The 55,411-nt window shown below is 57.5% G+C and carries 56 protein-coding genes and 3 pseudogenes (2 of these 59 only partly in view); 23 read left to right on the top strand and 36 right to left on the bottom strand.

The annotated features are described in order from the left end of the window. Positions 1-554: the 5' end (the start) of a conjugal transfer protein TraF gene (traF, locus tag C7H08_RS07455; RefSeq protein ID WP_106671115.1), read on the bottom strand. It extends 745 nt beyond the left edge of the window; the window shows 554 of its 1,299 coding nt (coding positions 1-554); the start codon lies at positions 552-554; its stop codon lies off the left edge, out of view. A gap of 253 nt (positions 555-807) precedes the next feature. On the opposite strand from traF, the gene C7H08_RS07450 reads away from it, so the two are divergent. Both C7H08_RS07450 and C7H08_RS07445 read left to right on the top strand, forming a co-directional pair. Further along, entirely contained in the window at positions 808-1,347 is a 540-nt protein-coding gene (locus C7H08_RS07450; protein WP_106671114.1) for an LPP20 family lipoprotein, read from the top strand. A 33-nt stretch (positions 1,348-1,380) separates the two neighbouring features. Beyond that, positions 1,381-2,583: a flagellar assembly protein T N-terminal domain-containing protein gene (locus C7H08_RS07445; protein ID WP_106671113.1), complete on the top strand. Its 1,203-nt coding sequence runs from the start codon at positions 1,381-1,383 to the stop codon at positions 2,581-2,583. A gap of 2 nt (positions 2,584-2,585) precedes the next feature. Here the strand turns inward: C7H08_RS07445 and C7H08_RS07440 are convergent, their stop codons facing one another. From C7H08_RS07440 to trhP, 8 genes are all read right to left on the bottom strand, one after another. Beyond that, positions 2,586-3,047, bottom strand: coding sequence for a SufE family protein (locus tag C7H08_RS07440; protein ID WP_106671112.1), 462 nt, complete (start codon positions 3,045-3,047; stop codon positions 2,586-2,588). Further along, entirely contained in the window at positions 3,044-3,586 is a 543-nt protein-coding gene (sufT, locus tag C7H08_RS07435) for a putative Fe-S cluster assembly protein SufT (protein WP_106671111.1), read from the bottom strand. The genes C7H08_RS07440 and sufT overlap by 4 nt, the downstream gene beginning before the upstream one ends. A gap of 18 nt (positions 3,587-3,604) precedes the next feature. Further along, on the bottom strand, positions 3,605-3,961 hold the full coding sequence (locus tag C7H08_RS07430; protein ID WP_106671110.1) for a HesB/IscA family protein: 357 nt from the start codon (positions 3,959-3,961) through the stop codon (positions 3,605-3,607). A 12-nt stretch (positions 3,962-3,973) separates the two neighbouring features. Continuing rightward, positions 3,974-5,227, bottom strand: coding sequence for an aminotransferase class V-fold PLP-dependent enzyme (locus C7H08_RS07425; protein ID WP_106671109.1), 1,254 nt, complete (start codon positions 5,225-5,227; stop codon positions 3,974-3,976). Between the two features lie 3 nt (positions 5,228-5,230). Next, positions 5,231-6,517, bottom strand: a complete 1,287-nt coding sequence (gene sufD / locus C7H08_RS07420; protein ID WP_106671108.1) for a Fe-S cluster assembly protein SufD — start codon at positions 6,515-6,517, stop codon at positions 5,231-5,233. Between the two features lie 15 nt (positions 6,518-6,532). Next, a complete protein-coding gene (gene sufC, locus C7H08_RS07415) occupies positions 6,533-7,294 on the bottom strand; it encodes a Fe-S cluster assembly ATPase SufC (RefSeq protein WP_106671107.1) in 762 nt (253 codons plus the stop codon). A gap of 42 nt (positions 7,295-7,336) precedes the next feature. Further along, a complete protein-coding gene (gene sufB / locus C7H08_RS07410; RefSeq protein ID WP_106671106.1) occupies positions 7,337-8,785 on the bottom strand; it encodes a Fe-S cluster assembly protein SufB in 1,449 nt (482 codons plus the stop codon). A gap of 428 nt (positions 8,786-9,213) precedes the next feature. Further along, positions 9,214-10,530 (bottom strand): prephenate-dependent tRNA uridine(34) hydroxylase TrhP, encoded by a 1,317-nt coding sequence (gene trhP / locus C7H08_RS07405; protein ID WP_106671105.1) that lies wholly within the window; start codon positions 10,528-10,530, stop codon positions 9,214-9,216. Between the two features lie 187 nt (positions 10,531-10,717). On the opposite strand from trhP, the gene C7H08_RS07400 reads away from it, so the two are divergent. Then, positions 10,718-11,074 carry a helix-turn-helix transcriptional regulator gene (locus C7H08_RS07400; RefSeq protein ID WP_106671104.1) on the top strand — a complete coding sequence of 119 codons (357 nt, stop codon included), beginning with the start codon at positions 10,718-10,720 and terminating at the stop codon, positions 11,072-11,074. Here C7H08_RS07400 and fabB read toward each other — a convergent pair whose 3' ends face one another. From fabB to C7H08_RS07385, 3 genes are all read right to left on the bottom strand, one after another. Continuing rightward, positions 11,075-12,286, bottom strand: coding sequence for a beta-ketoacyl-ACP synthase I (gene fabB, locus C7H08_RS07395; RefSeq protein WP_106671103.1), 1,212 nt, complete (start codon positions 12,284-12,286; stop codon positions 11,075-11,077). An 11-nt stretch (positions 12,287-12,297) separates the two neighbouring features. Beyond that, complete coding sequence (fabA, locus tag C7H08_RS07390) at positions 12,298-12,807, bottom strand: bifunctional 3-hydroxydecanoyl-ACP dehydratase/trans-2-decenoyl-ACP isomerase (RefSeq protein ID WP_106671102.1); 510 nt, start codon at positions 12,805-12,807, stop codon at positions 12,298-12,300. A gap of 217 nt (positions 12,808-13,024) precedes the next feature. After that, complete coding sequence (locus C7H08_RS07385) at positions 13,025-14,209, bottom strand: NnrS family protein (RefSeq protein WP_106671101.1); 1,185 nt, start codon at positions 14,207-14,209, stop codon at positions 13,025-13,027. A gap of 125 nt (positions 14,210-14,334) precedes the next feature. Between C7H08_RS07385 and C7H08_RS07380 the strand changes: the two genes are divergently transcribed. After that, on the top strand, positions 14,335-14,712 hold the full coding sequence (locus C7H08_RS07380; protein ID WP_106671100.1) for a SirB2 family protein: 378 nt from the start codon (positions 14,335-14,337) through the stop codon (positions 14,710-14,712). Positions 14,713-14,718: 6 nt separating this feature from the next. On the opposite strand, the gene C7H08_RS07375 is transcribed toward C7H08_RS07380, so the two are convergent. Then, a complete protein-coding gene (locus tag C7H08_RS07375; RefSeq protein WP_106671099.1) occupies positions 14,719-15,540 on the bottom strand; it encodes an ion transporter in 822 nt (273 codons plus the stop codon). 181 nt (positions 15,541-15,721) lie between these two features. Next, positions 15,722-17,032: an MFS transporter gene (locus C7H08_RS07370; protein ID WP_106671098.1), complete on the bottom strand. Its 1,311-nt coding sequence runs from the start codon at positions 17,030-17,032 to the stop codon at positions 15,722-15,724. A 275-nt stretch (positions 17,033-17,307) separates the two neighbouring features. On the opposite strand from C7H08_RS07370, the gene C7H08_RS07365 reads away from it, so the two are divergent. The 3 genes from C7H08_RS07365 (at position 17,308) to C7H08_RS07355 (ending at position 20,047) form a co-directional block, all read left to right on the top strand. Continuing rightward, positions 17,308-17,769, top strand: a complete 462-nt coding sequence (locus C7H08_RS07365; RefSeq protein ID WP_106671097.1) for a universal stress protein — start codon at positions 17,308-17,310, stop codon at positions 17,767-17,769. Positions 17,770-17,816: 47 nt separating this feature from the next. Next, on the top strand, positions 17,817-19,319 hold the full coding sequence (locus tag C7H08_RS07360; RefSeq protein ID WP_106671096.1) for an MFS transporter: 1,503 nt from the start codon (positions 17,817-17,819) through the stop codon (positions 19,317-19,319). A 143-nt stretch (positions 19,320-19,462) separates the two neighbouring features. Beyond that, positions 19,463-20,047, top strand: a complete 585-nt coding sequence (locus C7H08_RS07355; protein WP_227663140.1) for an ankyrin repeat domain-containing protein — start codon at positions 19,463-19,465, stop codon at positions 20,045-20,047. Between the two features lie 59 nt (positions 20,048-20,106). Here C7H08_RS07355 and C7H08_RS07350 read toward each other — a convergent pair whose 3' ends face one another. From C7H08_RS07350 to trhA, 3 genes are all read right to left on the bottom strand, one after another. Beyond that, the gene (locus C7H08_RS07350; protein ID WP_106671094.1) at positions 20,107-21,699 is read right to left on the bottom strand and encodes an MFS transporter; all 1,593 of its coding nucleotides are present in this window, start codon (positions 21,697-21,699) and stop codon (positions 20,107-20,109) included. Positions 21,700-21,955: 256 nt separating this feature from the next. Then, positions 21,956-22,135 (bottom strand): hypothetical protein, encoded by a 180-nt coding sequence (locus C7H08_RS18100; RefSeq protein ID WP_133169826.1) that lies wholly within the window; start codon positions 22,133-22,135, stop codon positions 21,956-21,958. Between the two features lie 274 nt (positions 22,136-22,409). Continuing rightward, a complete protein-coding gene (trhA, locus tag C7H08_RS07340) occupies positions 22,410-23,075 on the bottom strand; it encodes a PAQR family membrane homeostasis protein TrhA (protein WP_106671539.1) in 666 nt (221 codons plus the stop codon). Positions 23,076-23,276: 201 nt separating this feature from the next. Between trhA and wrbA the strand changes: the two genes are divergently transcribed. After that, the gene (gene wrbA, locus C7H08_RS07335) at positions 23,277-23,876 is read left to right on the top strand and encodes an NAD(P)H:quinone oxidoreductase (RefSeq protein ID WP_106671092.1); all 600 of its coding nucleotides are present in this window, start codon (positions 23,277-23,279) and stop codon (positions 23,874-23,876) included. Between the two features lie 62 nt (positions 23,877-23,938). Here wrbA and C7H08_RS07330 read toward each other — a convergent pair whose 3' ends face one another. The 8 genes and pseudogenes from C7H08_RS07330 to C7H08_RS07295 form a co-directional block, all read right to left on the bottom strand. After that, the gene (locus C7H08_RS07330) at positions 23,939-24,652 is read right to left on the bottom strand and encodes a Crp/Fnr family transcriptional regulator (protein ID WP_106671091.1); all 714 of its coding nucleotides are present in this window, start codon (positions 24,650-24,652) and stop codon (positions 23,939-23,941) included. A 288-nt stretch (positions 24,653-24,940) separates the two neighbouring features. Next, positions 24,941-26,449 carry a cytochrome D1 domain-containing protein gene (locus C7H08_RS07325; RefSeq protein ID WP_106671538.1) on the bottom strand — a complete coding sequence of 503 codons (1,509 nt, stop codon included), beginning with the start codon at positions 26,447-26,449 and terminating at the stop codon, positions 24,941-24,943. A 42-nt stretch (positions 26,450-26,491) separates the two neighbouring features. Further along, positions 26,492-27,298: pseudogene (cobA, locus tag C7H08_RS07320) on the bottom strand (uroporphyrinogen-III C-methyltransferase); the annotation flags it as partial. A 68-nt stretch (positions 27,299-27,366) separates the two neighbouring features. After that, positions 27,367-28,566 carry a heme d1 biosynthesis radical SAM protein NirJ gene (gene nirJ / locus C7H08_RS07315; protein WP_106671089.1) on the bottom strand — a complete coding sequence of 400 codons (1,200 nt, stop codon included), beginning with the start codon at positions 28,564-28,566 and terminating at the stop codon, positions 27,367-27,369. A gap of 13 nt (positions 28,567-28,579) precedes the next feature. Next, complete coding sequence (gene ahbB / locus C7H08_RS07310; RefSeq protein ID WP_106671088.1) at positions 28,580-29,086, bottom strand: siroheme decarboxylase subunit beta; 507 nt, start codon at positions 29,084-29,086, stop codon at positions 28,580-28,582. Continuing rightward, a complete protein-coding gene (locus C7H08_RS07305) occupies positions 29,061-29,552 on the bottom strand; it encodes an Lrp/AsnC family transcriptional regulator (RefSeq protein ID WP_106671537.1) in 492 nt (163 codons plus the stop codon). Before C7H08_RS07305 ends, ahbB (C7H08_RS07310) begins: the two co-directional genes overlap by 26 nt. After that, the gene (gene ahbB, locus C7H08_RS07300; RefSeq protein ID WP_106671087.1) at positions 29,536-30,072 is read right to left on the bottom strand and encodes a siroheme decarboxylase subunit beta; all 537 of its coding nucleotides are present in this window, start codon (positions 30,070-30,072) and stop codon (positions 29,536-29,538) included. Before ahbB (C7H08_RS07300) ends, C7H08_RS07305 begins: the two co-directional genes overlap by 17 nt. Beyond that, positions 30,069-30,533, bottom strand: coding sequence for an Lrp/AsnC family transcriptional regulator (locus tag C7H08_RS07295; RefSeq protein ID WP_106671086.1), 465 nt, complete (start codon positions 30,531-30,533; stop codon positions 30,069-30,071). The genes ahbB (C7H08_RS07300) and C7H08_RS07295 overlap by 4 nt, the downstream gene beginning before the upstream one ends. A gap of 454 nt (positions 30,534-30,987) precedes the next feature. Here C7H08_RS07295 and C7H08_RS07290 point away from each other — a divergent pair, with 454 nt between their 5' ends. The 3 genes and pseudogenes from C7H08_RS07290 (at position 30,988) to C7H08_RS18360 (ending at position 34,544) form a co-directional block, all read left to right on the top strand. Further along, positions 30,988-32,628, top strand: a complete 1,641-nt coding sequence (locus tag C7H08_RS07290; RefSeq protein WP_106671085.1) for a cytochrome D1 domain-containing protein — start codon at positions 30,988-30,990, stop codon at positions 32,626-32,628. 185 nt (positions 32,629-32,813) lie between these two features. Continuing rightward, a pseudogene (locus C7H08_RS18365) lies at positions 32,814-33,362 on the top strand (NapC/NirT family cytochrome c); the annotation flags it as partial. Between the two features lie 12 nt (positions 33,363-33,374). After that, positions 33,375-34,544: an ethylbenzene dehydrogenase-related protein gene (locus C7H08_RS18360; protein ID WP_227663251.1), complete on the top strand. Its 1,170-nt coding sequence runs from the start codon at positions 33,375-33,377 to the stop codon at positions 34,542-34,544. Positions 34,545-34,593: 49 nt separating this feature from the next. On the opposite strand, the gene C7H08_RS07280 is transcribed toward C7H08_RS18360, so the two are convergent. Beyond that, a complete protein-coding gene (locus C7H08_RS07280) occupies positions 34,594-35,373 on the bottom strand; it encodes a PhnD/SsuA/transferrin family substrate-binding protein (RefSeq protein ID WP_106671083.1) in 780 nt (259 codons plus the stop codon). An 84-nt stretch (positions 35,374-35,457) separates the two neighbouring features. Between C7H08_RS07280 and C7H08_RS07275 the strand changes: the two genes are divergently transcribed. The 5 genes from C7H08_RS07275 to C7H08_RS07255 all read left to right on the top strand — a co-directional run bounded on the left by C7H08_RS07275 (position 35,458) and on the right by C7H08_RS07255 (position 38,703). Further along, the gene (locus C7H08_RS07275) at positions 35,458-35,793 is read left to right on the top strand and encodes a cupredoxin domain-containing protein (RefSeq protein WP_106671082.1); all 336 of its coding nucleotides are present in this window, start codon (positions 35,458-35,460) and stop codon (positions 35,791-35,793) included. A gap of 170 nt (positions 35,794-35,963) precedes the next feature. Continuing rightward, a complete protein-coding gene (locus C7H08_RS07270) occupies positions 35,964-36,311 on the top strand; it encodes a c-type cytochrome (protein ID WP_106671081.1) in 348 nt (115 codons plus the stop codon). 53 nt (positions 36,312-36,364) lie between these two features. After that, positions 36,365-37,552, top strand: coding sequence for a cytochrome D1 domain-containing protein (locus tag C7H08_RS07265; RefSeq protein ID WP_106671536.1), 1,188 nt, complete (start codon positions 36,365-36,367; stop codon positions 37,550-37,552). Positions 37,553-37,574: 22 nt separating this feature from the next. Next, positions 37,575-38,357 carry a CbbQ/NirQ/NorQ/GpvN family protein gene (locus C7H08_RS07260; protein WP_106671080.1) on the top strand — a complete coding sequence of 261 codons (783 nt, stop codon included), beginning with the start codon at positions 37,575-37,577 and terminating at the stop codon, positions 38,355-38,357. Beyond that, positions 38,329-38,703: a hypothetical protein gene (locus C7H08_RS07255; protein ID WP_106671079.1), complete on the top strand. Its 375-nt coding sequence runs from the start codon at positions 38,329-38,331 to the stop codon at positions 38,701-38,703. The genes C7H08_RS07260 and C7H08_RS07255 overlap by 29 nt, the downstream gene beginning before the upstream one ends. 202 nt (positions 38,704-38,905) lie before the next feature. Here C7H08_RS07255 and C7H08_RS07250 read toward each other — a convergent pair whose 3' ends face one another. The 6 genes from C7H08_RS07250 to C7H08_RS07225 all read right to left on the bottom strand — a co-directional run bounded on the left by C7H08_RS07250 (position 38,906) and on the right by C7H08_RS07225 (position 44,470). Next, entirely contained in the window at positions 38,906-39,145 is a 240-nt protein-coding gene (locus tag C7H08_RS07250; protein WP_106671078.1) for a cytochrome C oxidase subunit IV family protein, read from the bottom strand. A gap of 12 nt (positions 39,146-39,157) precedes the next feature. Then, positions 39,158-39,733, bottom strand: a complete 576-nt coding sequence (locus C7H08_RS07245) for a cytochrome c oxidase subunit 3 (RefSeq protein WP_106671077.1) — start codon at positions 39,731-39,733, stop codon at positions 39,158-39,160. An 11-nt stretch (positions 39,734-39,744) separates the two neighbouring features. Continuing rightward, positions 39,745-41,568 carry a nitric oxide reductase activation protein NorD gene (locus C7H08_RS07240; protein ID WP_106671076.1) on the bottom strand — a complete coding sequence of 608 codons (1,824 nt, stop codon included), beginning with the start codon at positions 41,566-41,568 and terminating at the stop codon, positions 39,745-39,747. Positions 41,569-41,582: 14 nt separating this feature from the next. Continuing rightward, positions 41,583-42,533, bottom strand: coding sequence for a 4Fe-4S binding protein (locus C7H08_RS07235; protein ID WP_106671075.1), 951 nt, complete (start codon positions 42,531-42,533; stop codon positions 41,583-41,585). Positions 42,534-42,594: 61 nt separating this feature from the next. Next, complete coding sequence (locus C7H08_RS07230; protein ID WP_106671074.1) at positions 42,595-44,010, bottom strand: cbb3-type cytochrome c oxidase subunit I; 1,416 nt, start codon at positions 44,008-44,010, stop codon at positions 42,595-42,597. Positions 44,011-44,020: 10 nt separating this feature from the next. Further along, positions 44,021-44,470 (bottom strand): cytochrome c, encoded by a 450-nt coding sequence (locus C7H08_RS07225; RefSeq protein WP_106671073.1) that lies wholly within the window; start codon positions 44,468-44,470, stop codon positions 44,021-44,023. 187 nt (positions 44,471-44,657) lie between these two features. Here C7H08_RS07225 and C7H08_RS07220 point away from each other — a divergent pair, with 187 nt between their 5' ends. Next, positions 44,658-45,581 (top strand): AEC family transporter, encoded by a 924-nt coding sequence (locus C7H08_RS07220; RefSeq protein ID WP_106671072.1) that lies wholly within the window; start codon positions 44,658-44,660, stop codon positions 45,579-45,581. Here the strand turns inward: C7H08_RS07220 and rrtA are convergent. Next, the gene (rrtA, locus tag C7H08_RS07215; protein WP_165793945.1) at positions 45,544-46,113 is read right to left on the bottom strand and encodes a rhombosortase; all 570 of its coding nucleotides are present in this window, start codon (positions 46,111-46,113) and stop codon (positions 45,544-45,546) included. The genes C7H08_RS07220 and rrtA overlap by 38 nt on opposite strands. 125 nt (positions 46,114-46,238) lie before the next feature. Here rrtA and C7H08_RS07210 point away from each other — a divergent pair, with 125 nt between their 5' ends. Both C7H08_RS07210 and C7H08_RS07205 read left to right on the top strand, forming a co-directional pair. Beyond that, positions 46,239-48,425: a M12 family metallo-peptidase gene (locus tag C7H08_RS07210; protein WP_227663138.1), complete on the top strand. Its 2,187-nt coding sequence runs from the start codon at positions 46,239-46,241 to the stop codon at positions 48,423-48,425. Continuing rightward, positions 48,425-48,880 (top strand): DUF6174 domain-containing protein, encoded by a 456-nt coding sequence (locus tag C7H08_RS07205; protein ID WP_106671070.1) that lies wholly within the window; start codon positions 48,425-48,427, stop codon positions 48,878-48,880. The genes C7H08_RS07210 and C7H08_RS07205 overlap by 1 nt, the downstream gene beginning before the upstream one ends. 14 nt (positions 48,881-48,894) lie before the next feature. Here C7H08_RS07205 and C7H08_RS07200 read toward each other — a convergent pair. The 3 genes and pseudogenes from C7H08_RS07200 to C7H08_RS07190 form a co-directional block, all read right to left on the bottom strand. Then, positions 48,895-49,701, bottom strand: a pseudogene (locus C7H08_RS07200) (cation efflux transmembrane domain-containing protein); the annotation flags it as partial. A gap of 24 nt (positions 49,702-49,725) precedes the next feature. After that, complete coding sequence (locus tag C7H08_RS07195) at positions 49,726-51,081, bottom strand: ATP-binding protein (RefSeq protein WP_106671068.1); 1,356 nt, start codon at positions 51,079-51,081, stop codon at positions 49,726-49,728. Next, positions 51,065-51,733, bottom strand: coding sequence for a response regulator transcription factor (locus C7H08_RS07190; protein WP_106671067.1), 669 nt, complete (start codon positions 51,731-51,733; stop codon positions 51,065-51,067). The genes C7H08_RS07195 and C7H08_RS07190 overlap by 17 nt, the downstream gene beginning before the upstream one ends. 200 nt (positions 51,734-51,933) lie before the next feature. On the opposite strand from C7H08_RS07190, the gene C7H08_RS07185 reads away from it, so the two are divergent. The 4 genes from C7H08_RS07185 to C7H08_RS07170 form a co-directional block, all read left to right on the top strand. Continuing rightward, on the top strand, positions 51,934-52,467 hold the full coding sequence (locus C7H08_RS07185) for a cupredoxin domain-containing protein (RefSeq protein ID WP_106671066.1): 534 nt from the start codon (positions 51,934-51,936) through the stop codon (positions 52,465-52,467). Between the two features lie 17 nt (positions 52,468-52,484). Continuing rightward, the gene (locus C7H08_RS07180) at positions 52,485-54,191 is read left to right on the top strand and encodes a copper resistance system multicopper oxidase (RefSeq protein ID WP_106671065.1); all 1,707 of its coding nucleotides are present in this window, start codon (positions 52,485-52,487) and stop codon (positions 54,189-54,191) included. Continuing rightward, positions 54,188-54,931: a copper resistance protein B gene (locus C7H08_RS07175; RefSeq protein WP_106671064.1), complete on the top strand. Its 744-nt coding sequence runs from the start codon at positions 54,188-54,190 to the stop codon at positions 54,929-54,931. The genes C7H08_RS07180 and C7H08_RS07175 overlap by 4 nt, the downstream gene beginning before the upstream one ends. Positions 54,932-55,048: 117 nt before the next feature. Further along, on the top strand, positions 55,049-55,411 hold the 5' end (the start) of the coding sequence (locus C7H08_RS07170; protein ID WP_106671063.1) for an APC family permease. 990 nt of this gene lie beyond the right edge of the window; 363 of the gene's 1,353 nt are visible here — the first part of the coding sequence; the start codon lies at positions 55,049-55,051; the stop codon falls past the right edge of the window.

Raw genomic sequence — 55,411 nt, 5'->3', positions numbered from 1 at the left:
GCAATGTTATCCAGCAACGCTTTGTCACTGTCGTCAAGTTCGCCACGGACGGTGGCGGTCAAATTACCGTTGGTGAACACACCGACAGCCAGGCGAGAACTCGGCACGGCAAAACCCAGTCCGAGCCCAAGGTTGACGCGCATGGTGTCATCGCTGAATGCTTCGAGACGGCCGCTTAGATCTCGTGCAGTGTTCTGAAAATTCTCAACGTCAGCTGACGAGGAGCCGGCGTTAAAGCTGTCGATCTGTCCATCGAACTGATCAATCACATCCTGAATATCATCAATCTGGTCAACAACCTCTTCTTCATCGGCAAAGCGGGCATTAACCGACGGCAACATCAATCCAAAGTCATCGGCCCAGTCGTGCTGGGGCGCCGCCATCATGGCCGGGTTGGCCAGCGGGGCTGCGGATGGGTGGGCAACGGCGACGCCGGTACCGCCCATGGCAAAAGAGCGTGCAGACATGAAGGCTTGCGGGCTTGCCATGGCCGAGGTAGTGGCGACAGACAGGCCGATGGCCAGAGACAGCTTGCTAAAACGGTTTGCTTTCATGAAGAGTCCTGAGGTCGTTTTTATTGCTTGGGCAACGGGTTATCTACCTGAAAGGTTAAAGCAGATCTTTTTGCGACACAGCGCACAAGCGGTAACGGTTTGTTCTTTATCTGTAAACGAAGGCAGCTTTTTGCCGCCTGTTGATGGCGAGGAGTCAGCCTTGTAATGGAAAAATACTGCAGATCATTAAGTTACTGATGATGGCGTGATTTTTTCATGGTTTTTATGAAAGTATTTTTCCGGAGACAAGATAATGACATTGCGATGGACCCTTGTTCCTGTTCTGGCTTTTGCCCTGAGCGCCTGTGCGCCGGTTGGCAGCTATCGGGACAGTCCGCAGGATGCTACCAGGGAATTCGAGCCGATTACGGTTCGGGTCAGTGGTTTTGGTACCTACGAGAATGTCCGGGAGGACCGGCTCAATACCCGTAAGCGCCTGATGGCGCGCCGTGCTTCCCAGCTGGATGCCTACCGCAATCTGGCGGAACGGGTGTATGGCACGGTGGTCTACGGCAACTCTACCGTGAACGATTTTGTGGTGCACAACGACACCTTCCGCACTTACGTCGACAGCTATATTCGCGGTGCCCGGATGGTGGCGGTGAATGAGCACAACGATGGCGTGGTCGAGACGGTCATGGAATTGCGGCTGGAGCCCCGGTTCCGTGAATGTGTGGCCCGGGTATCGGATGACCAGGTTCGTGAGGTCTGCGCCATTCCCATGCCCCGGCACAACGACCGGGTGGGCGATATCGAAGCCCGGCGCACCAACTCACTTTACTATCTGGACTAGGCCGCCGTTGCGTTGGCGGGTTACGGGAGACCTATGAAGCTCACTGTTCTGTTGCTGTTGTGGTTCTGCGCCGGTGTGGTGAACGCGGCCGTACTTGAGGGCGTGGGCCATGCCAATATTCGGGAGAACAATCTTGATCAGGCCCGCGCTGAAGCCCGGCAGGCTGCTATGCGGGATCTGGCCTTGCAGTATGACGCCAGCGTTAGCACGCAGGATACGCTCGAGAACGGCGAGCTGACGCAGTCCCAGACCCGATTATCCGCCAGGGCCCGGCTGCACAATGCCACCATCGTGGACGAATACCGTAGCGGTAATCTTTTGCGGGTGATTGTACGGGCAGAGCTGGCGACGGCCTCCGGCAGGTCCACCTGCACGGCCGGCGATGCCTCCGGGTTGCGTAAGCGAGTTGCCGTTACCGGTTTTCCGATAGTGGTGCCACAGCAGGCTGGCAGCCCGGCACTGGATGACGCTGGCGAGAAGTTGCCGCAGGCATTGGTGGCGCGGTTACAGGAGCAGGGCCGACTGCAGGTGCTGGGGACAACATCGTTGCAACTGTTCAGCAACCTGCCGGATGCGCCCACCTCTCAGCAGAACCTGACCGCCAATCATCTGACCAACGTGGTACAGCTGGCGCGGGAACTCGGTGCCCAGTTTGTGGTATCCGGGGTGATTCGTGATATCGGTTTGTCTGACCCGAACGCCTGGGGCAGCTCGATTACCAACCGTATGCAGCGGGGCATTGGCCTGGTGGATACCACTCGTCGATTTGAGGCGGAACTGATGGTGTTCGATGGTTTCAGCGGCTCGCCGGTCTTCCGGCAACGGTTCACAACCTCTGCCCGCTGGGACCCGGAAAGCAGTGGCAGTGGGGGCTTTGCGTCGGCCGGCTTTGATAAGTCTGAATGGGGCCAGGCGGTGACAGGGGTGATCAGTGATATGACCGCTGCGGTGAGCAATACGTTAGCCTGTCAGCCATTTATGGCTCGGGTGACCCGGGTTGACGGCGACAGGGTTACGCTGGCTTCCGGCGCCACTGCCGGATTGCGGCCGGGGGACGAACTGAACATTTATCGCAGCCAACGCTACTTTGATTCACTGGGTGGCACACCGGAACTGACGGATGCGGGGGTATCGATCAACCTGGATAACGTGCACCCGGATTTCAGTACTGGCCGCCTGCCAATGACTGGCGGCCAGGTCAATATTCAGCGGGATGACCTCGCCATCATCTGGTGAGCTCAGGCGGCGGCTTCGGCTGCCGCAATATCGCGGATCTTGCCGACCATTGCTCGCAGGCCATTGCCGCGGGTGGGGGAGATGTGGCGGAACAGATCGAGCTGTTCGAACAGCTCATCGATGTCGATCGCCAACAGATCCCTGGGCGGTTTGCCGTTCAGCGCCACCAGAATGATGGCCGCCAAACCGCGGACAATGATGGCGTCGGAATCAATCAGCAGGAACAGTTTTCCGCTGTCTTCATCGTGGTGATGAATCAGCCACACCTGGCTCTGGCAGCCGTGCACGTAGTTTTCTTCGACCCGCTCGTCATCCGGAAATGCCGGCAGTTGTTTGCCCAGATCAATGATATAGGCGTAGCGATCTTCCCACTCATCCAAAAACTCGAAGGCATCCACGACGTCTTCCAGAGTGGTTTTGGTGCCCAGGGGGTTGTCCAGAAATTGCTGTTTGCTGGCGGTCATAGCATTCCCAGTTCCAGTTTGGCTTCATCGGTGAGCATGTCGTTATTCCAGGGCGGATCAAAGGTCAGCTCTACCGTCACCTTGTCCACGTTGGGTACATGCTCCACCTTGCGCTTCACATCTTCGGTAATCACCGGGCCCATGCCGCAGCCAGCGGCCGTCAGCGTCATCTTGATATAGATGTGGTTGCCGTCCTCGGTACCGTTTTCAATTCTGGTGTCGTAGATCAGGCCGAGATCGACCACATTCACCGGAATTTCCGGATCGTAGCAGTTGCGCAGCGCTTCCCACATCTGGTTTTCGTTAACGCTGCCGTCTTCGGGTGTCTCGAAGCTGCTTTGCAGAGGCTGTTTGCCCAGCGCGTCGGCGTTCTGACCCTCAATGCGGGCCAGGTTGCCGTTGACCGCGACGGTAAAAGTGCCGCCCAGGGACTGGGTAATGGTGACAAAGGTATCCGACGGAATCATGATTTCCGTTCCGGAGGGCACCAGGCGGGCTTCCACCTCGCGCTTAGTCAGGACGACTTCCCGTTCTTGCATGCTCAATCAGGCCTCTGTTTATGTCACCGTAAAGCTTTCGCCGCAGCCGCATTCCGCCGTGGCGTTGGGGTTGCGGAAACGGAACAGGGAGTTGACTCCCTCGGTGACAAAGTCGATTTCAATGCCGTTAACCAGGGGCAGGTGTTCCTGCTTCACGTATACATCCACGCCGTCGATGCTGAAAATGCGGTCGTCGGATGCGCTTTCCTCTACCCACTGGGTCTCGTATTTGAAGCCGGAGCATCCACTCTTTCTGATGGCCAGGCGGATGCCCTTGGCTTCCGGTCTTTTATCCAGTTGCTTGCGAACGTGTTTGACGGCGGTTGACGTCATGGTCACATTCACATCGTTCGGGGTGAAGACTTCGGCTGTCATGTGTCCACCTCCTCAGGTAAACAGGCGCTGGATTTTTTGCAGGCCGGTGAAAAGTTTCTCGACCTCATCCAGCGTATTGTAGAACGCGAACGAAGCCCGGGCTGTACCGGGTACTCCGTAGAAATCCATCAGTGGCATGGCGCAGTGGTGGCCGGTGCGGATGGCAATACCTTGCTGGTCCAGCAGGGTGCCGATGTCACTGGGGTGCAGGCCGGCGATCTTGAACGACAATACGGGTACTTTGTGTTTGGCGGTGCCGAGAACCTCCATACCGGGTACCGTTGCCACCAGGGCATTGGCGCGCGCCAGCAGGGCGTTTTCGGCAGCCTCCATGGCGCTACGGTCCAATTGGTCCAGATAACTGATCGCGGCAGCCAGACCGACTGCTTCTGCGATGGCTGGGGTGCCGGCTTCAAATTTATAAGGCAGCACATTCCAGGTGGTGCGTTCGAAGGACACCCGCTCAATCATCTCGCCGCCACCCTGATAAGGAGGCATTTCTTCCAGTAGCTCGGCGCGGCCATAGAGTACACCGATGCCGGTAGGGCCAAACAGCTTGTGGGCTGAGAACACGTAAAAGTCACAGCCCAGAGCCTGTACGTCTGGTTTGAAATGAGGTACCGCCTGGGCTCCGTCAATCAGGGTGATGACGCCCCGCTTTTTCGCCTGCTCGATCAGTGGCGCAATCGGATTAACGGTGCCAAGCACGTTGGACACGTGGGTGATGGCCAGAATGCGAGTGCGGTCATTCAGCAAACTGTTGAAGGAGTCCAGATCCAGCTCGCCTTCGGGGGTTACCTGAATGGGCACCACCTTGGCACCTGTGCGCTCGGCCAGCATCTGCCAGGGCACGATGTTGGCATGATGCTCCATGTGGCTGAGCAGAATTTCGTCGCCTGCTTGCAGGCGCGGGGCAAGGCCGTTGGCGACCAGGTTGATGGCTTCGGTGGTGCCGCGAGTCCAGATGATTTCTCTGGTGCTGGGTGCATTCAGAAAGCCACGAACAACCTCGCGAGCGCCTTCGAAGGCGGCGGTAGCGCGATCACCCAGAGTGTGGGCACCCCGGTGTACGTTGGAATGCATTTCCCGGTAATAGCGATCCATGGCATCCAATACGGCGACGGGCTTCTGCGCCGAGGCGCCGTTGTCCAGATACGCCAGCGGCTTGCCGTTGATTTCCTGAGTCAGGATCGGGAAGTCGCGGCGGATGGTTTCTACATCAAACGCCTTGGTCAGGGTGCTGTTTGCCACGGACAGGTCGCTCATCCCTCAGATCTCCTGGAAGGTTTGCTCAAAGAAATCGTTCAGCCTGAGCTGAGCGGTTTCCCGCACAGCGGCTACCGGAATCTGGCTGACTAATTCATTGATAAACGCCATGGTCAGTAGCACGTTGGCCTGCTGGCGGCCGATACCGCGAGACACCAGATAGAATGCAGATGTTTCGTCCAGTTGGCCGATGGTTGCCCCGTGGGCGCATTTCACGTCGTCCGCGTAGATTTCCAGCTCCGGCTTGGTGTCGATTTCCGCGCCGTTGTTGAGCAACAGGTTTTTGTTGTTCATGTTAGCGTTGGATTTCTGGGCGTCCTGATGGATATGAATACGTCCATTGAAAATCGCATGGGACTGATCGGCGGCGATGTTCCGGTAGGTCTCTTCGCTGGTGCAGTGCGCAGCCACGTGGTCAATGGAGGTGTGGTTGTCATAGTGCTGTTTGTTCTGGGTAACCACCACGCCGTTGAGCTTGGTCTCGGCGCCTTCGCCTTCCAGGCGCACTTGCAGATCGTGCCGACGCAGGGGGCCACCAAAGCCGACGCAATGGCTTTCAAAGCGTGAACTGCGCGCTTGCAGCACACCCGTAGCGCCGATGTGCTGAACATTCTCGCCTTCCATGTTCAGGCGGATGCTGGTGATGTTGGCGCCATCAGCCAAGTTGAACTCGGTGACGGTATTGACCAGAGCGGAAGCTTCGCCACTGGAGGTGTACTCTTCCACCAGGGTCATCTGGCTGTTGGTACCGGCTTCTACGTAAATGCGTGGGTAGGCAGAGCCGCAGGCATCGGCCGCGGTGTCATGAATGACGAACAACGGCTGGTCCAGCACGGCGCCGGGCTTCAGGCGAATCAACAGGCCGTCTTCAAAGCGGGCACCGTTCACCCTGGCAAACTGGGCCTGGTCATGATTAAGCGTGCCGCCCAACTGAAGCGACAGGTTCTGGGCGTCGTCCGCGTTCAGATCACTGAAGCTCTGGATAGTGATACCGTCCAGATCCGGGTACTCGCTGGCTTCGGGAATCATCACGCCGTTGGTGAAGACTACTTTATAGCCGGGTACCGCCAGGCTGTTGCCCGCTTTGCCTGCTGCCGGCAAGGAGATCGCCATGTCGTCCGACAGCTTCAGGTATTTGCTGGAGTACTTCCAGTTTTCAGTTTTTCGGGTCGGCAATGGCATGTCGACCAAACCACTTGCCCGTTGTTTGCGCAGCGCCAGCAAAGGTTCAGGCAGGGTTTGCCCGGCCGGATGCAGGAAGGCGCTGGAAAGCGTTGGTACTGATTTCATTCCGCGACCTCCTGATCAGTTGCTGGTGTCTACGGCGTCAATTCCCAGCCAGCCGTAACCACGTTCTTCCAGCTCGAGAGCCAGTTCGCGGCCACCGGATTTGACGATCTTGCCGCCGGCAAGCACATGCACGTAATCGGGCACGATGTGGTTCAGCAGCCGCTGGTAATGGGTCACCATAAGTATGGCGCGATCATCAGCACGCAGGGCGTTGACGCCGTTGGACACCACCTGCAGGGCATCGATGTCGAGGCCGGAGTCGGTTTCGTCGAGAATTGCCAGCTTCGGCTGTAACAGCAGAGCCTGCATGATTTCGTTACGCTTTTTCTCACCACCGGAGAAGCCTTCGTTAACGCCACGCTTGAGAAAGGCGGGGTCCAGATCCACTTGCCTGGACACGTCTTTAGCCAACTTCATGAATTCGGCAGCGTTCATTTCTTCTTCGCCGCGGTGCTTGCGCATGGCGTTCACCGCGGTGCGCAGAAATTGCAGGTTGCTGACGCCCGGGATTTCGACCGGGTATTGAAACGCCAGAAACACGCCTTCGCGGGCGCGCTCTTCGGTGACCAGTTCCAGCAGGTTATCACCGTTCAGAGTTACTTCACCCTCGGTTACTTCGAAGGTTTCGTTACCTGCAAGCACCTGGGAAAGTGTGCTTTTGCCAGAACCGTTCGGGCCCATGATGGCGTGAACTTCCCCGGCTTTGATTTCCAGGTTAATGCCTTTGAGAATTTCCTCTCCGTTAACGGAGGCATGCAGGTTTTTGATACTCAGCATTGGTAGCGTCTCTCTGTATTCGGGAATTCTGTAGTGAATAAATTAACCAACGGAACCTTCAAGGCTGACTTCCAGAAGCTTGCTGGCTTCGACCGCAAACTCCATGGGCAACTCCTTGAACACCTCTTTACAGAAGCCGTTCACGATCATGGAAACCGCCTGTTCCGGGTCGATGCCACGCTGACGGCACAGGAACATTTGCTCGTCGCTGACCTTGGAGGTGGTGGCTTCGTGTTCCACGATGGCCGATTTGTTCTTGCTTTCGATGTACGGGAAGGTGTGTGCGCCGCAGCGGTCGCCGATCAGCAGCGAGTCGCACTGGGTAAAGTTACGTGCACCTTCCGCGCCAGGGCCGAATTTCACCAGGCCGCGATAAGCGTTGGAGCTGCGCCCGGCGGAAATGCCCTTGGAGATGATGGTGCTCTTGGTGTTCTTGCCAAGGTGGATCATCTTGGTGCCGGTGTCGGCCTGCTGGTAGTTGTGGGTCAGCGCGACGGAGTAGAACTCGCCCACGCTGTTTTCACCACGCAGTACGCAGCTCGGGTACTTCCAGGTAATGGCAGAGCCGGTCTCAACCTGAGTCCAGGACACTTTAGAGTTCTTGCCGATGCAGGCCGCGCGCTTGGTGACGAAGTTGTAGATGCCACCTTTGCCATTTTCGTCGCCCGGGTACCAGTTCTGTACCGTGGAGTATTTGATCTGGGCGTCGTCCAGAATGACCAGTTCCACGACCGCTGCGTGCAGCTGGTTTTCATCGCGCATGGGGGCCGTGCAGCCTTCGAGGTAGCTGACGTAGCTACCTTCTTCGGCAATGATCAGCGTGCGCTCGAACTGACCGGTGTTGGCCGCGTTGATGCGGAAATAGGTAGACAGCTCCATGGGGCAGCGAACGCCTTTCGGGATGTACACGAAAGAACCGTCTGAGAACACCGCAGAGTTGAGTGCGGCGAAGTAGTTGTCACCGGCCGGCACCACGCTGCCCAGGTATTTTTTAACCAGCTCCGGGTGCTTCTGGAGCGCTTCGGAGATGGGGCAGAAGATCACGCCGGCTTTTTCCAGCGGCTCTTTAAAGGTGGTGGCGACGGATACTGAATCGAATACGGCATCGACGGCGACACCGGCGAGTTTGGCGCGTTCGTGCAGGGGGATGCCCAGCTTCTCGTAGGTGCGCAGCAGCTCCGGATCGACTTCGTCCAGGCTCTGGGGCATATCTTCCGGGCGTTTGGGCGCGGAGTAGTAGGAGATGGAATTGTAGTCCACCTTGGGGAAGTCGACGTGTGCCCACTCGGGTTCGTCCATTTCCAGCCAGCGACGGTAAGCTTTCAGGCGCCACTCGAGCATGAACTCGGGTTCCTGTTTCAGTTCTGACAGGCGGCGGATTACATCTTCATTGAGGCCGGGCTCGAAGGTGTCGGATTCGATTTCGGTGACAAATCCGTGCTCATATTCCCGTTTGATCAGCTCTTTCACCTGGGTGTCGGTGGTCGCCATGATCGTCGCTCCGTAATTCTCTCATCTGGGGCTTGATGCCCTGTGTTTCGCCGAGCATACCTTTGGCTGGGTGGTGTCGGCGGATGTCATCGATTTGCTGGTGTTGCAGCGGTCGCTGGTGTTCTTGAATACGCCCTGCAATCGCTTTTTGGATGACGGGAGGGGCGGTTTTGGTTGCCTTTCCCGTTGCTTCTGGCGAGTGATTATACAATACCATAGTAATTTAGTCAGGTATTAAATCGGTCGTGTAGGGATTATACCTTAATCGGCCCTCGGGGCACTAAGGCGCGGGTTATTGCCTTGATAGACTTTGGTTTGCTCTGACGTTGGAGAATGGCGCTTCCAGCCTGCTGTTAAGGTGGAGGGCGCCGGGCGGGCAGGTTCTGCTGATGTTGTGCAATCCGCCTCGGGGCCGAGCCTCAACGGCATCAGTTTTGGGGCAGGATTCGGGTCAGGTAGGTGAAATCCAGGTTCTCTGGCAAATTTTCCGGCTTGGGGATCTTAACGATATGACCACTGCCCGGGGCATAGTCCATGGCTTCGCCGTGGCGGTTTTCCATGGTGGCTGCCGAGAAGCGCAGGTTGCCGGCGGGGGTGACCAATTCGAGTTGGTCGCCGGGGGCGAATTTGTTTTTGACGTCGATGGTGAGCCAGCGGTCGTCGGTGTCGGTGATGGTGCCGACCACTTGTTGGGTGCCGAGGAAGGAGGAGCCCTGTTCGTAGGTCTGGTATTCCTGGGGCACGTGGCGGCGCAGGAAGCCTTCGGTATAGCCACGGTTGGAGAGGGCTTCGAGTTCGTCCATCATGTGCATGTCGAAGGCTTTGCCGGCGAGGGCGTCGTCGATGGCGCGGCGGTAGACCTGGGTGGTACGGGCGACGTAGTAGGTGCTTTTGGTGCGGCCTTCGATTTTCAGGGAGTGAACGCCCATTTTTATGAGTTCTGAGACGTGTTGCACGGCGCGGAGGTCTTTGGAGTTCATGATGTAGGTGCCGTGTTCATCCTCGTAAGCGGGGATGTAGCCGCCGGGGCGGTTGGGTTCTTCCAGCAGAATTTCTTTGGGTTCGAATTCCCGCACGGCGCTGTTTGCCGATGTGGCGATGAGGTCGCCGGTCTGATCTGTGCTGTGCTGGACTTCTTTGTAGTCCCAGCGGCAGGCGTTGGTGCAGGCGCCCTGGTTGGCGTCACGGTGGTTCATGTAACCGGACAGCAGGCAGCGGCCGGAGTAGGCCATGCACAGGGCGCCGTGGACGAAGACTTCGAGCTCCATAGCCGGGACTTTTTCGCGGATTTCGCGAATTTCGTTGAGCGCCAGTTCCCGGGACAGGATCACGCGGTTGATACCTTGGCGACGCCAGAATTCGACGGTGGCCCAATTGACGGCGTTGGCTTGTACCGAGAGGTGGATGGGTTGATCCGGCCAGGTTTCCCGAACCAGCATGATCAGGCCTGGATCTGACATGATCAGGGCGTCGGGTCTTTGTTCGAGCACCGGCGCCAGGTCTCTCAGGTAGCTGCGTACCTTGTCGTTATGTGGCGCTATGTTTGATACCAGATAGAACTGTTTGCCCAGTTGGTGGGCGCGTTCGATGCCGGCGCCAAGGGCTGCAACGTCTTTGAAACTGTTGTTCCTTACTCTCAGTGAATAGCGGGGCTGGCCAGCATAGACAGCATCGGCGCCATAGGCGAAGGCGGTTTCAAGGTGTTCGGGGGTGCCGGCGGGCGCAAGCAGTTCCGGGGTGGTCATGGTGGCTCCGGGTTAATCAGGGCGTCGATGGTTACAGGTAGGCATTGTGGATGTTTGAATTTTGCCGGAAACTGATCACGGTTCCATTGATCTTGCTCAAAGGTCGTATTGATTGCTTTCGGCTAACATGTGTACGCTGATATAGTTTTTCAGATTGAGAGATAACAGAATGGTAGGAGGAATTGGCATGGCATCAGAGTCTCTGAGGCCCGAGATTTCAAAGCGTTCGCTGAGTACGCGGGTGAGTTTTTTGATCCGGGTGCAGTTGGCGCGAGGCAAGGTAGGTGTGGAAACGGTAGCCGGGCAGTTGAATATGAGCCGCTATACCCTGCACAAGAAGCTGCGCCAGGAAGGGCTGACGTTTGCCGCGTTGCTGGAGCAGGTTCGCCGTGAGCAGGCAATCACATTCATGAAGGACAAAACCAAGCCGCTGGTGGAGATTGCTGAGCAGCTTGGTTTTTCTGAGTTAAGTGCATTCAGCCGGGCGTTCAAGCGCTGGATGGGCACTCCGCCGGCTGAATACCGCTCGCTCAAGCTGTCCTGATCAGACTTTCTTGAAGATCAGGGTGGCGTTGGTGCCGCCGAAGCCGAAGCTGTTGCTCATCACCAGGTCCAGGTTCTGATTGTCCATGCGTTCGCGAACGATGGGGTAACCAGCAGCGCCTTCGTCCAGGTTCTGGATGTTGGCCGATGGTGCAATAAAGCCTTCCCGCTGCATGATCAGCGAATAGATGGCTTCATGTACACCGGCGGCGCCCAGGGCGTGACCACACAGGGGCTTGGTGGAACTCAGTGGCGGGATTTTGTCGCCAAAGGTTTCCTTGAGAGCTTTCAATTCGGTGATGTCGCCGGCCGGGGTGCTGGTACCGTGGGTGTTGATGTAACTGATCTCACCGTCGATATTGGCCATGGCCTGCTTCATGCAGCGAATGGCACCTTCACCGCTCGGCGCGACCATGTCGGCACCGTCGGAGGTGGCGCCAAAGCCAACCAGTTCGGCCAGGATGGTGGCGCCGCGGGCTTCTGCGTGCTCCAGTGCTTCCAGTACCAGGGCACCGCCACCACCAGAAATCACAAAACCGTCCCTGTCTGCATCGTAAGTACGTGAGGCCAGTTCCGGGGTGTCGTTGTACTTGGTGGACAGCGCGCCCATGGCGTCAAACATCAGGCTCAGGGTCCAGTGGATGTCTTCACCGCCACCGGCAAGCATGACGTCTTGGCGGCCCAGAGCAATCTGGTCGGCAGCGTGGCCAATGCAGTGAGCACTGGTGGCGCAGGCCGAGGTAATACCGTAATTAATGCCGGTAATGCCAAAGGCAGTGGTGATGGATGCGTTGATGGCGCTGCCCATGGTGCGGGGTACCCGATAAGGGCCTACCCGGCGAATGCCTTTGTCACGATGGGTGTCGATGGCATCAAGCAGCTCCACGGTAGACGCTCCGCCGGTACCAAACACTGCCCCGGTGGTGTTGGCGCGAATCTGTTCGTCGGTCAGGCCTGCCTGGGCAATGGCCTCTTTCGTGGCCAGGTAGCTGTAACCTGCAGCCGGGCACATGAAGCGCCAGATTTTGCGGTCAATCAGCTCTGACAGGTTCAGGTCGATGCGGCCGCTAACATGGCTGCGCAGCCCGCTGTCCCGTGCCTCTTCACTGAGGGCAATGCCTGAGCGAGACTCACGCAAAGACTGGGTGACTTCTTCTTTATTGTTGCCAAGGCTGGAGACAATCCCCATACCGGTAATTACAACACGACGCATCTTGCTAACTCCTAAAAGTCATCAGTAGACGTAAACAGGCCAACCCGCAGGTCTTTGGCGGTATAGATCTCTTTGCCGTCCACTTCCATGCGGGCATCCGCAATCGCCATGGTCAGCTTCCGGCGAATCATACGTTTGATGTCCAGGCGGTAGGTAACTTTCTTGTTGTCAGGCAGAACCTGACCAAAGAATTTTACTTCGCCGGCACCCAGAGCGCGCCCTTTGCCTTCGCCGCCACTCCAGGCCAGATAAAAGCCGACCAACTGCCACATGGCGTCAAGGCCCAGACAGCCTGGCATAACCGGGTCGCCCTCAAAGTGAACTTTGAAAAACCAGAGATCCGGATTGATGTCCAGCTCGGCGACCAGGCTACCCTTGCCATACAGTCCGTCATCTGCACCTACATGGGTGATGCGGTCTACCATCAGCATCTCATCGATGGGAAGGCGCATGGCGCCAGGGAAAAGTTCGCCATGCCCGCAGCGGATCAGGTCTTCTTTGTCAAAGTGATCAGGGTACATGTTGCCTGTTTCTCTGTTGCAAAATTATGTCTCACTACTTTAGCGCGTGGGACGAGAAGAGCTATTGACCTTTAGTGGATGATTGCACTTTTGAAGTTCCCTGGCATGAAAAATCTTTTTTATTGTAGACGAGAATCTGGAGTTTTTTAGCGGAATCAGCAGCTTGGATCAAAAACCGGCGGGCTCTGATAGAGGCCCGCCTGTGGCAAAACTGGCTTCAACCTTCTTTACCATCGGCCCGGGGGCTGATGAGAATACCGGTATAGCGGACCAGGAACAGGAGGTAGGCGAGAACCCAAAGCAGAGAACTGGTGCCGATGCCGGGATGCCAGGGAATCAGCTCGAAAGCCGTCATTACCCTGATAACCGCCGCCAGCTGGATGGCCGTGAAAGCCAGCACCATTCCCTTGGGCAGCGCCAGCGGCCGGCCGGTATGGCCCAGCGTGACTCTTGCGATCACGCCCAGGATCAGACAGCCAACGGCGCCGGTGCCGGCGGCGTGGGTCCAGGCGTTGGTGGGCCAGCCGGCCAGCAAGGAACCGGCCAGAAGAATCAGAGCGACGGGCACCCAGAGTATGGACAGGTGCAAAATCCACAGCAGTGGTTCTTCACGCACCAGCCAGCCCTTCCAGTTAAACAATCGGGCCAGCATCAGCACCGCGGCCACGAGGGCGAGAGCGGCGGTGACCGTGCGCCAGCCGGTGACCAGCGACGCCATCAGCAAAATCATGACGAACAGGGTGGCCATGTCCAGTGCCGGAATCATTTTGACCGCGGAGGCGTCACCGCCCCGCTGACGCAACCAGGCTGCCGAGAACGCTGGGGTAATCCGGCCGCCGACGATGCTGATCAGTGCCATGGCCATGATCAGTGCACCATAGCTGAACGCCATGTCGTACCGTGTCACGAAGCCGATTTGCATCAACCAGAGCAGGCCAAGCACCACCAGAATCATCAGTTGCCGCTTCTGTTTGGCGTGCCAGACGCGCCAGCCGGCATCCACCATCACCAACGGCAGGAAAGCCAGATTTACGCCTTGCACCAGCCATTCCGGCAGGTTGCCGCCAAAGGCCAGCAGCAACCGGCCGGCTAACCAGACGCCCCAGAGCGCCACCAGCAGGGTTCCGTGCAAGCGATTGGTTTGAGTCCAGGTGCACACGGCGGTCAGCAGGAAGCCGGCAATGGCTGCCGACAAAAAGCCGAACAGCATCTCGTGCTGGTGCCAGAACAGGGCGGGCATCGCCAGAGGCAGCCGGATGACACCGGACACCTCAAGAATCCACAAGGGTATGGCGATGATGGCCAGTACCGTCATGGACAGGAAAAATATCCGGAACGGGTAGGCGAACAACTGGCGGACGCTGGCGGCGCTGCGCTCAGGAGAAGTCGGAACAGCCTGCATACAAATCTCCCAAATACATGTATATGGTGTATATGTTAAATGCCGATGCTGGCATTAACCATACCTGCTTGGGGGTATTTTGCGTACAATGCTGCCATCACATTGATTCGGAATGGAATGTTTTTATGAATAGTTACATGACCCTGAAAATGCTACATATGGCGGCCGCCTACCTGACGGTTATTCTGTTTGTCTTGCGCCTGGCGCTGGATGCGGCAGGGCGCCCGGGCTGGCGGCAAACCCCGTTGCGCTTTATCCCTCATATCAACGACACCATCCTGCTGGTCGCGGCCATTGCGCTGCTGTTCGTGACGGGCTACATCTCCGGCATGCCGGGTTGGCTGATCGCCAAGATCGTGCTGCTGATTGGCTACATCATCGCCGGCGTTTTTGCCCTGAAAACAACGCTGAGCAAGCCGGTACGGATTGCCGCGGCGGTGATTGCGCTGGTGCAGGTGCTGGCGATTTTCCACCTGGCCATGGCCAAGCCTTTCTTTGGCTAAGACGCGCTAACGTTTGTCGCTGATCTGCCTGGTCAGCTCCTTCAGCTGTTCCTGAACAGCCTGGAGCTGACGGGTAATTTCATCCCGCTCGTCGTGTGCCTTCTCTGCCTCTTTGGCATTCTGCTCTTCCCCCATCACTTCCAGAATTGCCCCAATCATCATGTTCAGGAATACGAACGCCGTCAGGAAGATAAAGGTCAGGTAGTAGATCCAGCTCAGTGGATAGACTTCCATGGTGTCGTACATAACATCGGTCCAATCTTCGAAAGTGGCTACCCTGAACAGCGTCAGCATGGCGATGGACACGTCGCCCCATAGAAAATCATCAATATCGGCAAAAAACATGGAGCCCATGGCCGCGTAGATATAAAAGATGATGAACATCAGCAGGGCGATGTAGCCCATGCGGGGGATGGCTTTGAGCAGTGAGTTGATCAGAAAACGCAGCTCCGGCACCACCGACACCAGCCGCAGTACCCGGAACACCCGTAGCAGGCGGCCAAGCAGCACGGCTTCGGCGTTGTCGAGCGGGATCAGGCTGCCGATGACCACCAATGTGTCGAACAGGTTCCAGCCATCGAACAGAAAACGCTTCTTGTTCTGGCAGACCCCGAAGCGGAACAGGATTTCGGTCAGAAAAAACAGCGTAATGCCGGTGTCCAGAACACTCAGGCCTTGCTCGACCAGGGGTGGGATGTCGTAGGTTTTCGCGCCGATGGTCAGCGCAGACAGGATGATGATGGAAATCACCGTGCCCTGGAACAGCTTGCTGGACTCAATGCGGCGCAGTTGTTCGAAACCGGATGTGGGGCTTAATTCGGACGACATGGCAAACAATGGCTCCAGAGAATTCGCGGGGGCCGAATTCTAAAGCGCTGTGATGGGATTGGGTAGCCTGAATTTTGTGCCAGCCCCTGTTGGGAGTCGCGTTGTCGCTCACTCTGGCGCTGATCGGCTTGGTGGCAACCCTGGCACTGGTGGGTCGGGCCTGGACCCGGGCCGCGATACCTCATGACGAATGAGTGGAGGTCCGGGATGACGTCAGTTCCGGAAGGTCGGTTTTCTCCTCGTTCGCGGCCCACTCGACACGTTCTGCCGACCGGATGGCGAAGTGCATCCAGGCCAGGGCAGCTGTGGCAATCACAAACATCAGCATAAAGCTGCTTTGCCAGATGCCGGTGACGTCGTTCAACACGCCAAAGGTCAGTGGCAGAACAAAGCCACCAAGGCCGCCAATCATACCCACCACACCGCCAACCGCGCCCACGTGCATCGGGTAATACACTGGAATGTGCTTGAACACGGCCGCTTTGCCCAGTGACATGAAAAAGCCAAGGATAAAGATCAGTACCACAAACAGCATCAGATTGATTTCCAGGCTGAAGCGGATGTCCCTCTCAATGCCGTGAATCACGTATTCGGTGGGCGGGTAGCTGAGCAGGAAGGTGCAGACCACGGACGCAAGGAAGGTCCAGTACATCACCCGCCGGGCCCCGTAACGATCGGATAGCCAGCCCCCAAGAATCCGGAACAGTGACGCCGGTATGGTATAGAGCGCCGCGATCATGCCTGCGGTCTGGATGTTCAGGCCGTACACCCCGATCAGGTAGTGCGGTAACCACAGCGCCAGGGCAACAAAGGCGCCGAACACAAAGAAATAATACAACGCAAAACGCCAGACCCTGAGCTCCCGCAGCGGGGCCATCTGCTCGGCAAAGGGTCGGTGGCCAGCACTGGCCCGCTGCTCCGCGAGAGGATCCGTCTTTGCCAGCAGAATAAACAGTACGCCCATGATTGCCAGTACCACGGCGTAGATCTGTGCGGTCTTTTCCCAGCCAAACGCCACCAACAGAAACGGCGCTCCGAAATTGGTGACCGCTGACCCGACGTTACCCGCGCCGAAAATGCCCAGCGCTGTGCCCTGCCTGGAGGGCTCGAACCAGGCTGCGGTGTACGCCACACCCACAATAAAGGCACCACCAGCCAAGCCAACGCCTAGCGCGCCGACCAATAGCATCGGATAGGTGCTGGCAAAGGTGAGCAGGTACACACAGGCCGCCGTGGTCAGCATCAGAATGCCAAAGACCCAGCGCCCGCCATAACGATCGGTCCAGATGCCTAGAAACAGCCGGCTGATGGAGCCGGTCAGAATCGGTGTGGCCATCAGCAGGCCGAGTTGAGTATCAGACAGGCCCAAGTCTTCGCTGATGCGTATGCCGATGATGGAAAAAATGGTCCAGACCGCAAAACACAAGGTGAAGGCAAAGGTCGATAGACCCAGCGCACGGTGTTGGTCGGATCGGGTTGGCGTGACCGTCATAGCTGCTCTCTGACAACGCTGTGAATCCATTTAAAACCATATCAAATCTACCGATTTATCGCGGGGCGCATTGGGGGTACCTCCTGCTGGGGGGATAAGAGGTAGGTTAACGATCACTTTCGCCATGGAGGTGATAGCTAAAGGGTTTCTCTCGTGGGGTACCCGCCGACGTCGTTGATCTAAGTCAATTGTGGAGGGCTGGGGCTGTGGGGTAATGCTGACGAATATCAATGGACCGTCTGTTAACGACGAGCTGAAATGCCCCGGAGAATCCCATGAACATCATGATTGCCTATGACGGCTCCCGAAACGCGAAACTGGCGCTTGCGCAAACCATCACCATGTTTCACGCGCTCAAGCCAAAAATTACCCTGGTCGCGGTCGCTGAAAACCCCCGCGACATCACCTCTGGTAATGAGGACATGTTTCAGGAGGAAGTGGCAGAGCTCAAAGGCCACCTGAAAGAAGCAATGGAAGTATGCCAGCACCAGCAAGTATTGGCGGAGACCATCATGCTGGAAGGCGACCCCCGCAAAATGCTCCTGTTCGCAGCCGAAAAGAAAGTCCATCCAGACATGTTGGTGATTGCACGCCACAGCCATGAACCCGATGGCGGCTTTATTGCCCGGTCTCTGACTTACTTCGTTGATGAACTGGATTACATGACCTTTGGCAGCGTCAGCTCGTTTCTGGCCCGCCGTATTCAATGCCCGCTCCTTATCCTGCCCAGTCGTTGATACGACCAGGCTGCTTTGTCTTTGTTGTTTAGCCCCAGGAGGCTTAAATGAAAGTCGCTGACGTTTTCCGCGTCCGCAACCCAGAAATCAGGGCTCTGCATCTGACCTGGATTGCTTTTTTTATTACCTTTTACGTCTGGTTCAACATGGCACCGCTGGCATCGAGTATGCTCAAAAGCGTTGACTGGTTGAGCAAAGATGACCTGCGCCTGTTTGCGATCTGCAACGTGGCACTGACTATTCCTGCCCGGATCATCGTGGGCATGGCGCTCGACCGGTTTGGTCCGCGCCGGGTGTTCTCCGTGTTGATGGTGGTGATGGCGATTCCGGCTCTGGTTTTCGCCTTTGGTAACAGCATGACTCAGCTGTTGGTCAGCCGCCTGATACTCAGCTCGATCGGTGCCAGTTTTGTGGTGGGAATTCACATGACCGCCATGTGGTTCAAGCCTCGAGACATCGGTTTTGCGGAAGGTTTCTATGCTGGCTGGGGCAACTTCGGTTCCGCAGCGGCCGCCATGACTCTGCCCACCATCGCAATTAACATGTACGGGGGTGACGACGGTTGGCGCTGGGCGATTGCCCAGAGTGCGATTGTGATGGCCGGCTACGGCGTGTGGTACTGGTTTGCGATTACTGATGGCCCTGTTGGCACCATTCACCGCAAGCCCCGCAAAGCCAGTGCGCTTGAGGTTAGCTCCTGGGGCGATATGATCAAGCTGATCCTCTGGACCATTCCGCTGATTGGCGTACTGGCCATTCTGGTCTGGCGGATTCAGAGCCTGGGCTACCTGAGCGTCACGGGAGCCATCATCTGCTATGGGGTTATCTGCCTGATCGTTCTCTATCAGGTTATCCAGATACTCAGGGTTAACGTGCCGATTCTTAAAAAGGGCGTGCCCGAAGACGACAAGTACCCGTTCAACAGCGTCGCCGCGTTGAACAGCACCTACTTTGCCAACTTCGGTGCGGAGCTGGCGGTGGTGTCCATGTTGCCCATGTTCTTTGAAGAAACCTGGAGCCTGAGTGCCACGGCTGCGGGCCTGATTGCGGCGTCTTTTGCCTTCGTCAACCTGCTGGCGCGCCCAATGGGTGGCATGGTGTCAGATCGCATGGGTAACCGCCGCTTTGTGATGCTGAGTTACATGTTTGGTATTGGTATCGGCTTCGCGCTGATGGGCCTGCTCAATTCCAGCTGGCCGCTGATTATTGCTGTCGGCATTACCGTATTCACCTCGTTCTTCGTGCAGGGCGCGGAGGGTGCGACTTTCGGGATCATCCCGTCCATCAAGCGGCGCCTTACCGGGCAGATTTCCGGCATGGCCGGGGCATACGGTAACGTGGGCGCGGTGGTCTACCTGACCATTTTCACCTTCGTCACGCCGACCCAGTTCTTCTTCATTATCTCCGCCGGTGCTTTCATCAGTTGGGTACTCTGCATCATGTGGCTGAAAGAGCCTGAAAGCGGGTTCTCTGATGAATATCACGTATCCTCAGTAGACCTGCAGATCGAAGAAGAGGAGCGGCAGAGGGCGGCCAAGATGGCCAGATAGAGGCGCTGGCTTAGTACCCGAAACCCGCCATGGCGTAATCCTGGCGGGTTTTTTTGTATGCTGTCGAAATCTGTTGATTAAATGCCGGAGTTGATAGGACGTTTGTTGAGCGTTGGGCTGGTGTGCTGGGTGGACTGGCTGCAGTGACGGTATTGGTAATTCTCTGGCAGCTGTTCTCCGCCGGCGAGGATCCTGAAGCCCGTGATCTGCGTGGGCGGACGCCATTGATTGTGGCGGCCGAGGAAGGAGGCAGTGCCAGAGTCAGGAAGCTGGTGGATAGGGGCGCGGTGATCGATGCCAGTGATGACTGCAACTGGACCGCGATGATGCGCGCCGCCGCCGGGGGCCATGAGGATATATTGGTGTTTTTGCTCGATCGCGGAGCAAAGGTCAACTACCAGGAAAAGTCCGGTTATACCGCGCTGATGGGAGCCGTGATCAACCATCAGTTGGCGCCGGCTCGTATTTTGATAGAGCGCGGTGCGAACGTTGATGTTAAAGAGGGTGAAAAAGGCCAGATCGCTCTGATGATGGCCGTCAGAAACCGGCACGCGCATTTGGTAGAGCTGCTGTTAGACGCTGGGGCAAGTGCCGATCTGGAGAATGATGAGGGGCAGAGTGCTATGGGTCTGGCCCTGCTTGCCAGTGCCGGAGATAGTAGTCAGCTGGAGGAAATACGGAGGGTTTTGGGGTGTGACCTTGCCGATGCGGGATCGCCGGAAAACTGAGCAAAAAAACCGGCCCAGAAGGCCGGCAATCAGAAGTCTGATGTTTGGTGTTCTAGTAATTACGGGTTTTTGATGTAGGCGTTCTTGCGCAGGTAGAACCACCAGTTCACCACCAGGCACACCGCGTAGAACATCGCGAAGCCGTACATAGCAATTTCAGGAGTGCCGGCCTGGATTTCCTGGCCCATGACTCTTGGTGCAATGAATGCGCCGTACGCGGCAACCGCAGAGGTCCAGCCAAGCACCGGGCCTTTCTGTTGCTGATCGAAGATTACGCCGATGCTCCGGAAGGTCGAGCCATTACCGATGCCGCTGGCGGCGAACATCAGAATGAACAGCACCAGGAAGATCGGGAAGTAGGCGTTGGGATCGGTTGAGTTGTAGGCCAGCATCATTACATAACCGGTTGCTACAGAAGCCACAACCATCACTGCCGAGATTATCTGGGTGACAATGGAGCCGCCCATTTTGTCAGAAATCCAGCCACCGACAGGGCGAATCAGCGCGCCAACGAACGGTCCGATCCAGGCCCAGGTCAGGGCACTGGGTGCGTCGGGGTTGACCACACGAGTAACGGTGCCGTCGGCGGCGACCTCCATCATGTTGCCGAAAATGACACTGATAGACAGTGGCAGTGCGGCGGAGAAACCGATGAACGAACCGAACGTCAGGATATAAAGCACGGTCATGGACCAGGTGTGCTTGTTGCTGAAAATGGCAAACTGCTTCTGGATATTGGGCTTGATGTCACCCGGGATCAGGCGCAGCAGTACTACTGTCAGGATGATGGTCAGTGGCAGGGCAAGCCACATGTTCATGATGCTCAGTGCCCACACGCCAGCCAGCGACGCCAGAAAGCCTACGCCGTAGAGCCCGAGAATCTTGCCGAAAGCAGATAGCGGGCTGCCGGGGTTTGGCGTGATCACTTTCAGATTGTTCATGCCGAACCAGCTGGCAAAGGCCAGCGGAATCAGGAACACCAGCCAGATAAACCCGGCGTTCTGAATCCAGGTGTCGGTGCCTGCATCAATTCGTCCGATCAACGTGCCGCTGGGGCTTTGCAGCTCAAGAGGGCCACCGGCCAGTGCACCAAAGATGCCTACCGTCATCACCAAAGGAATGACAACCTGCATGGTGGTGACACCGAAGTTGCCCAGCCCGGCGTTCATGCCCAGGCCATAACCCTGTTTGCTCTTCGGGTAGAACGAGCTGATGTTGCTCATGGAGCAGGCAAAGTTACCACCGCCAATGCCGGACAGTAAGGCCAGTGCCTGGAACACAATGAACGGAGTGTCCGGATTCATCAGAGCAAGACCGGTGCCCAATGCCGGTATCATCAGCAGCGAGGTGGTGAGAAATACCGTGTTGCGACCACCGGCAATCTTGATCATGAACGATGCCGGAATCCGCAAAGTGGCACCCGACAGGCCCGCAATGGCAGTCAGAGTAAACAGTTGCTCTATCGTGAAGGGAAAGCCCAGATTCTTCATCTGAGTGGTGATCATGCCCCACATCAGCCAGACGGCGAATCCCATCAGCAGGCTGGGGATGGAGATCCACAGGTTACGGGAGGCGACACTCTTGCCCTCGCGCTCCCAGAACTCTTTGTTTTCGACATCCCAGTGTTCGATGTCGGCGTTGGTTTTTGCCATGGTATCTACTCCTCGGTTTAACTGAACTCAAGCCACGCACACGGTGGCACCAAGCCTTTGGAACCATTGTGCAGAGAGAGTGGTCTGATCAAAGTTGATAGATATCAAGGACAAGTCTGGTGGCGTCTGGATCGGGATTCCGAGCCCGGAGGCTTGATGTTTTGATGGGTTTTTTAATAACTAAAACAACGGGTTATTTGGGTGGTATGTCTAACGGAGTAGATGGGCGCGCGGTCGGCGCAGTAGAGGTAGCCAATCATATCCGGTTGAACGGCCCCGCCTTCAGGCGCTTGTGACTGGCTCTGAACAGGCCGATCAGTTGCCAGCAAAGGCCGGTAAAGACCACAGACCAGCAGGACGCGGAAAGCCACAGCAGGTGAGGCTGATTGTAGGGCGTGGCGCCCGCCAGATACCGGCTGATGGCCGCAATCGTCATGAATACTGCGATGGTCGAGACCTGCCAGCCGGGTGGAAAACGTCTGAAGGCCCGCTGCCAGTACCAGCAGATCCGGGCGGGTGTGGCAGTGCCAGAGCTTCCAGCGGGCTATGCGAATAGAGATAAGCAAGGCAGAGGCCAGTAACAGTAGGCCGGTGATCATGTTGGCGGATGAGCTGAGAAGCGTGATCATGGCTGCGGAAATCAGGATCAGCAAGAAGCCTTTAATGCGCGGCTGGACTCTGCTCTGTTAAATCGGAGCTCAGACAGGAAACTATACCGTGTGCGGCAAGACACCAAAATAGACAGCGCTGAAATGACAGGCACTGCCGCCGATCACAAACAGGTGCCAGATCGCATGCATGTAAGGAATGCGATCGGCCAGATAGAAGGCGACCCCGGCGGTGTAAACGATACCGCCGGCCACCATCAGGTAAAGCGCGGTCTGGTTCAGGTTGGCGACCAGATCGGATGAGGCGAAGATGATCAGCCAGCCCATGGCAATGTAGATGCCGACGCGGGCAAGTTTGAAGCGGTTCTTGAAAATGAGCTTCAGAACCACGCCGGTTGTGGCCAGCGACCAGATGATCGCAAACAGGGTCCAGCCAGTGCTGCTGCGCATGTTGACCAGCAGGAAGGGGGTGTAAGTGCCGGCAATTAGCAGGAAAATAGCGCAGTGATCGAGGGTCTTGAACGCGCTTTTCAACGTCGGGCTGCGAGCACCGTGATAGAGCGCAGACGCCATATACAGCAGGATCAGTGACGCCCCAAACACGCTGAAGCTGACAATCTTCCAGACGTCGCCCAGCTGGCTGGCGCCAACAATCAAGGCCAGGGTGCCAATGACGCTCAGAACCGCACCCAGGCCGTGGGTGGCGCTGTTGATCCATTCTTCAATCCGGTGGTGAATGGACTCGGCCGGTGCTTCAGAGTGGTTCATGGCGGGTGTCATCGATGGTGGCCTGTCTTAGCTGAAAGTATAGTGCCGTTCAGCGTACAGGTGTACGCGAAGTTTTGCCATGACTATCCCTGCGGCCATGTTCAGAAAAACTGAATGACCTGCCGGAAATCTTCCGTTTTGCGGTTTCGCCTCCGCCGGTTAGGCTTGGGGTCATACAAAACAAACACAGGAGATTATCCTATGGCGAAAGTACTGGTTCTTTATTACTCAATGTATGGCCATATGGAAACCATGGCCAACACCGTTGCCGAAGGCGCCAAAGGCGTGTCAGGCGTTGATGTGGTGATCAAGCGGGTACCCGAAACCATGTCTGACCAGGCGTTTCTGGGCGCCGGCGGCAAGGCCGATCAGAGCGCTCCGGTGGCGGACCCGAAAGAGTTGGCTGACTACGATGCCATCATCTTTGGTACACCGACCCGCTTTGGCAACATGGCTGGCCAGATGCGCACCTTCCTGGATCAGACCGGCGGGTTGTGGGCGGAAGGCAAACTGCACGGAAAGATCGGCAGCGTGTTTACCTCAACCGGCACGGGCGGCGGTCAGGAGCACACCATCAGCTCCTTCTGGACCACGCTTGCCCACCACGGCATGGTAATTGTGCCATTGGGATACGGCATTCCTGACTTCTTCGATATCTCTGAAATGAACGGCGGAACGCCTTACGGCGCCTCCACCATCGCCGGCGGCGACGGTGCACGCCAACCCAGCCAGAAAGAGCTGAATATCGCCCGCTATCAGGGCAAGCATGTAGCCGAGCTGGCGGCTAAACTGCGCGGCTGATCTTCGCAGCACAACAGGTTGACTGAAATAACAGGCAGCGGACTGAAAGGTTCGCTGCCTTTTTAGTTGGTTGCGGAACTCAGCTTGTTTGCAGCTTTCAGGCGTGAAAAAGTCGCCGGTACCACGCCCAGCCAAGACGCCAGCTGGTTGTCTGGCACCCGCTTGATCAACTCCGGGTAGTCATCCACCAGCAACGAATAACGCTCCTGTGCCGGCATGGTGTGTTTGCGGTATTCCCGCATGCTGGCGAGCTCCGCCATTTCTTCAGTCAGCGCCAATGCAAATTTCGGCCACAGGCCATCACCATGGCCCTGAATAACGGACCGGAAAGCAGAAAAATCGGCAACCCAGACGGTGGCGGGCAACACGCTGGTCAGGCACAGGGTGTTGCGCACCGTGCGGCTGCGGCCAAACACCGGCCACACCAGATCGCCCTCGGTGAAGAACTGGTGAATGGCGACCTTGCCGGACGGAGATTCCCGAAACAGGCGGAGCACGCCGTACTGAATGAGATACACGTTGGCCCAGGGACGGTCGTGTTTCTCCAGAGCGGTCTCGGGTTCGACTCGGCGCTGGTGAAACAGCCGGGCGAGGTCGCTGAGAAACAAGGCTTCCGGGTTGTTCTGTTTTTCATTCAGGCAAATGCCAAACGCTCGGCTCAGGCCGTTCAGCAGAGCGACTTCGGCGGGGGCCACTTCTTGCTGGATGATGTCGTCGGAAATGTCACTCAGCAGGCACGGTGACGATGCCAGTGGCGGTCTGAATTTGCTGTTCATGGATCGATCCCCGTCGGCTTTGTCTGGGTCAATTATGTCATCACAAAACAAACATACCAAATGACTTAAATGGCTAAGGGTATTTGACGTGATCGATAAACGCGACTTTGTTGGAGTTTGGCGTTGGTACCGGGAGGTTGGGGGCTGCTTCCCAAAACACGCTCCTTCGGCACATCCATGTGGCGCTTGGGCTCCGCCATCCATGGCTCCGCACAGTTTTGGGAAGCAGCCCCCAACCTCCCTCAGGTCGTGTCTTCAGCCTTGGGCGTCAGCGCGGCGCGAAGGCTTTCAGTGGCTGGTTCCCTCTTCATAATTGATTTTGTTCCAGACGTTGTACTTGCCGGACGGCTTCTTCATGGGAATCCGCTTTTCCTCTTCCAGCGTGTCGGCGTCGTAGACAACGATCGCACCGTCGTCGTCCCAGATGCTCAACAGCAATTTTTTACCGTAGCGATCAAACTCCACATGGGCCGCCACCTTGCCGGGCTCCGGTTGCAGGGTTTTGACGATCTCCAGGGTCTGCTTGTCGATGATGTGAACCTTGTCGGCGTTGGGGCCGAAGAACACATCGGCCCAGGCGTAGCGGGAGTTTTCATGGCTGCGCATGAAAAAGCCGGGGCCCTCGGTTTCCAGGGTCTTGATCACTTGCCAGGTGTCCATGTCGATGATCGAGATGGCGCCGGCCCGGAAGTGCGGCGTGGCCATCACCCGGCGGCCCTCGTGTTCCCAGGTAATGCCGGAGCCCAGGTGAGGCATGCCGGGTAAGGGCAGCTCGGCAGTGGTGGTGCCGGTGTCCAGATTTATCACTACGCCGTGCTTGCCATCGCGGGCTGCACCGATCAGGTGTTGGTAACCGGGGTCAAAGAAGAAGTCGTCCAGTAAGGTGTCGCTGGTCATCCGTCGGATGACCGCACGGTTGTCTTCCACGGTGATTTCCCAGGCTTCCGGAATGTCTTTCAGAGCGGCGATAAAACTGCCCCGGGGTGGCGCGGCGTAAACGGCGCTGACCCGGGAGCTTTCGCCCTCACCGTTTGCCACCGGAATCAGGTCGAGCAGTTCCAGGTTGGCGGCGTCGAACAGCACCAGTGTGTGGGGCAGGTAGTTGGCCGCCATCAGGTGATTGCCGTCGGCGGAGACCGCAATGTTGCGCATGTTGATGCCAGCGCGTACCTCGGCCACCACCTTAAGATTATAGAGGTCGTATTTGGTGATCCAGCCATCGCGGGAGCCGAAATAAACGTAGCGACCATCCGGGCTGTATTTAGGGCCTCCGTGCAGGGCGAAGCGACTGGGAAAGCGGTGGATCGGCTCCATCTTGTCGCCGTCCAGCAGGGTGACGTGGTGATCACCAATTTCCACCACCAGGAACAGATTCATCAGGTCGGCGTCGAACACCGGTTCATCCGGCAGGGTACCCTTCGCATATGAGACCTCCCGGCTGCTGCGAATCTCGGCCAGGCCCCAGACCAGCGGGTGCGTCGGCGCCTGGTACATGAATTCGGTCAGCGCGGTGATCTGTTGGTCGTTGAGTATGTCCTGGTAACCAGCCATTTGAGTGGCCGGCCGACCCTCGCGGATGACCTTCTCGGCTTCGGGTTTTCGCAGGCGAGACAGATTATCCGGCAGCAGGGCCGGGCCCATGCCGCCGAGGCGGTCAGTGCCGTGACAGGCGGCGCAGTGTTGAAGGTACAGACTGTCGGTATCGACGCCGTCATCGGCCTGGGCCGGGCCTGCCAACAGGATGGCGGCGAACAACAGGGCCTGGCTCAGTTTGATGCTTGGTTGGTTAAGGTTCACCAGCAACAGCTCCCGGTTTCAGATGTGTAATTGGTGTGGCGTTCACGCCGGACGACCGCCGGCGGTGGCGGCGGCCGGGCCGGTCAGAGCGCTGTTCCAGCCAGCCTGGTCCGGGCGGGCCAGTTTCTCGGCCAGTTGCACCACTTCCCCAACGATAATCAGGGTGGGCGGCTGGAAATCTTCCCGAGCAATGGTCTCTACCAGGTCGTCCAGGGTGGTGACGGTCATGTGCTGCAATGGCGTGGTGCCGCGCTCCACCAGGGCCACCGGGCATTGGCCGGACAGGCCGTGAGCGGTCAGCTCTCGCACGATGGTGGGGGCGTTGTGCAGGCCCATGTAGAACACCCGGGTCTGACCTGGCGCAGCCAGCACGGCCCAGTTGAGTTCGAGGGTCTGGTCGGCTTTGCGGTGGCCGGTTACGAAGGTCACGCTCTGGGCATGATCCCGGTGCGTTAGCGGAATGCCGCAGTAGGCGGCGCAGCCGGCGGCGGAGGTAATGCCCGGTACCACCTGGAAATCAATGTCGTTATCCACCAGAAACTCGGCTTCTTCACCGCCACGGCCAAAGATGTACGGATCACCGCCTTTCAGGCGTACCACCCGGCGTTGCTTCATGGCGAGCTGAACCAGTAGCTCGTTGGTGTCTTCCTGAGGTACGTAATGGCAACCGCTGGCTTTGCCCACGTGAATGCGTTCGGCCCGGGGATTCACCAGCTCCATGATTTGCGGCGACACCAGTCGGTCGTAGACAATGGCGTCGGCCTGCTGAATCAGCATCAATGCGCGGAGGGTCAACAGGCCCGGGTCGCCCGGTCCGGCGCCGACGATGGCAACCTCACCTGCACGCAGTGGCTGTTCCGCCAGCTGGAATTCCACCAGGCATTTCTTGCGGGGGTTTGTGGTCATGAGGTGCATCCTTACAGGTGGTGAACCGGAATTTCGATAGCCGCGGCGGCGACCCGTCTGGGCAGGTCCGTGACCACGCCGATTTCATCGTTGGTGAGGTAGCAGCCAGGGTCTTCTTCCCAGTAATCACCGGAGATGTTATAGGCCCGCACTCGGGTGTTGCCGTTGCAGATGCCCAGGAATTTGCATTCGGCACAGCGGCCTTTCACCGGCCTCGGGTATTGGCGGAAGCCCTGCATCAGCGGGTCGGTGGTCTCGGACCAGATCTTCGAGAACGGCGTTTCTCTGACGTTGCCGAGGTTGTAGTCCCACCAGAAGGTATCCGGGTGAACCACGCCCAGGTTGTCGATGTTGGAGATGTTCACCCCGGAGGAATTGCCGCCCCAGTTGGTCAGGCGCTGGCTCAGGGCGTCGACCTGATCCGGGTAGTGTTGTTTGGCCCACTCAATCAGGAACGGACCATCGGCGTCATTGTTGCCGGTGACGTATTCCCGCTCGATGCCACGCTGGAGTTCATCGTGGCAGTGGTTGAACAGCAGGGTCATGGCGTCGCGGGTCATGTCATACCAGGCGTCGCGTTTGCGGTTGCGGCCGCCGCGGCCGGAATAGTTCAGGTGCGACAGGTAGAACTTGTCGATGTCGTGCTCATCGAGCATGTCCAGCATGGCGGGCAGCTCGGGGTAGTTGTCCTGGGTCAGGGTGAAACGCAGGCCCACCTTGATGCCGGCCTGTTTGCACAGCGCGACCGCGTGCATGGACTCCCGGAAGGCCCCTTTCTTCTGGCGGAATTCGTCGTGGGTCTGCTCCAGGCCATCGATGCTGATGCCAACATAGTCGTAGCCGGCGGCGGCAATCCGATCGATGTTGTCTTCGGTGATCAGGGTGCCGTTGGTGGACAGGCCGACGTAAAAGCCCAGCTTTTTGGCCTGGTGGGAAATCTCGAAAATGTCCGGGCGCATCAACGGCTCGCCGCCGGAGAGGATCAGTACCGGTACGCCGAAGGCCTTGAGGTCGTCCATCACCGTGTAGACTTCATCGGTGCTCAGCTCGCCCTTGAAGTCGATGTCGGCCGAGATCGAATAGCAGTGCTTGCAGGTCAGGTTGCAGCGGCGGATCAGGTTCCAGATCACCACCGGGCCACTGGGTTTGGGCACCGGGTGCACCGGCGTCGGGTTCATCAGGCTTTTGATGTAGCGGGTCATGCGAAACATGGTTGGTCTCTCTCTAGGTTTTCAGCCGCAATCCGGTTTTTTTCAAAATTGCCGAACTGTAGAGAATGGTATGGCCTGAGCAGGTGTCGCCCAGCAGCTCCCGGATGGTTCCGGCTTTGTGTTCGACTTCTTCACGGCTGATGCCATGGACCATGGCAAACAGGTTGTAGCTCCAGTAAGGCAGGTGCCGGGGGCGGCGATAGCAATGGCTGACAAAAGGCAGGTTGCCGACCTTCTGGCCCATCGCTGCGATGGCCTGGTCAGTTACGTCCCACACGGTCATGCCGTTAAACCGGTACCCGAGCTTGTAGTGATCCGGCACCGCGGCTACCCGGCGGATGATGCCGTTGGCCTGCAAGGCCCGGAACCGGTCCAGCACCTGCTCGGCTGGCATGTCGAGCTGGCGCCCCAGCTCAGCCCAGGGGTCGGGCACCAGCGGCAAACCGGATTGGGTGGCCAGTATCAGGGCTCGGTCCTGATCGCTCAGGGCTGCCTCAGACTTTAAAGTGGAGGTGGACATGAAACTCCTGCTCCTTGGGCATGTTGTAAACGGGGTAGCCGGTCAGGGCCTCGATCTGTTCGATGGTGTCGGCGATGCCGTCCGGCGTTTCGGTGGCCAGCACAAACCACATGCTCAGTTCGTGTTCCCGGCGGTAGTTATGGGCAACCTGATGAAAGCTGTTGACCTGCCCGGTAACCCGTTCAAAGTCCTGTGGTGGAATGCGCATGGCGGCCAGGGTCAGGCCGCCGCCCATCTCGCCGGCGTGAAACATCGGGCCGAAACGGGTGAGAGTGCCATTGGCCAACAGGGCTTTCAGGTGTTCCAGCAACTCGTGTTGGTCAATGCCGATTTCCTCGGCCACGTCCTGGTAGGGCGTTCTGGTCAGCGGCAGCCCGACTTGCAGGCGGTTGATGATGGCCCGTTCCACCGGTGTGAAGCCCGGCGTTGCCGGGATATTGCTCGGGCGTTCAGCAATGGCTGACATAGCGGCCTCCACGTTGAAGATAAGCCTTACTGCTGAACAACACCGCGTGGGTTGTTTCCTGCAGCTGGTGGTCTTCAATCAGACTGGCCAGTTGCTGCAGCACGCGCTCACGGGTGACGCCATGAATCATGCAGAACAGGTTGTAGGGCCAGTCAGGCAATCGCCTCGGGCGCTGATAACACAGGGTGACAAAAGGTACCGCCGCCAGCGCCTTGCCGAGTTCGCAAACCCGGTGGTCCGGGACATTCCACACCACCATGGCGTTGGCCTGGTAGCCCAGCGTGCGGTGCTTCACCACCAGGCCCAGGCGTTTGATCAGGCCCTGTTGCTGCCACTGGCTAATCGCACTCATTACCTCTTGTTCGGTCAGGCCTACGCGTTCGGCCAGCGTCTGATACGGGCGTGGGGTCAGCGGCAGGCCGTCTTCCAGTTGCTCGCGCAGGCGCAGCAGGCCCCAGGCGCTGATGGCCTCGGTGGTGAACAGGTAATCGTTCCTGGTGCTGACGGCTGGCAGGGTCATGGCAAAGCCTCCCAGTCGATATCGAAGCTCAGGTCGATGTGGTAGCCCTCAATCATGGGCAATCTCAGCATGGGTAACGCCAGCTGGTGTTCCAGTTCGTCCAGACGCTCTTGCAGCGTGTCTTCATCGGCTGCGGTCATCACGAACCAGAGGTTGTAAGTGTGCTCCCGGGCGTAATTGTGGTTCACCCCCGGGGCACAGTTGATCTGAGCCGCCACCAGATCGATCTGATCGTCTGGCGCGGCCACGGCCGCCAGTAAACTGGCGCCGGCTTTGCTGTGTTCAAACACCGGGCCGACCCGGCTGAGCACCTGCTGCTCCTGGAGTGACTGAAGCCGTTCAATGACGTCCTCTTCGCCGATGCCTAGTTGTCGCGACATCTCTTCGTAGGGCCTTTCACAGACAGGCAGTTCCCGCTGATAAAGGTTGATCAGTTGGCGGTCAGTCGCATCCAGTATCATTATTGTTCTCCATCGGGCCGGAACTGGTTGAAAATAATCTTGGCGAGAGAACTCGGCACTGGGGAATCCATACGGCACCCTTAATAAGCATAAACCGATGCGGTGAGCACGGTTGGTGAAAACGGTGGCATAGCGGCATCTACGGTGAGGGTTGCCCACGAAGAATACCTTGATGTAAATCATGTGAAATGGTGTGCGCAATTTATTGCCGGTGGCTCGGGATCGCGGCATCACTGGCTGCCATTGCGCTTCGGTGGTTGCTGCGGAAGAGCTCTGCTGTCGGCTTGGTGATGTATTTTCGGGATAGAAGTTACCCCAGGTCAATTATTGCAATACTCTCTCTTAATTAGAGTTTGTTGAATGTATCTTTTGATTAGAGTCAAGGTTTACATTGTAATGGCGGCCTAGATTGGATAACGGAATTATCGTCCGTTATCCAAGGGAGAAGTTATCAATGAAAAAAACATTCACACTCGGCAAACTTGCCGCAACCATTACTTTGGCGACCGCAGCGCTCTCCACTGGCTTAGGCTCAATGGCAGTCAGCGCCCAACCCACTCTCAGTGAGGCTGAATTCGACAAAGCCACAGAGCTTTACTTTCAACGTTGTGCAGGCTGCCACGGTGTACTCCGCAAAGGCGCCACCGGAAACAACCTTGAACCGAAAGAGACTCTCAAAAAAGGCCAGGAGCGATTGGAGAAGATCATCGCCTGGGGTACTGAAGGGGGCATGAATAACTTTGACGATATCTTTAACGAAGAGGAAATCTCTTTGCTGGCGACCTTTATTCAGATGGAGCCGCCTGTTCCTCCTGAAATGTCGCTACAAATGATGAAAGACCGCACCAAACAGTATGTGGCTCTTGAGGATTACCCCACCAAACCACTGCACGGCCGCAACTGGAAAAACTTTTTCGTGGTCATTGAGCGGGATGCCGGCCAAGCCGCCATCATCGATGGTGACAAGCATGAAATCGTGGCCCATATCGATACCGGCTACGCCGTGCACGTTATCAAGGGTAGCGAAAACCACAAAACTGACAAGAACGACGATACCGTGGGCCGCTTCTGGTACACCATCGGCCGGGACGGCAAGGTCAACAAGATCGACCTCTGGCAAACACCCGACAAAATGCTGGTGGCCGAAACTCAAATGGCTTACGACGCGCGCGACATCGCGGTATCCGGCGACGGCAAATACGTAATCGCCGGTGGTTACTGGCCACCTCACTTCGTCATCATGGACGGCAAGACCCTGGAACCATTGAAAGTGGTGTCCTCCCGGGGCATTAACGTAGATGGTGAGTATGTCAATGAAGCCCGGGTCGCCGCCATTTACACCACGCCCAATGAACCGACCTGGATCGTTGCTATCAAAGAGTTGGGGCAAATGTGGCAAGTGGATTACAGCGACATCGCCAATCTGCGTATAGAGCAGATGGATACCGCGAAGTTCCTCCATGACGGTTTCTTCGATCCTTCCGGCCGCTACTTCCAGATCGCCGCCAATGCCTCCAACAAGATGGTGGTCGTGGATACCAAAGAGCGCAAGCTGGAAAAAATGATTGATGTGGCTTCACTGCCTCACCCTGGGCCTGGCGCCAACTGGGTCGATAAGGAATGTGGCCCGGTTGGGGGTACCACTCACTTGGGCATCGGTGAAGTGTCGGTCTGGGGTAACGATCCTATCAAGCATGCGGATCAGGCGTGGAAACTCTGCTACACCGTGCAAACCGATGGAGCCGGTGTCTTCATTCGAACCCATCCGGACTCCCAGTACGTGTGGGCTGACCAGCTGAAGCATCCGGAACCGGAAATTCAACAAAGCGTGCAAGTTTTCGACAAGGATACTCGTGAAATCGTCAAGACGATCCGCGTAACTGAAGAAGAAGGCAAGGCCGCTTTGCATATGGAATTCAACCAGGACGGCTCTGAGGTCTGGGTATCTGTCTGGAACAGAGCTGACGCCAGCAACCCCACCGGCGAAATCGTGGTCTACGACTCTGAGACTCTGGAAGAAATAACCCGGATCAAAGGGCTGACCACGCCGACCGGTAAATTCAATGTGTACAACCGTATGAACCACAAAACCTAATCGGAACAAGAAAAACCCTAGAACCTTTAGATAAACAGGCAGCGCTCCGGTGACCCCGGGGCGCCCTGCCTGCTTCGGGTTCATCCAAAATATAAAAGGGCCGGGGTCCGGACACCTATTCGCCCGTCGGCTGACCGACAAGAAAGCGGTCTATCGCTGACAGCTGCCCGAGTGGAGTATGAAACATGAAAGAGCAGTCCTGGCTACGAAAACTGTTGAACAAGAAAATTATACTGGGGAGCACGGTCGGAGCCGCCCTGGTCTTTATGCTTCTTGGGGTCATCTTCTGGGGTGGCTTTAACTGGAGTGTCGAGGCAACCAATACCGAACAATTCTGTATTTCCTGTCATGAAATGAAAAATACCGTTTATGAGGAATATCAGGAAACCGTTCATTACAGTAATCGCTCCGGGGTAAGGGCCGTCTGCTCGGATTGCCATGTGCCCCGTGATTGGATTCATAAGATACCGCGCAAGATACAGGCTTCCCGAGAGCTGTGGCACAAAATGCTGGGCAGCATCGATACCCCGGAAAAATTTGAAGCCAAGCGCCTCGAACTGGCCAAGAACGAATGGGCGCGGATGAAAGCAAGCGACTCAAGAGAGTGCCGAAACTGCCACAATTTCGAGTACATGCATATAGATTCGCAGGAAAGCCGCGCTGCTAAGCAACATGTCATGGCGCTTCAGCAAGGCAACACCTGCATTGATTGCCACAAAGGCATCGCTCACAAAGATGTCCGCCACATGCTGAGCGAAGAGGAACTGGAAAGGCTGGAAGCCCCGGATCCAGAACTGGCCAGGCCCGACGCAACCCTGCATCAGTTCCAGCGCGATATTGACGCGGCGGAAAAAGCGGAAGCCGATAAGGCAGCGGCAAGAGAGCAACAGATTGCCGAAGCCAAACGCAAGGCGGAAGAAGCAGCCCGGCTGGCGGCCGAACAGGGCAAAGAGCTGAAGCAAACCGTGAATTGGGGCTTGGCGCCGGCTAGAGAAGTGACCCTTTTCTATCCAGGCACTTCCTCCATCGAATGGATATTCGGCCGGGAGCATGGTGGCAGCCGGGCCTTTAGTAAGGGGGAACGCTGCGTTGGCTGTCACGAAAAAGAAGCAGCTGATATGGGTAAGCGCATAGTGACTGGCGAAAAGCTGGAACCTAACGTCATTCCCGGTAAGAGAGGAAGCATTCCCGTTCAGATACAGGCGGCTCACGACGACGAACATCTCTACATGCGGTTTAGCTGGCCGGATACCGACCATGCGCCCACACCCTTTGTAGAGGGCGGTAAGATGGATCCGGATAACAAGGTGAAGCTAGCCATGATGTTCGGCACTGACGACGTCGAATTCGCAGAGGGCGCCGGATGTTGGGCCAGTTGCCACACCGACTCTAGAGATATGCCCGGAGAGGTCGATAATGCCACCATCCAGACCTATGCAGAATCTGGTCGTCTGGATACCACCGAGGGTATTACCAAATACCTGGAAGAAAGCCGAACCGAGATGGAATATAAAGGCCGGCGCGGCAAAGAACCGGGAGGTTGGGATAAACTCAAGCCAGAAGCAGAAATTCAGGCAGCTATGCAGGATAACAACTTCCTGGATTTAATACGCTATCAGATCGGCACCGATACGGTGGAAGACGGACACGTGCTCGCAGAGCGCAACATGGACGGCGGCCAGGGTGCTGAATTTAACGCCCAACTTGAGGACGGTGTCTGGACGGTCGAGATGAAGCGCAAGCTGAAATCCGATAGCGCTGGCGATCTCTCTCTTGACCTGTCCCGGGTGTACAACATCGGGTTCGCCATTCATGACGATTACAGTGATTCCCGGTACCACCATATCTCTCTGGGCTACCGCCTGGGCTTTGATAATGACTCGGAAGATATCGAGATCAATGCAGTAAAGCTCTAAATCTTCTCCCTACCTCCGGCGGATTAAAATCTGCCTTTCCTCCACCGCCCTAAGGGGCGGTTTTTTCATGCCTGAATCCCTCCACCCAGACCGGGAACACATCCATTCGTTTATCACGCGCAGACGAACGCTCGAGGCTTTGCAGCGCCTTGACACAAGCCTGGCGTCTTGACTCCGCCAAGCTATCGGAGATAGTGACATACCCTGCCAAAGGCGTGAGTGATTGCGCCACCATGGAGAGACCATTGGCTTTCGCCCAACGCGCAGACAGGGGCGCCGGTAGCGCTGCAGCGAACACGTCACCATGCAGGAGCAGGGTAATAGCGCCTTCATAACTTCCTGTAATGAACAACTGCCCCTCATTAAAATCCACCCCGGCGTCGGCAAAAAGTTCCCTGACTGGAACAAAACCAAGAACGGAAGTTTTTGACACCAGGGCTAGTCGTTCTCCTTCAAGGCTCTCCAGGCTGTTGACGCCGGTGCTGGCTTTCACCAGGACAGTGGCCGTAAGCGGCGTATTTTCATAGGTTCGGGCAGTCAGCCTGGCAGTAACGGGCTGGCCAGCGGCATAAGGTGCACTGGCGGGCATCACGCTGAAAACAATCTCTCCCGCTTCATCATTCTGTGCTCTCGACTCAACCCTGACCGGGCACTCTGACTCCTTCATATGGTGTTCAAAAGCCTGCCGGGCCCGGAGAGATATTGAGCCGCCTTCCCCCTGGGGAACCGAGAACCCAAGTTCGTCGATTGCCGCAACTTCGCCCTGAGCCATCGCGGTCACAAGCGACGATGCCAGCAGGGCGTGTCGGAAGAATCGGGCAGCATTCATGCAAGTTCCTTATTGAGTTCAGTCAATTATCACTTTCATCGCAAGTGCTATCTTTTTGCGGGCATCTCCAGGGGGACATCCGCTATGAATACAGTAAAGAGCTCTACCATTATTGCAGCGATGCTGATCGCTTGCCTGCCTTTTGTGACGCTGGCGGCCGACAGCGTTGAAGTCAGCATCAGGGACTTCCAGTTCATTCCCCAGGAAATCCGGATAAGTAAAGGCACCACGGTGCGCTGGCGCAATGATGAAAAGCGCCAGTACCACAGCGTCTGGTTTGAGGAGATGGGGGAGCCGGAAGCGGATTATTTTTTCCCGGGTGAGGTCTATGAAAAAACCTTCGATGAAACCGGCCGCCTTCCCTACCTTTGTGGCCCTCATCCGAGAATGACGGGGGTCGTGATTGTCACGGACGATTGACCGTTCTGGATCTGATTTTCGGTCAGGGTTGCGGAATTTCTAAACAGGCTACCTCAGTAGGGCTAACTCCAAATGGTTGCCGGGGCGGCTGGTTGAGTTGATTGAAATCAAGGAGGTAGAAGCCTGCACCGGTCAGGATGCAGACAAGGCAACAGAAGGTGATCGCGACTATGGGCGAGTGGAATAAACGGTTCTGGTTTGGCGTTTTCGCGCTGCTGCCGACAGTCCTCTGGGCAGAGGGCAGTGACTACACTGAGTTGCAGAATTTTGTCATTCAGGACTGCGGTTCCTGCCATGGCCTGACACTGAAAGGCGGTCTGGGGCCGGCGCTCCGCCCCGGAAACCTGGAGGCTCTGCCTGCAGCCGCCATCGCCGCAATTATCCGGGAAGGAGTGCCGGGCACGGCCATGCCGCCCTGGAAAGCTTTACTGACCGATCATGAAATTCGCTGGATCAGTGAACAACTGAAATCCGGTGCCCTGATTACGCCACAAAGCCGCCCGGAGGTAGCCCAATGAACGAATTCGCACACCTGAGAAGAGTCGTCGCCCGAGCTTTTCAGTTGGTCGTAATGGCTCTGGTGGTGGCAGCCCTGGGAGGTTGTCAGTCTGTGGCTTCCCGGGATGATTTCATTCCGGCGTCGGACATTCGTGGAACCGGTGACCTGGGGCTGGTGGTCGAGCGGGCCGCAGGCTCAGTGCTGGTGGTTGATACCACACAGCGTTCGGTGCTGGGCCGCGTGGAAGGCCTGGGTGATCTTTCCCATGCCTCGGTGGTTTACTCCCGGGATGCTCGCTATGGCTATGTGTTCGGGCGGGATGGGGGCCTCACCAAGGTTGACCTGTTGACCCGGTCCATCGTGAATCGGGTTATCCAGTCCGGCAACAGTATTGGTGGTGCCATCTCCCAGGATGGTCGCTACGTGGCCGTATCCAACTACGAGCCGGGCGGGGTGAAGGTCTTTGACAGCAAGACCCTGGATCTGGTCCTGAATGTACCGGCCACTTACACCAGGAACGATGGTGAGCCAGATCAGTCGAAAACCGTGGGTCTGGTGGATGCGCCGGGGCACCAGTTCGTCTTCAGTCTGTTCGACGCGGGAGAGATCTGGACCCTCGATATGAGTGGTGAGGACCCTGAAATCACCCGCTACAAGGCAGGCAAGGCACCTTATGATGCCCTGATCACGCCTGATGGCCGTTACTACATTGCCGGCCTGTTTGGTGAAGACGGCCTGTCGCTGCTGGATCTGTGGAATCACGAACAGGGCGTTACTGAAATTTTGCCGAATTATGGCAAGGGGGAGCAGCAGCTGCCGGTCTACAAAATGCCCCACCTGGAGGGGTGGGCCATCGCAGATGGACGGGCTTTTGTTCCGGCCGTTGGTCATCACCAGGTGCTGGTGGCCGACATGGAGGACTGGTCGCTGATGGATCGAATTCCGGTCCAGGGCCAGCCCGTGTTTGTGATGGCCAGCCCCGATAATCGCCAGATATGGGTGAGCTTTGCTCATCCGGAGAACGATGTGGTTCAGGTAATTGACTCGCGAAGCCGGGAAATTATCCGCACACTGGAACCCGGCGAAGCGGTTCTGCACATGGAGTTTACGCCCAGGGGCGAAGAAGTGTGGGTGTCTGCGAGAGACAGTAACCGTGTGACCGTGTACAGCACCCGCACGCTGGAGCCTGTGGCGACACTCAGTGCAAAGAACCCCAGCGGTATCTTCTTTACCAGCCGGGCTCATACGCTGGGCCTCTAGAGCCTTTAAAGGAACTAACTCAATGACCTTTTACCAACCTGCAGGCAACGAAATAGAGCTGTTTCAGGCTGCGGCAAGCAACGGTTTGCCTGTGCTGATCAAAGGCCCGACGGGCTGCGGTAAAACCCGTTTTGTGCGCTACATGGCCGAGCAGCTGGGGCGGCCGGTTTACACCGTGGCCTGCCACGACGATCTCACCGCGTCCGATCTGGTCGGTCGCCATCTGATCGGCCCGGACGGAACCTACTGGCAGGACGGCCCGCTGACCCGGGCCGTGCGGGAAGGCGGCATCTGTTACCTGGATGAGGTGGTCGAAGCCCGCAAAGACACCACGGTGGTGTTGCACCCGCTGGCGGACGACCGCCGGGAGTTACCGATTGAACGCACCGGCGAGCTGCTGCGGGCGGCGCCGGGTTTCATGCTGGTGGTGTCCTATAACCCGGGCTATCAGAGCCTGCTCAAGGGTATGAAACCGAGCACCCGGCAGCGCTTTGTGTCGATGAGTTTTGATTATCCCGAGCCGGCCATCGAGCAGTTGATTGTTCGGGAAGAGGCCGGCTGTGATGAAGACCTGGCCAGGCAGTTGGTAACCCTTGCGGCCTCGCTGCGCAATCTGAAAGATCACGATCTGGAAGAGGCGGCATCGACCCGCCTGCTGATCCATACCGCTTACCTGATCCGCTCCGGTGTACCGGCTGTTGAAGCCTGTCGCGCCGGTCTCATAGAGCCGCTGTCGGATGACGCGGTTACCGTTAACGCACTCATGGAGGTGGTGTATGCCTTATTCGGCCAAGCAGAAGTCTGAATCCCCCGGGGCAATAGCCCCGGTCGCCTGGTATTTATTGAACTTGCTGGCGTTGCCGGTCATTGGGTTTGCGGTGCTGGTGTGGGCTGCGATGAATTCTGATGGCAGTAATCCGCTGCGCCGGGCCCATGCAAGGGCCGGTGTCTATATGTCGATTCTGGGGGCTTTGCTGATCAGTTCCGGGGTGGCGATCTCTTGGTTGGCCTTTGGCAACACCGGCAACTTCTGGAGCTTTGCGATTGTCTGGGCAATTGTGATGCACACGTCGTTTGTGCTTTGGGGCATGGTGTCCCTGGCTCAGGCGATTGGCGATAAACCGCCGTATTTTCCGCGGCGGTTGCTGTGATCTTCTGATAATGGAGGAGGTCGCAACCGGGTAGGCCTTTCCAAAACACGCTCCTTGCGGCACATCCATGTGACGCTTGGGCTCCGCCATCCATGGCTCCGCACAGTTTTGGAAAGGCCTACCCGGCCGCTCCTGCCAACATTGCTAAGGGATTCCGCGCATATGGTGGCCGCCCATTTATTTGGCCGATGTTTACTGAGTCTCAGGTTAAAATATGAATCCCTGCCAGCACCGCAACAACAACGATCGCCCATCCCTGTGAAGCCAGGCGCCACCCAAACGGCGCGTGTTTCATTTCCATGAAATGGTCGACCAGAAGCACCGCTTTCACGATAACCAGTGGAAATGCCAGCCACACCAGAATCGTCGCGTCCAGACCCATCTGCATGGCAATCACCGGCGCCATGGTGCAGGCCATCAGGGTGATGTAGACCGCTAACATCCGCTCGTCTCCTTACGCTATAACGTAGAGCATGGGGAACAGCACCAGCCACACCAGGTCGACCATGTGCCAGTAGGAGGCGCCGGATTCCATGCTGTTCATGTCGTCGCCGGTGTATTCACCTTTCTTCACCTTAACCGCCAGCACCACCAGGACAATCTGGCCCAGCACAACATGCATGAAGTGGAAGAAAGTGAGGAAGAAATAGAACATGAAGAAGGTGTCGGTACCCAGATTGTAGCCGTTGGAATACAGGTCGATGTATTCCCAGAGTTTGCCGAAGGTGTAGATGCATGAGGCCGCTATGGCGCCCCACAACAGGACGGCGGTGCCGGGCTTGCCGTCGCGCAGCCGGTGAACAGACAGGGCTACCAGGTAGCTGGCGGTGATCAGGCCAATGGTGTTGACCAGGCCGGTCCAGGGGTGCAGCACTTCCCGGCCGGCGGAGAAAGTGGCCGGGTCCAGGCTCCGGGCTACGCCGAAGCCGATGAACATGATGCCGAACACCGCCAGTTCCGCGAAGATGAAGAACCAGACGGCGAGGTCGCCGGGCAGGTGCGGTGAACGTGCGGCCTGGCTATCAGCCATCAGATCCTCCGTCAACGGGTTAGGTTCAGGTACAGCTTGGGCAACTGCGCCGGCAGTTGCGTCGGGTCTTTGATCACCACGTAGTTGGTGCTGCCGAAGACGTAGGGCAGGTATTCGTTGGCTTCTTCGTCGATGGTGACGCAGAACGGCGTCAGGCCGGCCCGGTGGGCTTCCTGAACCGCCATTCGGGTGTCTTCCACGCCGTAGCGACCTTCGTACAGGTCCAGGTCGTTGGGTTTGCCGTCGGTCAATAGCAGCAGGATTTTCTGATGCTCTGGCCGCGCCCGCAGCAGCTTGATGGACTGGCGGATGGCGGCACCCATGCGGGTGTAGTATCCCGGTTCCAGCGCCTGAATCCGGCCCCGGCTGGTGTCGTTGTAGGGTTCGTCAAAGCCCTTGAGGTGATGAAAACGAATGTGGTCCCGGCGCCGTGAGGAGAACGCAAACAGCGCAAACGGGTCACGGCTGGCGGTCAGGGCTTCGCTTAACAGCTGCAGGCCATCCCGGGCGATGTCGATCACCCGCTGGTTGTTATTGATGTAGGTGTCTGTCGACAGGGAGATGTCGGCCAGCACAAGACAGGCGAGGTCACGCTGGTTCTGTTTGCACTGGCGAAACAGCTTCTGGTCCACTTCGCCAAGCCCGCGCCGGTGTTGGACCACCCGTTCCAGGCAGGCGTCCAGGTCCAGCTCTTCGCCTTCCAGTTGCCGTCGCTCCCACTGGCGCAGGGGTTTCAGGGCACTGAATTGCTGGCGCAGGGTCTGGGCCGAGCGCTTCAGGCGCTCTGGTAACGGGGATGGCACGGCGTCTTTGCTGAGCAGGGGTTGAAGGCAGCAGAAATTGTCGCGGTAGCCCTGTCGGCGCCAGTCCCATTCGGGCAGGTGGATGCCCGGGCCAAGGTACAGGTCGTCGTTTTCTTCCGAGGGCAGGTCCAGGTCAAACTTGATGGCGGAGGATGCTTCCCGACGATCCAGGGAGATTGAAATCATGTCCATGTCATCAACGACTGAGTCGGCGTCGTCTTCATCGCTGTCATCCCCGGCCCGATCCACTGGAATGAACTCAGACCATGAAAACAGGCTTTCCAGCCGGAACAGCATGATGCCCTGGTCCTTATCAAAGGCGTCTACCCGCTCGGCCCGGCGGCGTTTGCGTTTTTTGGCCAGGCCGCCGGATTTTGACTGGGTGTTGTCGTCACCAATGATCTGGCCGGTCAGTTTGCCACGGCCGAGCACCGGGTACAGCCACAGAATCACCGGCCAGGGATCGCTCAGGGCCTCCGGCAGATCGTCGACACTGCCGGGGTGAATCAAAGCCTGGCGGATGGCGGCTTCCCGATTGGCTTCCACGCCCGGCAGGGTGTCCGGGTCTGGCCGCCATTGCAGGGTGTGGCGAACCAGCCGTTGATACGTGGGCTCCAGTCCCGGCCAGCGGATCAGTACCTCCTGCACCATGGCCTGATTGCCCTTGAGCCAATTGTGATGGTGTATTTCCCCCAGTGACGCCAGCGCGGCCAGCCAAAGATACAGATCCCGATTGGCTGTGCGGGAGGGGAACAGGGCCAGGCGTTCAGGCAGGCGCAGGCTGTCTTCATCACGCCAGGCCAGTTCAAACTTGCGGTGGGTGCCGGCCAGCTTGTGCAGAAAACGGCGGCGAATCTGGAACTGCCTGGGTTCCGCAGTGACCAGGCTCAGGGCGGGGTCACCGCCCATGGCCCGGAACAGCACACCCAGGGTGCGGGCTTCGTCTTTCAGGTGCACGGTGTATTCCGGAAACTCGCCCATGGCCTGGCGAGTAACGTATTCGTGCCACTTTAATCCGACCCACTCTTCCATAACGACTCCTTGGTTCAGGCCCGGGGCCGGCGGGTGCCGGTATCCATCTGGCGTACGGGAATCAGCACCGTTTGCCGGCTGGGCGTACCGGGTTCCCAGGTCAACAGGGAGCCCTCGGGGTTGTCTTTCTGCACCTCACGGCAGGCACTGACGCACTGCAGGCATTGGGTGCAGGAGAATTTGGCCCGCTTGTGGCTGCGGGTGGGCAAGCGCATGGGGCAGGCATCGTCGCAGGCCCTGGTGCAGTCGCGGCAGGCGGCGGCGCGCCGGGTGTCGAAGGTCACCACCCGGCCTTTGCCATTGGTCATCCAGGCGATGCTCTGCACCAGGCCAAAGGCGCAGCCATATTTGCAGAACAGGTGCCGGGCAAACAGGAAGTCAAAGGTGAAGACCGCGGTAGCGACCGCCAGAAAGATACCCGGATATCGGCTGAGCTGGCCGGTCACCAGGTCGGTGTACAGTGGAATCGGCGGCAGCAGATAGGACAGCAGCGCCAGTGCCCAGGAAAAACCGATCAAGGCGCAGATCGCGGTCAGGCCAACCCAGTGCAGGGCCTTGCCGGTGTGGCCTTTGTTCAATGCCTCCCACAGCGTCGGGCGACCAGTGATGCGGGTCATCAGGTCGTTGATGGTCTCGACCACGGAAAAGTGGGGGCACAGCCAGCCGCAGTAGATTCGTCCCCACTTGAGAGAAATCCATAGCACCAGAGGTACCAGCGTCAGAATGGGCAGCACGAACCAGAACAGGATCTGTCCGGCCACTTCGGCCGGTGTGCTCTGGCTGACCCAGGCCAGGTCCAGATTAAACGACAGAGGAAAGCCCAGCAGGATAAACCGGGTTTCGGTCAGATCGTATCGGAAGATGTTGAGTACAGGCGCGAGCAGAAACAGCAGGAAAAAAGCGCAGCGGGTAATCAGGCGCTTCTGCTGGAGGGTGTCTTTAGGGTTGACGGTCTGCGCATGCACGGAGGTTGTCCAGAGTTGAAGTGGTTGCCGGGGCCACCAAGGCCCCGGCAGTCAGGCCTGATCAGGCGTCAGCCGTGGCGGGGCCGCGGACTTCTTCTTCCGGGCTTGCCTGGCCCTTGATGAAGAAGCTGCCGAAGTACACCACCAGGCCGGCCATAAAGAAGGCACCGGCAACAAAGCGCATCCAGTAGAACAGGGCCAGCTGATCCTGACCGGCCATGAACGACAGGGCAGAGCCGCTTTCCGGAATGCGTTGCAGCCACACCTGCAGTACGCCGGCGGCGGTCAGGAACAGGGTGATGAATACCATGGAAATGGTCATCAGCCAGAAGCCCCACATTTCCACAACCTGCGCCGTGTTGCTGTTACCGTAAGGACGGCCACGCATGATCGGCACGGAGTAGGAAATGATGGTCAGTACGATCATTACATAAGCGCCGTAGAACGCCATGTGACCGTGGGCGGCGGTAATCTGGCTGCCGTGAGTGTAGAAGTTCACCGGCGCCAGAGTGTGCAGGAAACCCCATACACCAGCCCCCAGGAACGCCATCACGGTCGTACCCATAGCCCACAGCATCGCAGCCTTGTTCGGGTGGTTGCGGCGACGACGGTTGATCATGTTGAAGGCGAACACCACCATCATAAAGAACGGCAGGGGTTCCAGTGCGGAGAACACCGAGCCCAGCCACAGCCAGTATTCAGGCGGTCCGATCCAGAAGAAGTGGTGGCCGGTGCCGATGATGCCGGTAATCAGTGCCATGGCAACGATTACATACAGCCACTTTTCGATCACCTCACGATCCACCCCGGTCAGCTTGATCAGCACGTAGGCCAGGATGGCGCCCATGATCAATTCCCACACACCCTCTACCCACAGGTGAATGACAAACCACCAGAAGTATTTGTCGGTGGCCAGGTTGCTGGGGTTATAGAACGCGAATAGCCAGAGCACGGCAAGGCCGATCAGACCGGTGATCAGTATGATGTTGACCACGGTCTTGCGACCCTTGAGCGCCGTCATGATGACATTATAGAGAAAGCCTAGTATGACCACGAGCAGGCCGATTTTGGTAATGGTGGGCTGTTCAAGGAACTCTCGCCCCATGGTGGGGAAGTATTCGTTAAAGGTCAGCTCCGCCAGCCGGGCATAGTCCACAAACAGATAACCCAGAACGGTCAAAGTGCCGGCAGCGGCGAATACCCAGAACAGAATCCACGCCAGCAGCGGGCTGTGCAACTCGGTTTGGGCCTCTTCGGGCACCATGTAGTAGGTGGCACCCATAAAGCCGAACAACAGCCAGACAATCAGCAGATTGGTATGTACCATCCGCGCCACGTTGAAGGGGATTTCCGGAAACAGAAAATCACCGACCACGTACTGGAGCCCCAACACCAGGCCAAACACAATCTGGCCGGCAAACAGTATCAGGGCAAAGATGAAGTAGGGCATGGCGACCCGTTGAGATTCGTATTTCATGCTTGTTCCCTCAGCCTTCGATGTTGGGTGGCCAGTTGTTGTCGTCGATCTTGGATGTCCACTCCAGGAAGGCAGACAACGCGTCGATGTCTTCATCACTCAGGTTGAAGTTCGGCATCTGTCGGCGACCAGGAATATTGGTGGGCATGGCGTTCATCCAGGCCCGCATGTAGGACTTGAAGACTTCGGTGTCGCCGGCACCACGGCGGTCAAACACGTTGGCCAGTTCCGGGGCAAAGTAAGCCCCTTCCCCCATGATGGAGTGACAACCCACGCAGTTGTTGTTCTCCCAGAGGTGCTTGCCGCGAACCACCTGCTCAGTAAGTTGATCGCGGTTGTCCCGCTCGGGCATCGCCCGGATCTGTGTGTCAAAAGTCAGTGCCAGGAACAGCAGGACGAAGAATGCACTTCCCCCCAGATATATGTTCCTGGCCATGCTTTTGGTAAAGCGCTCGGCCATGGTCTCTCTCCTTGCTTGTTGGAATACCTGACAGCCCTGCTAGGATATAAAGATGTATCCGTAATGCTATTGATGATTGTCAAAGAATATGGGAGGTTTCTCTATTGCGCCGGGGAGTTACCTCTTCATGGGTAGGTGGTAAACTGCCTTGCCTGTTGACTCGGTTGTGTTCCGCCCCGGAGGTTCCATGGCAGCCGCGCTTGCCCTGTTTATAAAATTACTCCCCTTATATGTGACGGTCGCTCTCGGCTGGATCGCGGGGCGTTATCTGGATGCCAGTGGCAAACATATTGCTGGAATCATGCTTTACATCATCACGCCCTCGGTGGTGTTTTCGGGCGTGATGGCGGCACCGCTGACGCTGCAGGTGATTTTGCTGCCGGCATTGGTGTTTGGCTTTTGTACCTTCATTGCCCTGATACACCTGGCCATTGCGCGCAAGGTGCTGACCGATGACAGTGCACCGATCATTCCGTTATCGGTGGGTACCGGCAATACCGGCTACTTCGGCATCCCGGTAGCGTTGTTGCTGTTCGGCGAACAGGGGCTGGCGCTCTACATTGTCTGCATGCTCGGCACCACCCTGTTCGAAAATTCGGTCGGTTTCTATCTGGCTGCGCGGGGCAAGTACAGCATTCGGGATGCGCTGGTGCGGGTGGCCAGGTTACCCTCGGTGTACGCGTTTGCCGGCGCGGTGTTGCTGAACCTGTCTGGCGTGTCGATACCATCGGTGTTTACGCCGCTGTTTGATAACCTGCGTGGGGCTTACAGCGTTCTGGGCATGATGATCATCGGCATGGGCATACTGAGTTTCAGGGGGTTGGCCGGCAATCCGGTGTTCACCGGTCTGGCTTTCTTCGGCAAATTTGTCAGCTGGCCACTACTGGCGCTGAGTTTCTGGTGGCTGGATGCCCAGGTGCTGGGGATCTACGACCTGGCGGTGCATCAGGCGATCTTTCTGATTTCCATCACCCCCATTGCCGCCAATACCGTGGTGATTGCAACCCTGCTCGATGCCGCGCCCCGGCAGGCGGCTGGTACTACCCTGCTCAGTACGCTGTTTGCCCTGGGTTTCATTCCGGTGATGATTGCCTGGGTGTTTGGCTCTTAAACCAGTGCAGTCCTGCCAATACGACGCCTGCAGAAAAACCCAGCACATGCGCTTGCCAGATCACCGGCCCGCCGATGAGTCGGGCCGTATCGGCCAGACCGACTCCGACAGCTTCCATGGCTAATTTGCCGGGCACAAGAACGAGAACGCCGACAGACAATATGCGTTCGTGACCCAGCCCCCGGATTGCAAGCATCGCCGCCAGCCCGTGTAGGCAACCGGAAAAGCCCCGGTAGCCCGGCAAATCCGGTTGCAGGAGTAACAGCCCCAGAGAAATGCCCACAGCGATGAAAACCGTGGCCAGAGCGGTGTCCCGAAGCGACAGAAAACAGGGGTAGAGCATCCAGAGTGTAATCAGCCCGGCCACGTTCAACATCAGGTGCCGGCCGCTAAGGTGGACCAGGTGACCGGTGATCAGGCGCCACCATTCCCGGGACTGAAGCAGCTCCGGCTGCCACTCCAGCGGCTGGGCCGGAGCCAGGTACAGCAGCATCAGCAAAATCATCAGGATTGGTGCCGGCCTGTTAACCATTCGATACCCCATGCGGGACTCATTCCTCATTAATACAGTTTGTTACGTTAAGTGTCTGGCCGGCAGGGCGGGCAGGCTTTAGTTTGCGCGAATTCAATGGGACTGAACAGATAAGGGATTCGCTTGTGAGAAACTCCTGCCGTTTTCTGATAATTGTCGCTACCTGGTTGTGGACATTGTCCGCGCCGGTTCAGGCAGATGCCGCTGACTCGCTGACATTGTGGATCGACGGTCATAACTATCAGGTGGCACTGTCCGGTAATGAGCGCCTGGCGTCCGCGTTGGGGCCACATCAGGCCTTGATCGAAGGGCGCCATTTTCGCGGCCGGATTGCTGAAGACCCCGATAGCTGGGTTCGGGTGTCCAGAATGTCCGGGGGCTGGGAAGGGCTCGCTCACCTGTTTGGTCGCGTGCACGTTATCGGTGGTGATCAATCAGGGCATGAGCTGGCCCCGATGAGTTTCAGCTTTCAGAATCCGCCTCGGTGCGGGCTGGATCATGCCCACAGTGAGGCCGAGCTCTCTCCTGACGCGATGATGTCACCGATGATGGCGCAGACCGTTTCCGCCAGTTACGACAGCCTGTGCGAAAACCAGGTAGCGGGTGTCTGCCTGTTACTTGAGTTGGAAGTGGCCTTCGATCTGCAGTTTCAACAGAAGTTTCCGGACGACTTTCAGGATCGTGCCGTGAGCATTCTGAACATGGTTGAGGGCTTCTATTTTGAGCAGTTTGGTATTGGTTTTGACACGCTGAGTCTGACCTTTCTCAAAAGTGATGTATTTACCACCTCAACATCGGCCAACGCCTTGTTGGATGACGTCAGGACTAAAGTGGCCGAAGATAGTTTGCCGTTTCGGGAAAACCGCCAGGCACTCTTTCACCTGATCAGTGGCAGAAATTTTGACGGCAGCACGGCCGGTTTGGCCTATGTCGGAACACTGTGTAACACCCGTGGCTTTGGTACCGGAGTCACCAATGCGTTCTCGAGTAATGTCCTGACTGCGGTGGTAGTGGCGCATGAGCTCGGCCATAATCTGGGCTCAGATCACGACGGTAACAACAACAGCTGTAGTTCGGGGTATGTCATGAGCTCTTGGGCTAATGAGAATGCCACCCGTTTTTCCGATTGCTCTGCAACCAGCTTCATCAACACCATCAATAGCCGGTCTGATCTGGCGCAATGCTTCAATTTTCCGGCCGATGCCTCACTTCGCGCCCTGGCTTCAAACCCTGAGAGTTTGCCGCACGCCGATATCTTTCAGGCGGCCTACCAAATTGGCTATCAACAGGCATCTGAAACCGCCAACTGGCTGGACATCCGGGGCACGATTGCCGGCGCCCAAAGTGGTTTTGAGCTGGTGACCATCGATGGCGTGCCCTGCGATCTCGAGGGCAACCGGTACACCTGCCGCGACATAGTGCCGGGCAATGGCGGTCAACAACTGATGGTGCACGGGTATTCCGGAACGAGTTCGGAAGTGGTCATTAACCAAGAGGTTTTTCTGGTGAGTCTGAGCGGCGAAGTGAAAGACATTCGTCCTGAGAACAATCGGCTTGAGAGTCGGTTCACAGTTGTGCCGAAGTCCGTTTCGGCGCCCGCCAATCTCAGAGTTGAAACACTGAACCAGGGCTTTTCCCTGAACTGGGAGGTCAGTGCAACAGCCGGAGCAGCTTACCTGGTGGAACGGCTTGCCCCAGCCCAATCAACGTTCATTGGCCTTTCCAGTCGCTTGCCCGCGGGCACGACGAGTTATCAGGATTTTGAGGCCTCTGACGCCGGCGAGTATCAATATCGGGTGGTGGCACTGCAGGACGGGCTGCGCTCGGTGCCGGGTAACACCGTGACCGTGTTCTGGGTTGAGGCTCCTGTGGCGCCGACCCAGGTTTCCGTGTCTGAGGCCGATGGGGGTGTCATTCTGGCGTGGCAGAGCCTGCCGGGTGCGCAGACTGATTATGCCATCGAACGTCGCCGTATTGATGCGACGGTCGGTTCCTGGAAATTTCTGGACAGTGTGCCTGTGCCCGAATCAGAGTTCCATGACATCACGGCCATTCCGGGTATGGTCTACGACTACCGTGTGGTGGCGATCAATGCCGTGCGTATGGATGCCAGCGCTGGCGTGCGGATCAGTCTTGCGGGTGCAGGTAGCTCGAAGGATGGCGACACTCTGATCGGCCGGTTGCCGCAGGATCCTGACGTTAGCAATGGGGACTCAGTAGGCAGTGGCGGCGGCAGCGCCAGCTTCAGTTGGCTGCTCCTGATGTTGTCGGCGGGAGCGCTGAAGTTGCTTGGGCGCAGAGGGTTCGCATAATGACGAAAAATATCAGTATTCTAGCCGCTCTGGGACTGCTACTGACCGCGTGCGCTGGCTCGGGTAAGGAAGATGCCAGCCCGGTGACCGATTTCCCGGAGGCGATGGCGCTTTGGCAGTCGAAGGCGGTTGCCGGGTATGAGGTGACGATTGAACAGACCTGCTTCTGCCCGCCGGACTTGCTTCAGCCGATGCGCGTAACCGTCAGGCAGGGTAAGGTGATTGATATCGAAGGCCTGGAACAGCCACTGAATCACCCGGAAGTGCTGGACGAGCGTCGCCTGACCATCGAAGGCCTGCTGAGCCTTATCGCAGAGTCTGGCGATAGTGCCAGCGAACTGGTGGTGCAATACGACCAGCAATACGGCTTTCCGGTGAGGCTGGAAATTGATGGCAGCCCGCTCATTGCGGATGACGAGTTTTCCTACCGGCTGAGCGACTTTCAGGCCTATTGAGCCCTGGCCTCTCATCATGCCTTGATCGCCAGAATACGGCGGGCGCCACTGAGCACAATCAGGCCAACCAGGGCACCGATTACCAGGTCCGGGTAGTTGGAGCCGGTCCAGGCCACCAGGGCGCCGGCGGCGATGACGCCGACATTGATCACCACATCGTTGGCTGAGAATATCCAGCTGGCTTTCATGTGCGCACCGCCGTGGCGATGCTTGGCGATCAGCAGCAGGCAAGTGGTATTGGCAATCAGAGCAACCAGGGCGACCGCCATTATCGTCAAGGATTCCGGCTCACTGCCGAACACGAAGCGTCGGCCCACTTCAATCAGCACCCCGAGCGCCAGAATCAGCTGCAATATCCCGGCCACATGGGCCGCACGGACCTGCAATTTGATGCTGCGCCCGACCGCGAGCAGGGCAAGGCCATAAACCGCGGCATCGGCAAACATGTCCAGGGAGTCTGCAATCAAGGCGGTGGACTGGGCGATCACGCCGGCGGTCATTTCTACTACAAACATGATGGCATTGATGGCCAGCAGTACGCGCAGGGTGCGGGCTTCCTGCGCGGTGTCGGGTGTTGAGTCGCTGGCGGCCTGGAGTGTTGCCGAGTCGGCGGCGCGGGTGTCTTGCAGCGTCGCGCCCAGGCCGAGCGGAGTCAGCTTGCCAGTGATGGCGGCCGCGTCACCGTGGTGGATAACTTCAAGCCGGCGCTGCTGTAAATCGAATGACAACGCCTGCACCTGGTCCTCGCCGTTCAGCGCCAGGCGAATCATTCGTTCTTCGGAGGGGCAGTCCATCTTCGGAATGCGGTAAAGGCTGACCCAAATCTTGCTCATTCATCGCTCCCGTCAGTTGGCCGATCCGGAGTCCGGTTTCGGAAAGTAAACCTGGGCCTTCAGGCCGCCATTCCTGCCATTGCTGAATTCAAGGCAACCGCCATAGCGTTCGGCGATTTCCCTTACTATGGCCAGCCCCAAGCCATGGCCGGGGGTTTGTTCGTCCAGTCGCACGCCACGGGTGCCCAGCGAGGACAGCTGGTCTATGGGTACGCCCGGGCCGTCGTCGGCAACGGTGATGGTGGCGCCATTATCCCGTGACGTCAGTTGCAATTCCACACAGCGTGCTGACCACTTGCCGGCGTTGTCCAACAGGTTGCCGAGGATCTCGTTCAGGTCATGTTGTTCGACAGGCCAGCGGTGATCATCGGCTAACTCGGTGGATAACTCGAACGATTTGTCGGGGTACAGGCGTCCCAGCATCCAGAGCAGGTCTCGGGCCTGCTTGACGGGCAGGGCACTTTTGCCAACCTGAGGGCCGGCGAAGCGGCTGCGCCGCATCTCTGCTTCCAGTTGACTGTCGATGTCGCCCAGCCGCAAGGCCATTTCCTCCCGCAGTGTCTTATCAAGGGGACGACTGCTGTCTTCAAGGATCTGGCGCACGGCCGCAATGGGTGTTTTCACACTGTGAGACAGATTGGCCAGAGCATCGCGGGAGCGTTCCAGCCGTTGGTCGAGCGAATCCAGTAACTGGTTCAATTGTTGCACCAGCGGCTGAAACTCCTCCGGTGCCCGGACGTTAATCCTTGAGATTGTGCCGTCTTGCAACTTTTTCAGGGCGGATTGTAGCGATTCGACTGGCCGCATGGACAAGGTGATGCCTATCCATATGACGCCTACCAAGAGCAGGATCAGTAATAGGGAGACAATTGCTGTCCAGGCGTGCAGTTCCGCCTGACTTGCCCGGAGGGCGGCCATGTCCTCTGCCACGATAATCACGATTGGTGTGTCGTTAACGATGAAGCTCCTGCGGTAGGCAAGGATGTCTGAGGGTGTATCGGTTATGTCGGCATCCTGAACCCGGATGGAGCCCTGATGATCGGAATCTAACAATGGCGCCAGCAGAGGGCGCCAGGATTCTGGTGAGATGGAGGTCAGAGTGGGTGAGTGAAGGGCGAAGGCGTGGTGAAACACGTCCTGGAAATAGTCCCCGGTCTGGAGCGTATCCAACCGGCCATCGGATTGACGCACCTGGAGTTCCAGAAATGCCACTTCATCGTGCAGTCGGCCCTCCACGAATCCCCGCGACATGCGGTCCAGCAACAACCCATGCACAAACCACGCTAGCGCCATTAATGTGATGCCAGAGGGTAGAAGCAGTGCCAGAAGGGTGCCTCTGACCGATCGGGGTTTAGTCAGTCGAATCATTGAAAAGATACCCCTGGCCCCGGCGGGTCGCAATGGACTCTGCGCCCACCAGTTTTCTCAAACGGCGGATGTAGGCTTCGATCACGTTATCGCTTGGATTGTCGTTGAGATTGTAGAGCTGTTCCATCAGTTGTTCTTTGGAAAACACCTGCCCCGGACGATTCATCAGGCAGCGAAGCAGGCGGAATTCGGTTCCGGTCAGACTGTGTTCGGTGCCATCCTGCACTTTCAGGCTCTGGCGGTTCTCATCCAGCTCGAACCCTCCTGCCTTAACCGACGAGGATACCCGGCCATCGCTGCGCCTGATGATGGCATTGAGCCTGGCAATCAGTTCTTCGGTCTGGAATGGTTTGGCCAGATAGTCATCCGCGCCGGCTTTCAGGCCGTCGACTTTGTCTTGCCAGTCACTCCGAGCCGTCAGAATCAGCACGGGGAAATTAATTTGGTTGGCCCGCCACTGCTTCAATATCGACAGTCCGTTGCCGTCGGGTAGCCCAAGGTCCAGTACGCATGCCTTGTAGCTCTCTTGCGACCCCAGGGTGCCGGCAGCTTTTGCGGTGTGTGCCATGTCGACACTGAAGCCGGCTTTCTCCAGTTGTCGCGACAGCCCGTCGGCCAACAGGTGGTCATCTTCTACCAGCAGTAATCTCATCGGAATTGCCTCTATTAGAACCCGTAGCCTGCTCCTGCACTATGGTGAAAAAACCTGAACTCAGCCTGAACGGCAATTAATCTGTTTTTTCAGAAAGAATTCAGGTTGGTGCGCCATGGTGTCTGCTGTCCAGATTACACCCGAGTGTGGAGCAGGCTCCAGGTACGCTTCACTCCAGATACAGTACAGGAGACGTTTTGATGACAGTAACAAAGTTTATGGTTACGGCTGCAGCGATGTCTTTGTCTGCCGCTGCCTTTGGCGCCGGTGCCCATGGTCACGGGCACGGTAATGGCGCGGTTACCGGCGAACCTGCCGACGCCTCAGAAGCGACCCGCACGGTAGCGGTCGCGATGTATGACAACTACTACGAGCCTGAGATCATCGAGGTACAGAAGGGCGAAGTGGTGCGGTTTGTGGTGGAGAACCATGGCCAATTGGTGCACGAATTCAACATCGGAACGCCTGACATGCACGAAGCGCATCAGGCGGAAATGTCCATGATGGTTGAACACGGTGTGATTCAGGGTGGCAAGATCAACCACGACATGATGGCAATGGACATGGGCGATGGCCACTCAATGAAGCACGACGACCCTAACAGTGTGTTGCTGGAACCCGGCCAGAGCCAGGAGCTGATCTGGCGATTTTCCAGTGACACCAACATTGAGTTTGCCTGCAATGTGCCCGGGCATTATCAGGCCGGCATGTACGGTGACGTAACGATCAAGTAAGCGTGGGAGTGAGCTCTATGAACAAACGCCTGATTACAGGAGCGTTTGCGCTGCTGATGCCGGTAATGGCATGGGCTGGCGAGTACGATCTGACGGTGGACCGGGTGACCATAGACACCGGTGACTTCAAGAAGCAGGGCATTGGCTACAACGGCGCATCGCCCGGGCCCGTGCTCAAGTTCAAGGAAGGCGAAGATGTGGTCATCAACGTCACCAACAATCTCGATGAGATGACGTCGATACACTGGCACGGTCTGATTCTGCCGTTCGAGCAGGACGGTGTGCCGGGCATCAGCTTTCCGGGAATTGCACCGGGCGAGACCTTTACCTACCGGTTCCCCATTGTGCAGGCGGGTACCTACTGGTTCCACAGCCATTCCGGATTCCAGGAACCTAATGGTGCCTATGGTGCCATCGTGATCGAACCGGAGGGGCGCGAGCCATTCCGCTATGACCGTGACTACGTGGTGCAGTTGACCGATAAGCACCCGCACTCTGGCGACCGCATCATGCGCAACCTGAAAATGTCAGCGGATTACTACAACCGCCAGCAGCAAACGGTTGGTGACTTCTTCGACGAGTCTGGTGAGAAGGGCTTTGTGGCCACCCTCAGGGACCGGATGATGTGGGGCGATATGCGCATGATGAAAGCGGATATCGAAGACGTGCAGGGCTTTACCGGACTGATCAATGGCAAGGGGCCGGAGCAGAACTGGACGGGCCTGTTCAAGCCCGGTGAGCGAGTGCGCCTGCGTTTTATCAACTCTTCGGCCATGACCTATTTTGATATCCGCATACCGGGCCTGAAGATGACGGTGGTGCAGGCCGACGGCAATAACGTGAGGCCGGTCAGCGTGGACGAATTCCGCATTGGCGTGGCCGAAACCTACGATGTCATCGTCCATATCCGGGACGAAGAAGCCTACACCATTTTTGCCGAATCCATGGGTCGCTCCGGCTATGCCCGTGGCACTCTGGCGCCCAGCGAAGGCATGGTCGCGGCTGTGCCTGAATTGCGTGACGCGCCGATGCTGACCATGGCGGATATGGCAGGTCATATGGATCATGGCGATATGGATCACGGATCGATGAATCACGGTGCCATGAATGATGACACCATGGATCACAGCGCGATGAACCAAGAATCCATGAATCAGGGCGACATGGACCACTCGGCCCATGGCGGCGGCATGCCGGAAGATCCGTTCTACGCCAGTGGCAGTGGTTTGCTGCCGACGGCCAGTAACGGCGGTAAATTTTTGTCTTACGCCGATCTCAGGGCACAAAGCCCGCTGTTTGAAGAGCGTGAGCCCACGCGCGAAATCGAGATGCGCCTGACCGGTAACATGGAACGTTATGAATGGAGCATCAACGGCATCAAATACGAGGATGCCGACCCCATTGTGCTGCAGTACGGCGAGCGGGTGCGCTTCAAGTTCGTCAACGAAACCATGATGACCCACCCGATGCACTTGCACGGCATGTGGTCCATCCTGGACGTGGGCGCCGGCAAGTGGAACCCGATCAAACACGTAATCAGCGTAGCACCAGCAACCACCGTGTACATGGAAACGGAAGTGGATGCGCCGGGAGAGTGGGCGTTCCACTGCCATCTGTCTTATCACGCCGCGTCGGGCATGTTCCGCAAGATCGTGGTTGAGGGTGGCCCGGACAGCTCCGTGGCCGAAGGCGAACAGAGCGGAAAGCAGGGGGGTGAATCATGAGCCGCGTGATGGTTTCCATGTGGGGCTTTGCCCTGGCCGCGACAGCATTCGCAGCACCCGCCTTCGCTCAGGAGGACCCTGCGAAGAAAACCCAGACGGCGAAGAACTTCTGGGGCGTGTCCGCCGAAAAGCTGGAGTACCGCTATAGTGATTCCGATGAAGAGCTGGCGGTTATTGAAGGCGATGCCTACTACGGCACCGATGAACTGAAATTCCGCTGGCTGTTCGCGGGTGAGTGGGAGGAGGCCCACAACGCCTGGGAAACCCTGGAAAACCAGTTCGTGGGCCAGGTACCGGTGGATGACTTCTGGGACGCCAAAGCCGGTGTGCGTATCGACACCCCGGAAGGGCCAGACCGGGTTTACGGCGTTCTGGGACTGACCGGCCTGGCGCCCTACTGGTTCGAGATAGACACCAATCTGTACATCAGCGATGAAGGCGACGCTTCGGTGGACTTCGAGGCGGAATACGAATTGCTGATCACCAACTATTGGATTGTGTCAGCTTCGTTTGAAAGCCTGGTGGCGTTCTCTGAAGATCAGGAAATCGGTGTCGGCAAGGGACTGAACTCCACCGAAGTGGGGCTTAGGCTGAGTTACGATCTGATCGACCGCTCTCTCGCCCCGTATGTGGGCGTGGTTTACGAACGCAAGTACGGAGACACGGCCGATCTCGCCCGTGATTCTGGCGGCAGTACCGAAGACTGGTTCGCTGTCGTCGGTGCCAGGGTCATGTTCTGACTCTGTTCTGACTCTGTTCTGAGTGGGCCTGGGTAGCTCCCTCGGCCCGTTTTTTGTCTATAGTTTGATGTAATGGAGATCCATTAATTTTTTTGCAAAGCAATGAATGGAGGCTCAATGAGCAGGGAGCAAGACAGAGCAACTCGCTATCAGGAGGGCAGTCTCACTCTGCCAGGAACCGTCATGCTGGGCACTGGCGTTATGATTGGCGCCGGTATCTTTGCCCTCACCGGGCAGATGGCGCAGATGACGGGTGCTCTTTTCCCGCTGGCGTTTCTGGCGGCAGCCTTGATTGCCAGCTTCAGCGCCTATTCCTATATCAAGATCTCCAATACCTGGCCGTCGGCGGGCGGCATTGGTATGTATCTGCACAAGGCCTACGGCAACCGTTTGCCAACGGCGTTCAACGCATTACTGATGTACTTTTCCATGGTGATCGCCCAGAGCTTTCTGGCCCGTACCTTCGGCTCCTACACCATG

Source organism: Marinobacter halophilus, from assembly GCF_003007685.1.
GTDB classification, from domain to species: Bacteria; Pseudomonadota; Gammaproteobacteria; order Pseudomonadales; family Oleiphilaceae; genus Marinobacter; species Marinobacter halophilus.
The sequence above is the reverse complement of the archived record's forward strand: the minus strand, read 5'-3'. Positions and strand labels throughout refer to the sequence as shown.

What these genes read in the sequence shown, in the direction of transcription:
- C7H08_RS07450 (WP_106671114.1), top strand. Translation starts at nt 808, where the DNA reads ATGACATTGCGATGGACCCTTGTTCCTGTTCTGGCTTTTGCCCTGAGC.
- C7H08_RS07445 (WP_106671113.1), top strand. Translation starts at nt 1,381, where the DNA reads ATGAAGCTCACTGTTCTGTTGCTGTTGTGGTTCTGCGCCGGTGTGGTG.
- C7H08_RS07440 (WP_106671112.1), bottom strand. Translation starts at nt 3,047, where the DNA reads ATGACCGCCAGCAAACAGCAATTTCTGGACAACCCCCTGGGCACCAAA.
- sufT (WP_106671111.1), bottom strand. Translation starts at nt 3,586, where the DNA reads ATGCAAGAACGGGAAGTCGTCCTGACTAAGCGCGAGGTGGAAGCCCGC.
- C7H08_RS07430 (WP_106671110.1), bottom strand. Translation starts at nt 3,961, where the DNA reads ATGACAGCCGAAGTCTTCACCCCGAACGATGTGAATGTGACCATGACG.
- C7H08_RS07425 (WP_106671109.1), bottom strand. Translation starts at nt 5,227, where the DNA reads ATGAGCGACCTGTCCGTGGCAAACAGCACCCTGACCAAGGCGTTTGAT.
- sufD (WP_106671108.1), bottom strand. Translation starts at nt 6,517, where the DNA reads ATGAAATCAGTACCAACGCTTTCCAGCGCCTTCCTGCATCCGGCCGGG.
- sufC (WP_106671107.1), bottom strand. Translation starts at nt 7,294, where the DNA reads ATGCTGAGTATCAAAAACCTGCATGCCTCCGTTAACGGAGAGGAAATT.
- sufB (WP_106671106.1), bottom strand. Translation starts at nt 8,785, where the DNA reads ATGGCGACCACCGACACCCAGGTGAAAGAGCTGATCAAACGGGAATAT.
- trhP (WP_106671105.1), bottom strand. Translation starts at nt 10,530, where the DNA reads ATGACCACCCCGGAACTGCTTGCGCCCGCCGGCACCCCCGAACACCTT.
- C7H08_RS07400 (WP_106671104.1), top strand. Translation starts at nt 10,718, where the DNA reads ATGGCATCAGAGTCTCTGAGGCCCGAGATTTCAAAGCGTTCGCTGAGT.
- fabB (WP_106671103.1), bottom strand. Translation starts at nt 12,286, where the DNA reads ATGCGTCGTGTTGTAATTACCGGTATGGGGATTGTCTCCAGCCTTGGC.
- fabA (WP_106671102.1), bottom strand. Translation starts at nt 12,807, where the DNA reads ATGTACCCTGATCACTTTGACAAAGAAGACCTGATCCGCTGCGGGCAT.
- C7H08_RS07385 (WP_106671101.1), bottom strand. Translation starts at nt 14,209, where the DNA reads ATGCAGGCTGTTCCGACTTCTCCTGAGCGCAGCGCCGCCAGCGTCCGC.
- C7H08_RS07380 (WP_106671100.1), top strand. Translation starts at nt 14,335, where the DNA reads ATGAATAGTTACATGACCCTGAAAATGCTACATATGGCGGCCGCCTAC.
- C7H08_RS07375 (WP_106671099.1), bottom strand. Translation starts at nt 15,540, where the DNA reads ATGTCGTCCGAATTAAGCCCCACATCCGGTTTCGAACAACTGCGCCGC.
- C7H08_RS07370 (WP_106671098.1), bottom strand. Translation starts at nt 17,032, where the DNA reads ATGACGGTCACGCCAACCCGATCCGACCAACACCGTGCGCTGGGTCTA.
- C7H08_RS07365 (WP_106671097.1), top strand. Translation starts at nt 17,308, where the DNA reads ATGAACATCATGATTGCCTATGACGGCTCCCGAAACGCGAAACTGGCG.
- C7H08_RS07360 (WP_106671096.1), top strand. Translation starts at nt 17,817, where the DNA reads ATGAAAGTCGCTGACGTTTTCCGCGTCCGCAACCCAGAAATCAGGGCT.
- C7H08_RS07350 (WP_106671094.1), bottom strand. Translation starts at nt 21,699, where the DNA reads ATGGCAAAAACCAACGCCGACATCGAACACTGGGATGTCGAAAACAAA.
- C7H08_RS18100 (WP_133169826.1), bottom strand. Translation starts at nt 22,135, where the DNA reads ATGACGATTGCGGCCATCAGCCGGTATCTGGCGGGCGCCACGCCCTAC.
- trhA (WP_106671539.1), bottom strand. Translation starts at nt 23,075, where the DNA reads ATGAACCACTCTGAAGCACCGGCCGAGTCCATTCACCACCGGATTGAA.
- wrbA (WP_106671092.1), top strand. Translation starts at nt 23,277, where the DNA reads ATGGCGAAAGTACTGGTTCTTTATTACTCAATGTATGGCCATATGGAA.
- C7H08_RS07330 (WP_106671091.1), bottom strand. Translation starts at nt 24,652, where the DNA reads ATGAACAGCAAATTCAGACCGCCACTGGCATCGTCACCGTGCCTGCTG.
- nirJ (WP_106671089.1), bottom strand. Translation starts at nt 28,566, where the DNA reads ATGTTTCGCATGACCCGCTACATCAAAAGCCTGATGAACCCGACGCCG.
- ahbB (WP_106671088.1), bottom strand. Translation starts at nt 29,086, where the DNA reads ATGTCCACCTCCACTTTAAAGTCTGAGGCAGCCCTGAGCGATCAGGAC.
- C7H08_RS07305 (WP_106671537.1), bottom strand. Translation starts at nt 29,552, where the DNA reads ATGTCAGCCATTGCTGAACGCCCGAGCAATATCCCGGCAACGCCGGGC.
- ahbB (WP_106671087.1), bottom strand. Translation starts at nt 30,072, where the DNA reads ATGACCCTGCCAGCCGTCAGCACCAGGAACGATTACCTGTTCACCACC.
- C7H08_RS07295 (WP_106671086.1), bottom strand. Translation starts at nt 30,533, where the DNA reads ATGATACTGGATGCGACTGACCGCCAACTGATCAACCTTTATCAGCGG.
- C7H08_RS07290 (WP_106671085.1), top strand. Translation starts at nt 30,988, where the DNA reads ATGAAAAAAACATTCACACTCGGCAAACTTGCCGCAACCATTACTTTG.
- C7H08_RS18360 (WP_227663251.1), top strand. Translation starts at nt 33,375, where the DNA reads ATGCTGAGCGAAGAGGAACTGGAAAGGCTGGAAGCCCCGGATCCAGAA.
- C7H08_RS07280 (WP_106671083.1), bottom strand. Translation starts at nt 35,373, where the DNA reads ATGAATGCTGCCCGATTCTTCCGACACGCCCTGCTGGCATCGTCGCTT.
- C7H08_RS07275 (WP_106671082.1), top strand. Translation starts at nt 35,458, where the DNA reads ATGAATACAGTAAAGAGCTCTACCATTATTGCAGCGATGCTGATCGCT.
- C7H08_RS07270 (WP_106671081.1), top strand. Translation starts at nt 35,964, where the DNA reads ATGGGCGAGTGGAATAAACGGTTCTGGTTTGGCGTTTTCGCGCTGCTG.
- C7H08_RS07265 (WP_106671536.1), top strand. Translation starts at nt 36,365, where the DNA reads ATGGCTCTGGTGGTGGCAGCCCTGGGAGGTTGTCAGTCTGTGGCTTCC.
- C7H08_RS07260 (WP_106671080.1), top strand. Translation starts at nt 37,575, where the DNA reads ATGACCTTTTACCAACCTGCAGGCAACGAAATAGAGCTGTTTCAGGCT.
- C7H08_RS07255 (WP_106671079.1), top strand. Translation starts at nt 38,329, where the DNA reads ATGCCTTATTCGGCCAAGCAGAAGTCTGAATCCCCCGGGGCAATAGCC.
- C7H08_RS07250 (WP_106671078.1), bottom strand. Translation starts at nt 39,145, where the DNA reads ATGTTAGCGGTCTACATCACCCTGATGGCCTGCACCATGGCGCCGGTG.
- C7H08_RS07245 (WP_106671077.1), bottom strand. Translation starts at nt 39,733, where the DNA reads ATGGCTGATAGCCAGGCCGCACGTTCACCGCACCTGCCCGGCGACCTC.
- C7H08_RS07240 (WP_106671076.1), bottom strand. Translation starts at nt 41,568, where the DNA reads ATGGAAGAGTGGGTCGGATTAAAGTGGCACGAATACGTTACTCGCCAG.
- C7H08_RS07230 (WP_106671074.1), bottom strand. Translation starts at nt 44,010, where the DNA reads ATGAAATACGAATCTCAACGGGTCGCCATGCCCTACTTCATCTTTGCC.
- C7H08_RS07225 (WP_106671073.1), bottom strand. Translation starts at nt 44,470, where the DNA reads ATGGCCGAGCGCTTTACCAAAAGCATGGCCAGGAACATATATCTGGGG.
- C7H08_RS07220 (WP_106671072.1), top strand. Translation starts at nt 44,658, where the DNA reads ATGGCAGCCGCGCTTGCCCTGTTTATAAAATTACTCCCCTTATATGTG.
- rrtA (WP_165793945.1), bottom strand. Translation starts at nt 46,113, where the DNA reads ATGGTTAACAGGCCGGCACCAATCCTGATGATTTTGCTGATGCTGCTG.
- C7H08_RS07205 (WP_106671070.1), top strand. Translation starts at nt 48,425, where the DNA reads ATGACGAAAAATATCAGTATTCTAGCCGCTCTGGGACTGCTACTGACC.
- C7H08_RS07195 (WP_106671068.1), bottom strand. Translation starts at nt 51,081, where the DNA reads ATGATTCGACTGACTAAACCCCGATCGGTCAGAGGCACCCTTCTGGCA.
- C7H08_RS07190 (WP_106671067.1), bottom strand. Translation starts at nt 51,733, where the DNA reads ATGAGATTACTGCTGGTAGAAGATGACCACCTGTTGGCCGACGGGCTG.
- C7H08_RS07185 (WP_106671066.1), top strand. Translation starts at nt 51,934, where the DNA reads ATGACAGTAACAAAGTTTATGGTTACGGCTGCAGCGATGTCTTTGTCT.
- C7H08_RS07180 (WP_106671065.1), top strand. Translation starts at nt 52,485, where the DNA reads ATGAACAAACGCCTGATTACAGGAGCGTTTGCGCTGCTGATGCCGGTA.
- C7H08_RS07175 (WP_106671064.1), top strand. Translation starts at nt 54,188, where the DNA reads ATGAGCCGCGTGATGGTTTCCATGTGGGGCTTTGCCCTGGCCGCGACA.